Origin of the sequence: Bradyrhizobium sp. CCBAU 25338 (genome assembly GCF_028128965.1) — a bacterium.
Classification (GTDB): Bacteria; Pseudomonadota; Alphaproteobacteria; order Rhizobiales; family Xanthobacteraceae; genus Bradyrhizobium; species Bradyrhizobium liaoningense.
Genome location: NZ_LFKY01000041.1, coordinates 1 through 57,671, shown reverse-complemented (window position 1 = coordinate 57,671; position 57,671 = coordinate 1). Strand labels below are relative to the sequence as shown.

At 59.6% G+C, this 57,671-nt stretch carries 47 protein-coding genes and 7 pseudogenes (1 of these 54 running past the window's edge); 38 read left to right on the top strand and 16 right to left on the bottom strand.

The annotated features are described in order from the left end of the window. The 4 genes and pseudogenes from ACM42_RS27250 to ACM42_RS38765 all read left to right on the top strand — a co-directional run. Window positions 1-723, top strand: partial view of an ABC transporter permease gene (locus ACM42_RS27250; protein ID WP_271530761.1) — the 3' portion only. 240 nt of this gene lie to the left of the window's left edge; only the last 723 of its 963 coding nucleotides appear in the window; its start codon lies off the left edge, out of view; its stop codon occupies window positions 721-723. Further along, window positions 720-1,601 carry an ABC transporter permease gene (locus ACM42_RS27245; protein WP_128948317.1) on the top strand — a complete coding sequence of 294 codons (882 nt, stop codon included), beginning with the start codon at window positions 720-722 and terminating at the stop codon, window positions 1,599-1,601. The genes ACM42_RS27250 and ACM42_RS27245 overlap by 4 nt, the downstream gene beginning before the upstream one ends. Then, entirely contained in the window at window positions 1,598-3,328 is a 1,731-nt protein-coding gene (locus tag ACM42_RS27240; RefSeq protein WP_128948318.1) for a dipeptide ABC transporter ATP-binding protein, read from the top strand. Before ACM42_RS27245 ends, ACM42_RS27240 begins: the two co-directional genes overlap by 4 nt. Window positions 3,329-3,576: 248 nt before the next feature. Continuing rightward, window positions 3,577-3,838 (top strand): annotated as a pseudogene (locus ACM42_RS38765) (IS30 family transposase); the annotation flags it as partial. Window positions 3,839-4,203: 365 nt separating this feature from the next. Here ACM42_RS38765 and ACM42_RS27235 read toward each other — a convergent pair. From ACM42_RS27235 to ACM42_RS27220, 5 genes and pseudogenes are all read right to left on the bottom strand, one after another. Next, complete coding sequence (locus tag ACM42_RS27235; RefSeq protein ID WP_245471719.1) at window positions 4,204-4,683, bottom strand: acetoacetate decarboxylase family protein; 480 nt, start codon at window positions 4,681-4,683, stop codon at window positions 4,204-4,206. A gap of 55 nt (window positions 4,684-4,738) precedes the next feature. Next, entirely contained in the window at window positions 4,739-4,957 is a 219-nt protein-coding gene (locus tag ACM42_RS38760; protein ID WP_128948319.1) for a DUF3141 domain-containing protein, read from the bottom strand. Between the two features lie 1,232 nt (window positions 4,958-6,189). Next, window positions 6,190-6,443 (bottom strand): annotated as a pseudogene (locus ACM42_RS27230) (nickel/cobalt efflux protein RcnA); the annotation flags it as partial. Between the two features lie 226 nt (window positions 6,444-6,669). Further along, window positions 6,670-7,953, bottom strand: coding sequence for a cystathionine gamma-synthase family protein (locus ACM42_RS27225; RefSeq protein WP_128948321.1), 1,284 nt, complete (start codon window positions 7,951-7,953; stop codon window positions 6,670-6,672). Window positions 7,954-9,039: 1,086 nt separating this feature from the next. Next, window positions 9,040-9,170 (bottom strand): annotated as a pseudogene (locus ACM42_RS27220) (Ku protein); the annotation flags it as partial. A 609-nt stretch (window positions 9,171-9,779) separates the two neighbouring features. Here ACM42_RS27220 and ACM42_RS27215 point away from each other — a divergent pair. Further along, window positions 9,780-10,148: a hypothetical protein gene (locus ACM42_RS27215; protein WP_128948322.1), complete on the top strand. Its 369-nt coding sequence runs from the start codon at window positions 9,780-9,782 to the stop codon at window positions 10,146-10,148. A gap of 279 nt (window positions 10,149-10,427) precedes the next feature. Here the strand turns inward: ACM42_RS27215 and ACM42_RS27210 are convergent, their stop codons facing one another. Together ACM42_RS27210 and ACM42_RS27205 are read right to left on the bottom strand one after the other, a co-directional pair. Then, complete coding sequence (locus tag ACM42_RS27210) at window positions 10,428-10,736, bottom strand: GNAT family N-acetyltransferase (RefSeq protein WP_164937368.1); 309 nt, start codon at window positions 10,734-10,736, stop codon at window positions 10,428-10,430. A gap of 231 nt (window positions 10,737-10,967) precedes the next feature. Further along, window positions 10,968-11,768 carry a GH12 family glycosyl hydrolase domain-containing protein gene (locus ACM42_RS27205; RefSeq protein ID WP_128948324.1) on the bottom strand — a complete coding sequence of 267 codons (801 nt, stop codon included), beginning with the start codon at window positions 11,766-11,768 and terminating at the stop codon, window positions 10,968-10,970. A gap of 1 nt (window position 11,769) precedes the next feature. Here ACM42_RS27205 and ACM42_RS38525 point away from each other — a divergent pair, with 1 nt between their 5' ends. The 4 genes and pseudogenes from ACM42_RS38525 to ACM42_RS27195 form a co-directional block, all read left to right on the top strand. Next, window positions 11,770-12,291: an IS66 family transposase gene (locus tag ACM42_RS38525; protein WP_333921999.1), complete on the top strand. Its 522-nt coding sequence runs from the start codon at window positions 11,770-11,772 to the stop codon at window positions 12,289-12,291. Next, window positions 12,272-12,502 (top strand): IS66 family transposase, encoded by a 231-nt coding sequence (locus ACM42_RS38755; protein WP_442868953.1) that lies wholly within the window; start codon window positions 12,272-12,274, stop codon window positions 12,500-12,502. The genes ACM42_RS38525 and ACM42_RS38755 overlap by 20 nt, the downstream gene beginning before the upstream one ends. 22 nt (window positions 12,503-12,524) lie before the next feature. Beyond that, on the top strand, window positions 12,525-12,683 hold the full coding sequence (locus ACM42_RS38520) for a transposase domain-containing protein (RefSeq protein ID WP_333921997.1): 159 nt from the start codon (window positions 12,525-12,527) through the stop codon (window positions 12,681-12,683). A gap of 21 nt (window positions 12,684-12,704) precedes the next feature. Beyond that, window positions 12,705-12,848, top strand: a pseudogene (locus ACM42_RS27195) (IS3 family transposase); the annotation flags it as partial. Window positions 12,849-12,855: 7 nt separating this feature from the next. Here ACM42_RS27195 and ACM42_RS27190 read toward each other — a convergent pair. Further along, window positions 12,856-13,182, bottom strand: a complete 327-nt coding sequence (locus ACM42_RS27190; RefSeq protein ID WP_128948326.1) for a hypothetical protein — start codon at window positions 13,180-13,182, stop codon at window positions 12,856-12,858. Between the two features lie 190 nt (window positions 13,183-13,372). On the opposite strand from ACM42_RS27190, the gene ACM42_RS27185 reads away from it, so the two are divergent. The 8 genes from ACM42_RS27185 to ACM42_RS27150 all read left to right on the top strand — a co-directional run bounded on the left by ACM42_RS27185 (window position 13,373) and on the right by ACM42_RS27150 (window position 22,111). After that, window positions 13,373-14,758: an ABC transporter substrate-binding protein gene (locus ACM42_RS27185; protein ID WP_128948327.1), complete on the top strand. Its 1,386-nt coding sequence runs from the start codon at window positions 13,373-13,375 to the stop codon at window positions 14,756-14,758. Window positions 14,759-14,825: 67 nt separating this feature from the next. Beyond that, window positions 14,826-15,788 (top strand): carbohydrate ABC transporter permease, encoded by a 963-nt coding sequence (locus ACM42_RS27180; RefSeq protein WP_128948328.1) that lies wholly within the window; start codon window positions 14,826-14,828, stop codon window positions 15,786-15,788. Between the two features lie 12 nt (window positions 15,789-15,800). After that, on the top strand, window positions 15,801-16,661 hold the full coding sequence (locus ACM42_RS27175) for a carbohydrate ABC transporter permease (protein ID WP_128948329.1): 861 nt from the start codon (window positions 15,801-15,803) through the stop codon (window positions 16,659-16,661). Window positions 16,662-16,675: 14 nt separating this feature from the next. Next, window positions 16,676-17,599 (top strand): ribokinase, encoded by a 924-nt coding sequence (locus ACM42_RS27170; RefSeq protein WP_245471720.1) that lies wholly within the window; start codon window positions 16,676-16,678, stop codon window positions 17,597-17,599. Then, complete coding sequence (locus ACM42_RS27165; RefSeq protein WP_128948331.1) at window positions 17,596-18,366, top strand: SDR family NAD(P)-dependent oxidoreductase; 771 nt, start codon at window positions 17,596-17,598, stop codon at window positions 18,364-18,366. Before ACM42_RS27170 ends, ACM42_RS27165 begins: the two co-directional genes overlap by 4 nt. Then, window positions 18,359-19,186: an HAD-IIA family hydrolase gene (locus ACM42_RS27160; RefSeq protein ID WP_128948332.1), complete on the top strand. Its 828-nt coding sequence runs from the start codon at window positions 18,359-18,361 to the stop codon at window positions 19,184-19,186. Before ACM42_RS27165 ends, ACM42_RS27160 begins: the two co-directional genes overlap by 8 nt. Next, entirely contained in the window at window positions 19,186-20,298 is a 1,113-nt protein-coding gene (locus tag ACM42_RS27155; RefSeq protein WP_128948333.1) for an ABC transporter ATP-binding protein, read from the top strand. Before ACM42_RS27160 ends, ACM42_RS27155 begins: the two co-directional genes overlap by 1 nt. A gap of 37 nt (window positions 20,299-20,335) precedes the next feature. Further along, on the top strand, window positions 20,336-22,111 hold the full coding sequence (locus ACM42_RS27150; protein WP_271530758.1) for a phosphoenolpyruvate hydrolase family protein: 1,776 nt from the start codon (window positions 20,336-20,338) through the stop codon (window positions 22,109-22,111). 4 nt (window positions 22,112-22,115) lie between these two features. Here ACM42_RS27150 and ACM42_RS27145 read toward each other — a convergent pair whose 3' ends face one another. Beyond that, complete coding sequence (locus tag ACM42_RS27145) at window positions 22,116-22,664, bottom strand: hypothetical protein (RefSeq protein ID WP_271530757.1); 549 nt, start codon at window positions 22,662-22,664, stop codon at window positions 22,116-22,118. A gap of 941 nt (window positions 22,665-23,605) precedes the next feature. On the opposite strand from ACM42_RS27145, the gene ACM42_RS27140 reads away from it, so the two are divergent. From ACM42_RS27140 to ACM42_RS27120, 5 genes and pseudogenes are all read left to right on the top strand, one after another. Next, on the top strand, window positions 23,606-24,856 hold the full coding sequence (locus ACM42_RS27140; RefSeq protein WP_271530756.1) for a Tm-1-like ATP-binding domain-containing protein: 1,251 nt from the start codon (window positions 23,606-23,608) through the stop codon (window positions 24,854-24,856). 52 nt (window positions 24,857-24,908) lie between these two features. After that, window positions 24,909-25,712, top strand: coding sequence for a phosphoenolpyruvate hydrolase family protein (locus ACM42_RS27135; protein WP_271530754.1), 804 nt, complete (start codon window positions 24,909-24,911; stop codon window positions 25,710-25,712). Next, window positions 25,705-27,468 carry an FAD-dependent oxidoreductase gene (locus ACM42_RS27130; protein ID WP_128948336.1) on the top strand — a complete coding sequence of 588 codons (1,764 nt, stop codon included), beginning with the start codon at window positions 25,705-25,707 and terminating at the stop codon, window positions 27,466-27,468. The genes ACM42_RS27135 and ACM42_RS27130 overlap by 8 nt, the downstream gene beginning before the upstream one ends. A gap of 145 nt (window positions 27,469-27,613) precedes the next feature. Further along, window positions 27,614-27,938 (top strand): annotated as a pseudogene (locus ACM42_RS27125) (pyruvate kinase); the annotation flags it as partial. A gap of 3 nt (window positions 27,939-27,941) precedes the next feature. Continuing rightward, window positions 27,942-28,117 (top strand): annotated as a pseudogene (locus ACM42_RS27120) (IS1595 family transposase); the annotation flags it as partial. Window positions 28,118-28,358: 241 nt separating this feature from the next. Here the strand turns inward: ACM42_RS27120 and ACM42_RS27115 are convergent. Next, on the bottom strand, window positions 28,359-29,705 hold the full coding sequence (locus ACM42_RS27115; protein ID WP_271530753.1) for an IS5 family transposase: 1,347 nt from the start codon (window positions 29,703-29,705) through the stop codon (window positions 28,359-28,361). Between the two features lie 158 nt (window positions 29,706-29,863). Further along, the gene (locus ACM42_RS27110; protein WP_271530752.1) at window positions 29,864-30,652 is read right to left on the bottom strand and encodes a DUF3800 domain-containing protein; all 789 of its coding nucleotides are present in this window, start codon (window positions 30,650-30,652) and stop codon (window positions 29,864-29,866) included. 154 nt (window positions 30,653-30,806) lie between these two features. On the opposite strand from ACM42_RS27110, the gene ACM42_RS27105 reads away from it, so the two are divergent. The 9 genes from ACM42_RS27105 to ACM42_RS27065 all read left to right on the top strand — a co-directional run bounded on the left by ACM42_RS27105 (window position 30,807) and on the right by ACM42_RS27065 (window position 39,551). After that, window positions 30,807-31,532, top strand: coding sequence for a PAS domain-containing protein (locus ACM42_RS27105; RefSeq protein ID WP_271530751.1), 726 nt, complete (start codon window positions 30,807-30,809; stop codon window positions 31,530-31,532). Between the two features lie 63 nt (window positions 31,533-31,595). Beyond that, window positions 31,596-31,790 carry a hypothetical protein gene (locus ACM42_RS27100; protein ID WP_208757082.1) on the top strand — a complete coding sequence of 65 codons (195 nt, stop codon included), beginning with the start codon at window positions 31,596-31,598 and terminating at the stop codon, window positions 31,788-31,790. Window positions 31,791-32,279: 489 nt separating this feature from the next. Beyond that, window positions 32,280-33,143 carry a branched-chain amino acid ABC transporter permease gene (locus ACM42_RS27095; RefSeq protein WP_128948339.1) on the top strand — a complete coding sequence of 288 codons (864 nt, stop codon included), beginning with the start codon at window positions 32,280-32,282 and terminating at the stop codon, window positions 33,141-33,143. Continuing rightward, window positions 33,140-34,360 carry a substrate-binding protein gene (locus tag ACM42_RS27090; RefSeq protein ID WP_271530750.1) on the top strand — a complete coding sequence of 407 codons (1,221 nt, stop codon included), beginning with the start codon at window positions 33,140-33,142 and terminating at the stop codon, window positions 34,358-34,360. The genes ACM42_RS27095 and ACM42_RS27090 overlap by 4 nt, the downstream gene beginning before the upstream one ends. A gap of 65 nt (window positions 34,361-34,425) precedes the next feature. Beyond that, window positions 34,426-35,436, top strand: coding sequence for a branched-chain amino acid ABC transporter permease (locus ACM42_RS27085; protein WP_271531168.1), 1,011 nt, complete (start codon window positions 34,426-34,428; stop codon window positions 35,434-35,436). Further along, a complete protein-coding gene (locus tag ACM42_RS27080; protein ID WP_128948340.1) occupies window positions 35,423-36,157 on the top strand; it encodes an ABC transporter ATP-binding protein in 735 nt (244 codons plus the stop codon). Before ACM42_RS27085 ends, ACM42_RS27080 begins: the two co-directional genes overlap by 14 nt. Continuing rightward, window positions 36,150-36,845, top strand: a complete 696-nt coding sequence (locus ACM42_RS27075; RefSeq protein WP_128948341.1) for an ABC transporter ATP-binding protein — start codon at window positions 36,150-36,152, stop codon at window positions 36,843-36,845. The genes ACM42_RS27080 and ACM42_RS27075 overlap by 8 nt, the downstream gene beginning before the upstream one ends. Before the next feature lie 76 nt (window positions 36,846-36,921). Beyond that, window positions 36,922-38,178 carry an amidohydrolase family protein gene (locus ACM42_RS27070; RefSeq protein ID WP_164937371.1) on the top strand — a complete coding sequence of 419 codons (1,257 nt, stop codon included), beginning with the start codon at window positions 36,922-36,924 and terminating at the stop codon, window positions 38,176-38,178. A 152-nt stretch (window positions 38,179-38,330) separates the two neighbouring features. Continuing rightward, the gene (locus tag ACM42_RS27065) at window positions 38,331-39,551 is read left to right on the top strand and encodes a substrate-binding protein (protein WP_271530749.1); all 1,221 of its coding nucleotides are present in this window, start codon (window positions 38,331-38,333) and stop codon (window positions 39,549-39,551) included. Window positions 39,552-39,609: 58 nt separating this feature from the next. Here ACM42_RS27065 and ACM42_RS27060 read toward each other — a convergent pair whose 3' ends face one another. Next, entirely contained in the window at window positions 39,610-40,392 is a 783-nt protein-coding gene (locus tag ACM42_RS27060; protein ID WP_128948343.1) for an enoyl-CoA hydratase-related protein, read from the bottom strand. A 765-nt stretch (window positions 40,393-41,157) separates the two neighbouring features. Here ACM42_RS27060 and ACM42_RS27055 point away from each other — a divergent pair. Together ACM42_RS27055 and ACM42_RS27050 are read left to right on the top strand one after the other, a co-directional pair. Next, on the top strand, window positions 41,158-42,417 hold the full coding sequence (locus tag ACM42_RS27055) for an MFS transporter (RefSeq protein ID WP_164937373.1): 1,260 nt from the start codon (window positions 41,158-41,160) through the stop codon (window positions 42,415-42,417). Window positions 42,418-42,542: 125 nt separating this feature from the next. Then, a complete protein-coding gene (locus ACM42_RS27050) occupies window positions 42,543-45,179 on the top strand; it encodes a CehA/McbA family metallohydrolase (protein ID WP_271530748.1) in 2,637 nt (878 codons plus the stop codon). Between the two features lie 166 nt (window positions 45,180-45,345). Here the strand turns inward: ACM42_RS27050 and ACM42_RS27045 are convergent, their stop codons facing one another. After that, window positions 45,346-46,437, bottom strand: a complete 1,092-nt coding sequence (locus tag ACM42_RS27045) for a LacI family DNA-binding transcriptional regulator (protein WP_128948345.1) — start codon at window positions 46,435-46,437, stop codon at window positions 45,346-45,348. Between the two features lie 83 nt (window positions 46,438-46,520). On the opposite strand from ACM42_RS27045, the gene ACM42_RS27040 reads away from it, so the two are divergent. From ACM42_RS27040 to ACM42_RS27020, 5 genes and pseudogenes are all read left to right on the top strand, one after another. After that, window positions 46,521-47,897: a CaiB/BaiF CoA transferase family protein gene (locus tag ACM42_RS27040; protein WP_245471725.1), complete on the top strand. Its 1,377-nt coding sequence runs from the start codon at window positions 46,521-46,523 to the stop codon at window positions 47,895-47,897. Between the two features lie 64 nt (window positions 47,898-47,961). Beyond that, window positions 47,962-49,386, top strand: a complete 1,425-nt coding sequence (locus tag ACM42_RS27035; RefSeq protein WP_128948346.1) for an MFS transporter — start codon at window positions 47,962-47,964, stop codon at window positions 49,384-49,386. Between the two features lie 163 nt (window positions 49,387-49,549). Then, window positions 49,550-50,596, top strand: a complete 1,047-nt coding sequence (locus ACM42_RS27030; RefSeq protein WP_271530747.1) for a hypothetical protein — start codon at window positions 49,550-49,552, stop codon at window positions 50,594-50,596. A 177-nt stretch (window positions 50,597-50,773) separates the two neighbouring features. Then, window positions 50,774-51,703, top strand: a complete 930-nt coding sequence (locus tag ACM42_RS27025) for a dihydrodipicolinate synthase family protein (protein ID WP_271530746.1) — start codon at window positions 50,774-50,776, stop codon at window positions 51,701-51,703. Window positions 51,704-51,706: 3 nt separating this feature from the next. Then, a pseudogene (locus ACM42_RS27020) lies at window positions 51,707-53,172 on the top strand (NAD-dependent succinate-semialdehyde dehydrogenase). Window positions 53,173-53,878: 706 nt separating this feature from the next. On the opposite strand, the gene ACM42_RS27015 reads toward ACM42_RS27020, so the two are convergent. Genes ACM42_RS27015 through ACM42_RS27005 form a run of 3 tightly spaced genes read right to left on the bottom strand, consistent with a single transcriptional unit; the run spans window position 53,879 to window position 57,069 of the window. After that, entirely contained in the window at window positions 53,879-54,793 is a 915-nt protein-coding gene (locus tag ACM42_RS27015; RefSeq protein ID WP_128948349.1) for an NAD(P)-dependent oxidoreductase, read from the bottom strand. Window positions 54,794-54,796: 3 nt separating this feature from the next. Then, window positions 54,797-55,477 (bottom strand): HAD family hydrolase, encoded by a 681-nt coding sequence (locus tag ACM42_RS27010; RefSeq protein ID WP_128948350.1) that lies wholly within the window; start codon window positions 55,475-55,477, stop codon window positions 54,797-54,799. Continuing rightward, window positions 55,474-57,069, bottom strand: coding sequence for a hypothetical protein (locus ACM42_RS27005; protein ID WP_271530745.1), 1,596 nt, complete (start codon window positions 57,067-57,069; stop codon window positions 55,474-55,476). The genes ACM42_RS27010 and ACM42_RS27005 overlap by 4 nt, the downstream gene beginning before the upstream one ends. Between the last annotated feature and the right edge of the window lie 602 nt (window positions 57,070-57,671).

The following is a 57,671-nucleotide window of genomic DNA, read 5'->3' as shown; positions in this document are numbered from 1 at the left end:
GGAAGGTATATAAGGGACGTGATGCACGGAGACCTTGGGCAGTCTTACGTTCAATATCAACCTGTCACGGACCTGATTGGGCGCCAGATCGGACCGACGATTGCGCTCGCCTTTGCCGCCGTGTTGACGGCCTGGATCATCACCATCACAACCACGGTTCTTTTCGCTGGGCGTGACAACATATGGTCCAAGGCGCTGGGCGGGCTTCAGGTCTTCTTGGCAACCCTTCCGCCTTATTGGCTGGCGACAATCCTGTTGGTCGTTTTCGCGATCCAGCTTCGCTTGTTTCCTGTCGTAGGCGGCAACACCCTCATGGGCCTCGTTCTGCCGACGATCGCCCTGGCCTTGGAAATCTATGGCTTCCTTGGTCAAGCGGTTTTGAGTGAATTCACGCGGGTTCTTGATCAACCTTTCATCACCTCATCGAGAATGCGCGGCACAGGGGATCTCGGTATCCGTCTACGTCACGCTCTGCGCCATGCTGCCTTGCCCGGGATCACCCTTTCCGGCTGGATTATAGGCAAGCTGCTGTCCGGCGCGGTATTGATCGAAGCGGTCTTTGGCCGTCAGGGGCTGGGCGGCGTTCTCGTCGCAGCAACCTCCACACGCGATGTCCCGGTCGTGTCAGGGGTGATTCTGGTTTCGGCTGCGCTGTTTGTCGCTACCAGCTTGTTCGTGGATCTCACGGTGCAGCTCATCGATCCCCGGATGAAAGAGGCATGAGTTTCGCCACTAGCTCCGCCGGACATGCTAAGGCGTTCATAACTGCAAGAGTGCTGACGGGCGCCCGTAGATTTCCAGTTCGGGTCTATGTCGCGGCTTTTTTTATGGCGTTCTTCCTCATCGCGGCGATTGAGCCGAAACTGCTTCAGACGCATGATCCTTTAATGCTGAGCCTGACGTCACCTCTGAAGGCCCCTTCCTTGACGCATTGGCTGGGGACGGACCAGTCCGGACGGGATCTCTATTCCCGCATCGTGGCAGGGACAGGTCATTCTCTCTCGATTGGGCTGGGTGCGACTGCGCTCAGCCTTGCCCTCGCGCTTATACTCGGCGTGACGGCGGGCCTGTCTGGCGGCTGGATCGACAATGTGCTCAGCCGGCTGTTCGACGCCTTGTTCGCTCTCCCCACTCTGTTTCTTGCGCTTCTCTTCGTTTCGTTGTTGGGCACCTCGGTCCCGACGCTGGTTATCGCCGTCGGCCTTGGAACATCGCCCGGATATGCGCGGATGGTGAGGGTGCAGGTTCTGAGCGTTAAAGCGACCAGTTATGTTGAGGCGGCAAGGGCGCTAGGACACTCGCCGAGACGCATCCTGTTCAAGCATATTCTCCCCAACGCAATCAGCCCACTTGCGACAATGTTCACGCTCGGTGTCGGGCAAGCCATCATTTGGGCATCCGGCCTTTCCTTTCTAGGCTTGGGAGTTGCGCCCCCGTCATCGGAATGGGGCGCGCTGCTCAATGCCGGGCGTAACTACGTGATCTATGCGTGGTGGCTCGAGGTCATGCCCGGTATTGCCATCGCTGCCTTAGCACTCTCAGTTACTGTTGTCGGCCAGTACGTGCAGCAACGCCTGGAAGGAAGGATTGAGCTTCCATGAACGTGACCTATCCCGCAGCCTCCTTCCGGCAAAATGCCACACCGCCCGCGGCTAGCGTCCCGTTGCTCGGGGTACAAAACCTCAACGTTTCCTTCGGGCCGGCGCATTCGCGGCGAGATGTGGTAAAGAGTGTCTCTTTCACGGTTGAGAAAGGCCGGTGCGTCGCGATCGTTGGTGAATCAGGATCAGGCAAGAGCGTTACGGCCCGGACGTTGGTTGGTCTTACCGGCGCGCGTTCTCATGTCCAAGCTGACCGCCTGACTTTTCAAGGGAAGAGTATCGATCACCTGGGTGACACGGAATGGAGAGCCCTGCGCGGCAAGGGTATCGGCTTCGTGTTACAGGACGCACTGGTGTCGCTCGATCCGCTAAGACCGGTTGGCAAGGAGATCGGTGAAGCGCTGACTGTTCACCGCGCAATCAGGACAGGCGCAGAGTTGACAGAACGGGTGCTTGAGCTTCTGAAGCTCGTCGGCGTGCCCGAGCCGGCGGTCAAGGCGCGGCAGCTTCCACATGAGCTGTCAGGCGGACAACGACAACGAGCCTTGATTGCGACGGCGATCGCTCTCGATCCAGCTCTCTTGATCGCAGATGAGCCCACGACGGCGCTGGACGTTACGATCCAGGCGCAAATCTTGGATCTGCTCAGCGAAACCCGCGAACGCGGGAAGGCCGTGATCCTCATCAGCCACAATCTTGCCGTGGTATCGCAGATGGCCGACGAAGTCATCGTGATGCGACACGGTGAAATCGTCGAGCATGGCTCATCAGAACAGATTTTTGGCAATCCAAGACACGATTATACCAGAAGCCTTCTTAAGGCGATCCCATCCGTCCAGTCACGCGGCAGCCGTCTTTCGTCCTATAAGGCGCCGCGCTTCATCTCGGCTGAGCGCGACGTGACCAAAGCGCTGGCCCAATCGGATATCGCACAGCGTAGTAGGCCGCTGCTTGAAGCGGAAGGGCTCGTCAAGCGCTTTCGTGGACCGGACGGCAAGCTGCGTACCGTTGTCAATGATGTCTCGTTTCGCCTCGGCCATGGAGAGACGCTTGGTATCGTCGGCGAGTCAGGGTCCGGGAAGACGACCGTGGCACGCATGGCGCTCGCGCTCGAAAGGCCGGACCTGGGAGAGGTGACGCTCGAAGGTGCGCTGTGGACTGCAGCGACTGAGAAAGAGCGCCGCCAGCGGCGATCGGATATCTCGGTCATCTACCAGGACCCACTAAGTTCATTCGATCCGCGCTGGAGCATCGAGCGCGTCATTGATGATGCCTTGGCAAGGCGCCGCGGAGATCCCCTCGACAGAGCCAGTCGACGATCCGAGGTCAGTGAGTTGCTCGATCTTGTGGGGCTTTCATCAAGCTTCAGGAACAGGCGCCCACTCGAGCTGTCGGGAGGTCAACGCCAACGGGTTGCGATCGCCCGCGCGATTGCTCCGCGCCCCAAGATCATCGTGTGTGACGAGCCGGTCGCGGCACTTGATGTATCCATCCAGGCGCAAATTCTCGATCTGCTTGGCGATCTCAAGTCTCACTTGCGCGTCAGCTATCTATTCATCTCGCATGATCTCGGCGTCGTGCACCACCTGAGCGACCGTGTTCTTGTCATGAATCACGGCGTGGCCGTCGAAGCCGGCGCAGCAGACGACGTATTTTTACGGCCTCGGCAACCCTATACGAGGAAGCTGGTTGCGGCCGTTCCACAATTGCGCTTCCAGGCGGCTTAAAGTCTCAAGGCCAGCCACTCCCCGTCGGCTCAGCGCGAGGCTGAGCGCACGACAAGGCGCTGTGCAAGGCAGCTAGATCGGGCCGTGGCTCTCCCATGCATGCATCCGCGCCAGCGGAAGCCCGTCTGCCTATTCGGACGATGCAAATTCCGTCCTTTAAGGGGATTCACTGCCAGACCGAAGTCCACAAGATGCGATGGCCGATCACCACACCGGCGCAGGTGGGTCTAGACTAGCCGCAACGGAGCTCACAAGCTTCGGCCGAGCGACGGAGGCGATGGGGTTGTCGCTTCAAGCTGGCGCGCCGGTCAGACCTGCGCAAATGCGTGGGCAAAAGCCTTGCGACGGGACATTCGCCGGAGCAGATCGCCGGCCGCCTGGTGCTGAAGCATGGTCGCGCCATCATCAGCCATGAGTCAATATCGTCTCATCTAACGTCGGACGGCCCAGAACGATTACTGGTACCGCCTGCTGCCACTTCACAAGAAAATACGAGGGCACCCCGGCAGAGACCTAGGTAAAGCTTAGGGCAAGGTCACCAGGGACTTCTAACTGGATAAAGTTGGGGCAAACTCACTCCTCATTCTGTTTGCCTGAATTGATCTCCCGACAAGACATCGATGGCCTGGAGTCTAGACTCATACTCCTCGTACGTGCCGAGCAGGGTATCCCCGACCGCCAAATTGTGCACGGGATCGATGAGTGAGGGGGCAGTCGTAAGTTAGGGAAACCGGGCCAGTAAAAAGTACTTCGGCGCCCCGCTCGTCTCGTCGGAACCTTCGGTCCGTGCACCATTTCACGAGTTGCGTTACGGCTCCCTTTCCGGACTCTGTTAGTGGCAGATGGCGAACCGAATAGAAGTTCGTCCGCGTAGGCTACATCTGCCGCGCACCCGAGCTCATGCGTTGATTTGGTTGAGCAGTGATGGTTAGCAGACGCTTGCCAGCCCGACGTTCGAGCGTGCCCTGAATCGGACCAGCTTCCCATGTCAGTCTGATGTGCGCCAGCTTGTTTGGAGCACCAAGGACCTCCCGTCCCGAAGCGAGCGCTGCATCATTCGTTGTCACGTAGATGCATGGAATGTAGTAGCCGGTCTGCCCGCCAGGATTGCGAACTTGGAGTCCTGAGTAGTGCTCTAAGTACGCTCCGACTGTGCTTAAGCCATAGCACGCTACGCCCACAATACCGATCGCCGGGTTTGCTGCAGGTACTAGCTCCTCCGGCAGTAGACGAGTCGCGTCCCTTGTGATGCTGAACATGACATTTACGGCTTGGCAGTTAAGAAACGCGCTACCCTGCTCGTCGCCCCCGTGGTAAAGCGGCGCATCAAACGGAATGCCTTTGACTTCGTGCATTGCTGCAATCCTCCTGATTGTTCTACTCTATGATGTGAACTCAACCTTCACATCGCTAGCGGATCCTCAGGCCAGCCGAGATTTGTCCGGGCGAGTAGGAGGGCCGCGCAGCCACTTTGGCGATTGCCGATGACGGCCGGGAGAGGGCATGCGGATGCCGGCGCATGACTTTCCGAACGATGGCCGCTTTCGCGTGGGTAACACACGAGAGATGCTGGTCCTGCTCTGTGTCACGCTGGAAGCGCACCAAGTACACGGGATGACCTTCGCGCAATGCAAGTCCACCTCTCGCCGGCTTTGTGGCCGCCGACGCCCGGACTGGGTCCCGCTCGCGTACAGATAATCATAAAAGGGCGACGGCCGTAGCCGACGGTGACGTTTTCAGCCGGAATGACGTGCATTAATACGTACCTGCGGTCCTTCCATGTCTGTGTCGTAGTCGTGGAATAGAACGGGCGGACAGCCTGCCGACTCATGTTCGGGGAAGACTTCGCCAAGCTCGCGGAGAACATCCGCGCGCTCACTTGCGTCACGCCGGTATCCCGTCCTGGCAACGCCCCGCATTCCATCGTCGCGCATCTTACGTAGAGCCTCAGCCGGACTTTCATCGTCTGCCAAGAGATTGGGCAGGAGCGTAGACATGCGGTTGCAGATGCGCTGGACGCGCAGCAACAGGGCGCCTGCAACAAGTCACGGGTCTTGCCGCTCGCTTCGATGCGGGGCGCGTTTTCGTACGATCGCTGTCGCTGCTGTCGATCAGGTTGGCACCAGCCGTGTGCACTCCACGACAACATTTTCCGGAATGCTGTCCAGCGAGAAATTGCCGACGGCCCGATAATGCCAACGGGCGATCGAAGCGCTCATCCCTTCTGGGAGTAAAGAGTCGGAATTCGGTGGAGGAACTCGCCCGGACGTCAACAGCGGAAATCAATGGGGCCGCGAGACGATGCAGTCCCGCGGCCTCGCCACCGGAATTTAGTGAAAAGACAGTTTAAGTATGAAATCCCTCAGCCGGTGTTCTTACAGTAGAACACCCTGTTAGACACTTGACAATCCGGACGGCTACGGGGAAACGCGTGCAACCGCAGACCAATGCGGCCGCGAGATCGATGAAGAAGCCGGCTAAAATTGACGGTTCGCCTGTCCTATTCGCCTGTATAACGGGTGCCAAGCGTCGAAAGAGTGTTCAGCGAAGAAGCAGCGCTCGATGCTATTGCGCTGTTCGTAGTCGTCGGCTTCGTGCAGGAATGGTGATCCTGCCGGTGCCGTTTGAGCGTATCATTGCTGTTGCGCTGATTGCGCCGATGTTCGTGCATAACTGCCGGTTGCCGAGGCCCGCTTCAGCGTCATACGGCTTCCGTTCGCTTAAACCATTTCCTCGGTAAGCCAATGTAGTAGCCGCGCCTGATCTCGACCTGCAACTGCACGCTGCCGCGAAGGCGATCTCCGATAGGTTCCAGCAACCGCCTTGCGTAGGACGGACGCGGGTGCCGGTCAGATCATCAGTTAGTGCCAACCCGACCAACCCCTGTAGAGGCCGACAAGCACGATCTGGCGGCGGAGAACGTTGGCGCACGGTGCGCGAAGCGGCTGAAGACGCTCCAATGGCGCTCAATCCGGCGAAGGCTGAGGGGGGCGGCGACGCCGGCCGAAACCATCGTGATTGCAAGGAAGCGGAGGACCATAACTGAGCCGAGGCTGAACTCCTCCAACTAGATGCAAAGCAGAAGCACGGTGATCGCGGTCGGGCACGGGATCAGGCGGCAATTGGGAGTTGGTTTCGTTCGTTGGCCCACGGGTCGCGCCGTCTCCAAATGGCTCGAAGCCGAGTGAGATTGACGGCCTGCCGGCGATTCCCTGCTGAACGCATCCAGCAAGGGCTATTACATCTGCCTCGTGCGGCAGCTCTCGGGCGCGCAGAGTAACGAGGCTGCCGCGGCGATCATGTCGGCATGCCGCGCGTCCAATCCGCTTTGATCCCCCCGCTCAAGCCGCATTCAGCGCCTGGGCGAGGTCCGCGATCAGATCCGACGGGTTCTCGATGCCGATCGACAGCCGGATGGTGGAATCGAGCACGCCGATCTTTTGGCGGATGTCGGCGGGAACGCCGGAATGGGTCATCGTCGCGGGCAGGCTCGCGAGCGACTCGGTGCCGCCAAGGCTCACCGCCAGCTTGAGGATCTGCAGCGCATTGAGGAATTTCACCGCCGCTTCCTTGCCGCCGACGATGTCGAACGAGAAGGTCGATCCCGCCCCCAGGCATTGCCGCGCGAACACGCGGCCCTGGGCGGAGTCCTGCTCGTGATGACCGAGATAGTGCACCTTGGCGACTTTTGGATGGTCGCGCAGATAGCTCGCCACCAGGCGCGCATTCGCATCGGCCTTTTCCATGCGCAGGCTCAGCGTCTCGAGCGAGCGGTTGATCATCCAGCACGAATGCGGATCGAGCTGGGTGCCGATGGCGCCGCGCAGCGCCTTGATGCCCTTCATGATCGCCTTCGAACCGAGCGCGGCGCCCGCGATCAGGTCGGAATGGCCGCCGACATACTTCGTCAGCGAATACAGCGACAGGTCCGCGCCGTGCTCGATCGGCCGCTGAAACACCGGGCCGAGCAGCGTGTTATCGCAGGCGATGATCGGCGTGTGTCCCTGGGCCTTGCCGACGGAATCGGCGATGCGGCGGATCATCGCGATGTCGACGAGGCCGTTGGTCGGGTTGGCCGGGGTCTCGATCAGGATCATCGAAACCCGCCCCTTGCCCGTCGCCTCCTCCGAGGCTTGCCTGACGGAGGCTTCATCGATGCCGTCGGCAAAGCCGACCGCGCCGATCGACAGGCGCGCCAGCGTGTTCGTCAGCAGGGTTTCGGTGCCGCCATAGAGCGGCTGCGAGTGCAGGATGACGTCGCCGGGGCGGACGAAGGCGAGGATCGTGGTCGCAATGGCCGCCATGCCCGAGGAGAACAGCGCGCAGCTCTCGGTGCGCTCATAGACCGCAAGCCTGTCCTCGACGATCTCGCTGTTGGGGTGGTTGAAGCGCGAATAGACGAGGCCCGCCCCCATGCCTTCTGGCGGCTCGCGCCGGCCGGCGACGTAATCGAAGAAATCCTGGCCGTCTTCGGCGGTCTTGAACACGAAGGTCGAGGTCAGGAACACCGGCGGCTTGATGGCGCCTTCCGACAATTGCGGATCATAGCCATAGGTCAGCATCAGGGTTTCCGGATGCAGCATATGGTTGCCGATATGGGTCTTCGACGGGAACGGTTTTGCCATGGCCTGTCTCGCTGTTCTGATGCTCGCCGCGCGTTGCGGGCCGAATCGGTGGTACACCGCGGTGGTCACAAAATCGACCCTGTATGCAGGTTCGTCAGCACCTGCTCCGGCAGCGGATTTCCAGACACATCTGACTCGGCACCAGCGCTCAAATGCGTCAGTAGGTTCTCGGGTAGGCTGGTTAGCTGGTTATGGTTAGCGAGGAGGAGCACGAGCCCGGGCGGGCGCGCTTCAGGTAAGCTGGTTAGCTGGTTGCCCCTAACGGCGAAAGTATGGAGCATAGCGGGAAGCCCTCCGGCAGACTCGTCAATTGATTGTCGCTGAGCTCGAGATACTGGAGCGAATCAGGGAGGATCTCCGCTCCTGCCCTTTTGTTCGTTCGAAGAGATCCCATCGCCGCGCAGAATCTGTCCTGCCTCGAAAGGATCCATTCCATACTCCCTTGCCAGGACTGAGTAGACTTAGTCCATACGATACGTTGTAACCTCTGAAGCACTTACCTGTCGGTAAGCTGACGAAGAAGCTATCGCCAGGTGGCGACCATAGGAGTTGGAAAGGCGGTGATCGTTGCGCCTGCCCGAAGCTGCTCGACCATTTCGGCACGATCATCATATGACAGGGACGTATCCGCGTGGAGGCGTCTGATTTCCTCCTCGCCGTCCGACCGTGCCACCGCCGCCTTGGTCTGCGCGGCCGTCCCCTGTCGCTGCCTGAACTGTTCGGCTGCCCGCGCCGCACACATCGCGCGCTGGCTCTCGGCGAAAACGAGGCCGGGGCGCACCGGGACGGAGTGCTCACAGTCTATGACGTGGCAGATTCAGCTCATGCGGAGGATGACGTAGACCAGAGGGTTGAAAATTGGGCTGCCGAACGGGACGTGGGCCCGCTCGAGGTTCGAGAAGACCTAACGCGATTAAATCTCTCCGAGAGAGATCAACATCTTCGATCTCGGATCGTTGTCGGTGTCGACGCTTCAAGTTGTCAGGCTGATGACGTATCCCAGCGGATCGTCACCGTAATAGTTGCGCGTCGGATGGTACGTGTCGATTCGAGCGCGATCTCCTCGAGCTCCTCTTTCGAGACCTAGATGTACTGACCCTTCTCGAGCTCGTAGCCCCTGACGATTCTTCGTTCGGCACCTCGTCGCCGGTGTCGGCGTCGACCTTCACGTACTTGATGCGGTGTCCCGTCTGGCGGTTGAGCTGGTCGAAGGTGATACTGTGTTTCCCAAACCGAAGGACCAGGCCTTCTTCCTCAGCTCGCGAGGCTGCCGTCTGTCGGCGACCGGCCTGCAGAGCGTCAGCAAAGATTGCGTGAGTCAGCCACCACATACGATTCCACGGCGCGGCCAAAATGAATGCGAGCGACGATAGCCGACCCATACGCTACTCAGAAGGAGGCAATCCGCGCCGCGGTCGATGCCGCCCACGCGAACGGAAAGGCAGGTCACGACGCTTAGGTTCTCGTTCAAGGGGAAAACTACCAATTTAGAATCGAGTGGACACATGGCCACGACCCCATACCACACCAGCCGGCTAATCGCGGACCACATGAGATCGGCGCCGACCAATCCTGGTAGGTGCCTTGCAGTCCTTCTCCGCGATAATTGGCAGCACCCTTTGGGAGTTCAGTCTCTCGGGGGCCGAGGTGGCCAGCCTTCCTAACTCCGAGGGCGACGGCTGGTGGTAGGGACAGTGCTTTCGGGGCGAGCGCCGAAACACGTCTGCGCTGCCCGTTTTTCGGAGCGCCCCGCCTTTCCGCTGAATCTTCACCAACGGTGCGAACTGGAATCGCTGCTTCCAACCACGGTCCAAAGGAAACCTGATATGATCCCTATTGAGCAGTCCTTTATTCGAGCGATAACGTTGCTTGACGGACCAAAACCGACCGAGCAACGGGCTGAAATCGTCGCCCACCTGGATACTATTGTAGACTATGCACGCGACGATGCCGAGGAGCGCCTAGCCCATAGTTTCAAAGCGATGGCCCTGAACCACCTCGACAGTATCGGTCGAGATACGTCGACTATTGTTAAGGAAAAAATGGAGCTGGCTCTGATCGCCACTGAAGAATTGATTATAGCTATCGTTGAGCGCAACCGGCGGGGAATAAGATCCGAGCGACGTCCATGCAGGAACGTTGCAACTGGGCAATACGCCGGCCGGTGGTCGCGATCAGATAAGCATGACCGATGACGACCTCCACCGGCGCTTCAGGTCTTCCTGGTAAAACTTCACCGCCAGATGGATCATCCTTCCGGCGACCGCGATCGCATCAGACGGTTTTATTAAGATCTACGCGAATGGACTTATCTCATCACGGGGCAAAGACCATCGTCTGGTATTGACAATCAACGGTGACTATCAAAGCTACGTCCTGATGAGTGGTCACGCCAGCGCAGATGAATGGGACGATTGCGGCATCCTATCTTGGAGGAGTGGGTTGGGGGCAAGACGCAGATTTCTCAACGGAGATCACCGCTGCCATCCATCGCTGGCGTAAAGACGCTCGGCAGCAGAACCTGTGGTCGTGATGAGCGTCAACAACATCTTTCCCTCTTTTTGTGCTAACTCGCTGACAGCCGAGAGCAGCCAGCGCCCGATACCGCGACGGCGTGCACTTCTTCCAACCAGGAGTTTGACGACTTGAGCGCTATGCATCTGGTTCGCAAAGGCGGCAGGTACCATCTGGACTGTGCCAACAATCTGACCTGTGCTATCTTCCGCAGCTAGCAACACGCTTTCATTGCAAATGACCGCGTCCGCAATGCTACGCCAGTACACCAGCGCACGTCGTCGAGATACAAGCTGACTGAGTCGCCGTGGGCGACGCAGTCGATGAGGATGTCAGCGAGACCCTCCAAACGCCTATCGACTTCGTCGGCGTCGATGCGCCGTACCTGGATATCGTCTGTCATCTGATTCTGGAGAGAGCGAGCCGATCACCCTCGGCAAGGCCTCACGCGCTTGCTGCCGGTGGCCTCGAGAACGGCCGAGGCGAACAGAACTGGATCTTCACTTTGAGGTCACGGTCCAGTTATTGAACTTGAAGTCCATTCCGCCTGGGGACGAGGTGATCTCGACGCCGTATTGGACGCTACCGACGTTTATGTCGCCGAAGTAGCCTTTCGACTTGATCCACTCTAGGATGCCTTTGATGTCCACTGTCCCGCTATTGCTCTTCGAAGTGGGCACGAGCGAGATGACGTTGTGACCATTGTTCCCTTCAAACACGTTCCAGGTCGTCCCTCCCACCTCGACGTTAGTGTAGACCGGGATCGCGGCCCCGGAGGGATCCTGCCGATAATGATAAGAAATCGGCTTAACGTTGCCGCTACCGTCCGAGTTTCCAGTGTAGTTTGTCCAGATCATGATCTCGTGCTGGTTTGAGCTGTCCCAAATATCATAGGCGGTGTCCCAAGCGCCGCTTTTAGGAACGTCCTGATTGAAGGTCGAGCTCAAGGTGTTGATTGCACTGAGCGGCTTCCCGATATGGACGGCCTCATGCGGATAGCTCTTGATGCCACCAGTTCGAGGCTGGTTCGACCACACGCTCCACCGGTTCGCTCCATACACCGAAATGGTCTGAGGCCCGGCACCACTGCCCCACACGTCGTTGTTCCAGGAGTAGCCATCGCGTGCAAAGTTCCCGTACGGAGCGCTCGAACTCCAAATCGGGGGCTTTGCCGGTACAGCGGCGACCGGCCGCCCGACGTCTTTTACAGCTTGCCTGAAAAGCTCATGATGCTCCTGTGAGTGGGCGTACCCCGTTGGGGACTCTGGCAAGCCGGCACCGTTTATCCGATTGGAATCCATTATGCTCTCCCTTGCTCCTATGAGAACAAAGCCTCTTCGGTTGGCCCTTAAAGATCGGCTTCGAATTCTAGGACGGTTGGCTTTCGAGAAGCTGACTAGTGCGCGAGTGCACGGTACGCGCCTGGCCGCTACTTTTCCAACCCACGCACGTGGCGCAACGAGAAGGATTTCCCGATGGTCATCGCGAGCCCGCCGGGATCATGATCGGGCGCGACTCTGGCGCCATCTGAGTGACGCGGGCAATTGGTCAGGCCGCGCTGCTTCCATTTCCAGCCCGTTGCCGACCACATGCGCCGCCATCTGGCAGCGGCGGATCGCTTGTTCATGGATTGAAACCACGGCGCCGGTGCTCGATCGCGGGCGTGGTCAAACGAAGAAGGGCTGCTTCTGGGCGATCGTCTCCGACGACCGCAGCCATAGTGGCCCAAATCCGCCGATCGTGCCGTTCCGATATGCCCGGATGCCTTCGCTGAGCAGTTCCTGGACGCTTCAACGGACACTTCCTGCAACGCGATGCCTATGACGGTTATGATCGGCTGATCGAAGTTGTCCGACCGCAAGGGCCGTGGTGCTCGTACATTGCTGGAGCCATTTGCGCCGGCGCTTCGTCAGATTGGCCCTGGCTGACGCGCTTCCTCGATGACGAGCGTCTCGAGCTCGACACCAATCCGGTTGAAAAGGCGATCCCGCCAATCTGCTTGACCAAAAATAAACGCGCTCTTCGCCAGTCATGAGGTCGGAGCCGAAAACTGGGCCTTGCTCGCACCCATCGTGGCGACCTGTAAGCTCAACGACATCAACCCGGTCGCCTACATCGCCAAAACGCTCACGGCGATCATTGCCGACCATCCCCAAAGCGAAATCGACGACCTCATGCCATGGCCCTTCCGCAAAACCTCAAGCCAGCATCAATAGGGTTGCGGCTAAGCGCTTACGATCATCGAGCGCGGCGAGCCAAAAATGGTGGTCAGCGACAACGGCACTGAATTTACCAGCAACGCCATCGTGACATAGGCCGGTCGGAGCCGCGTCGCCTGGCACTACATCGCGCCCGGCAAGCCGAGGCAGAATGCCTTCATCTAAAACTTCAATGGCCGTCCGGGATGGCCATCTCGAAGTATACGTTTAGACGCCGCTCCTGCGTTCGAGCGAGCTTTGCTGAGCGCTCAAAAAGAATATCAAAAGCGCTCCGGTGCAAGCCCCAAATCATCTCGTCCGGATCTAGGTATGGTGCAAAGTCCTCACGCCACATCGCATATGCGTAGTGCTTTGCGGCAACCGTTAGCGGCATCACGTGCGTGCGGCCGTTCTTGGTCACTTCGCTCGGAAGTGTGATGTTCTCTGTGATCCAGTCTTTGGCTATCGACCAGTCGTTGCGGGACTGGTTTCGCGGCGCCTGACCATGCGCCTGCACTTGATCATCTCCCACCGCTTCGTGAAGCGGCTCGTGCGACGTTGTCTTCTTGACTTACCCAATGTTACCCAACTTCGATCTGAATGGGCGTATATGGGCCGAAAATGACGGTTAGCGTTCCCGATACTCGCGACCCTGGAAGAGGAGGGGGACGCGAGTTGGCGGGCCAAAGAGCCCGGAGGAGGGATTAATGCCAAGGACGCAAGCCGCTTTGCGCGGCCATTCGGCTCATTTGTTCAAAACCGCTCTGATTTGCTCAGCTCTCTTGGCTGGGGCGGCCGCATCTTTCGGCCAGGCCAAAGGGGACGATATCAACTGGCGCCAGTTCGAGGGCGCTTCGATCGTGTGGGCATATGACATCCATCCCTATGCTGACGCGGTCGCAGCACAGCTGCCTGACTTCGAGAAGTTGACAGGCATCAAGGTGACGCCTGAGCTTTATCCGGACGACGCCTACTGGAATAAGCTGACCATCCAGCTGAGCACAAAGTCACCCTCGTGGGACATCGTCGGCATGGGGATTCAGCCGGCTTGGGATCTCGCCCCCGGTCAACTGCTCGAGCCGCTCGATCGTTATTTGAACGATCCCAAGCTCACCTCGGCAAGCTATGATTATAAGGACTTTTTCCCCGCACTACGTGACGCGCTGACATGGGAGATCAACGGCGGGCAGATCGAGGCCGGCCGGGGTCAGGTGTGGGCCATCCCGCACGGTTTCGAAAACATCCAATTGTTCTACCGCAAGGACATTCTGGATAAACACGGTATCAAGGTCCCCACAACTCCGCCGGAGATGTCCGCGGCATGCGAAAAGCTGAAATCTGCGGATCCCGCGATCACACCCCTGGGCGTGCGGGGAGTGCGCTTTTGGAGCAGTATCCACACGGCCGCCATCTCGATTGCCAAGTCCTATGGTGTGCACGACTTCGTCGTCAAGGACGGCAAGTTGGAAACCGGTCTCGATTCGCCCGAGTCGCTCGCCTTCCACAAGGACTATGTGCAGATGATCAAGAAGTGCGCTGCTCCGTCCTTTGCCAACGACAACTGGTACCAGGTGGTCGATGGCATCAATTCGGGCCGGACCGCGATGGCGATCGATTCCAACATGTTCGGATTCTGGAACGATGTTGCCGGCAAGCCCGCTTCGGGCAAGATCGCATTCGCTCCCCCGCTGCGCGCTCCGAACGGCAAGAATTTCGAATCGAACATCTGGATCTGGTCCCTGGCCATGAATGCTGCCTCCCAGAAAAAGGGAGCGGCCTGGCTGTTCATTCAGTGGGCGACGTCAAAGCAGGTCGAGCTGAACGGAGCCGTCGCCGGGAAGCTCGTCAACTCTCCGCGCGCTTCGACCTGGAGCGACAAGGTTTGGCTCGACTATGCGGCTAAACCGGAATTCACGAACTTCGTGGATACCTTCAAAAGCGTGCAGGACAGGGCGGCGCTCGCCTTTACGCCGCGCGTAGGGTTTGCCGAGGCCATGAACGCCTGGGCAGTCGCCATGCAGAAAATGGTCAATGGCGCGGACGTGAAGGCGACGTTGACCGGCCTCGCCTCCGAGATCCGCTCTTCCATGTAAGGCGATCGGGGGCGGCATAAGGGTTTGCCGCCCCCATCACGCCCGAGTAGCTTTTGAGAAGTGAGCGATGGACCTTCGAGGCACCGACGCAACCGTGACGTTACAATCATCGGCAGGCCAACTGGCATCGTCCAAAGACGAGCAGGTGCAAAACGCCGAAAAGCATGGGCTTGACTGGTGGAGCCTTGCTGCGATTGCGCCCGCGATCATTATCCTGCTTGGATTTCTTTTTCTGTTTTTCTATGGGATCTTTCAATCGCTGACCGATCTCAAGTTTGGTCGTCCCCTGGTTCGCTTCATTGGATTCACCAACTATGAAGTGGCGATCAAGTCCCAGGATTTCTGGAACAGCGTGCGGGCGACAATGGCGTATGCCTGCTCCGCCGTGCTCGCGGAAGCGTTGTCCGGGCTTGCGCTTGCCAAATTGTTCGCAAGTGGGGTGTTCCTTGCCCGGCTGATGCGACCCGTCATTCTCCTTCCCTTGGTTCTGCCGCCAATGAGCGTCGCCTTGATGTGGACCACAATGATGGATCCGCAGAATGGGATCCTGAACTACTTGCTCTCGCTTATTGGGATCGGCCGGTTGGCATGGATTTCGGACGCCAGCACAGCGATGTTGTCGCTGGTTCTCATCGACATATGGACTTACACGCCATTTTTCGCGCTGATCATCTTCGCCGGCTTGCAGGGCATCGACCATGAGGTCAGAGAAGCCGCGCGGGTCAATGGTGCGAAGGGTTGGGCAACCTTCCTCCATATCGAGCTTCCGCTCATCGCGCCATACATCCTGATCGCCGCTGTATTTCGGCTGATCGAATCGCTCAATCAGTTCGATATCATCTTCGGGACAACGCAAGGAGGCCCGGGTGACAGTACCGCCGTGCTCTCGGTCCGCGCCTACATCACAGCCTTTCAAAATCTTGCCTTCGGGCGTGGTGCCGCGCTCATGGTCGTCAACTGGTTGATCGTACTTCTCGGGACCTTGGCCATGGTAAAATTGTGGCGCTTGGTCCGGCAGCGTGTCAGTTAGAGGAGGCTTGAGATGCGTTTAAATCGCTCAACGCCGGCAAGCTTATTCCTCAATCTGCTGGTTGTTGCCTGTACGCTGATCCTGACATTTCCGCTGGTCTGGATCGTGATCATGTCGCTGAAGCAGCAGGCCGAGGTCATGACCTGGCCACCGCGCTTCATCTTCACGCCGACTTTCGAAAACTTCCGCGTTTTGTTTGATGCAGCCCAGGCCGGGGCAACCAGCTACGGCACCATCAAGGTTGATTTCCTGGCGCCGGTCACCAATAGCGTTGTGATCTCGCTTGGTGCGGTGCTCGTATCGCTGATCGCCGGGGTGCCTGCAGGCTACGTCCTGGCGAGGCGTGATATCCCTATGAAAGAGGACATCGCATTCTTCATTCTGGGCTTCCGCTTCGCGCCGGCGCTACTTGTGGTCATACCGCTGTTCAGTGTGTTCCAAACAGTCGGCCTTTATGACACCTATTTCGGTATGATCTGGGTCTATCAGGTCGTCACGCTGCCGATGATCATTTGGCTCAGCCGTTCGTATATCGAGGACATCCCAAAGGACATTGAGGAGGCCGCCGCCATGGATGGTGCAAAACCATTCCGCGTGGTCTGGCACATCGTCCTTCCGCTTCTAAAGCCCGGCTTGATAGGCGCTTCATTGCTCATTTTCCTGCTTGCGTGGCACAACTTCGCTCTCGGCCTGATCCTCAGTTCGACGAAAGCGCCCGTCACCGTCGCTCTCCTCAAGCTGCTCAATCCGGGCGTTCAGTTCTATCCAGTCATGGCTGCGGGTCTGGTGGTGACCATGATTGTGCCGGTCGTCCTGATCATCCTTGGCCAGCGTCATCTCGAACGTGGTCTTACCTTCGGGGCCGTGAAATGAGCCCGAGACGATTGATGTTCTTTGGAACGACCAATCTCGACCTCTGCTTCACCGTCGAGCGGCTTCCAACGCCCGGTGAAAGCCTGATGGGAGGCTTGAAGCGGAATGCGGGAGGCAAGGGCGCCAATCAGGCGGTCGCCGCCGCTCGATTGGGCGTTCGGCCGAGCTTCTACACCCGACTTGGCGATGACGATGCCGGCCGATCGTTGCTGCAAGCGCTGCGTGAGGCAGGTGTCTGTCTCGATGCAGTTGCGGTGTGCCCAGGGGAGATATCGGGTTCAGCTCTCGTCCTGGTCGGTGACGACGGCTCCAACATGATCGTCATAGACCCCGGAGCCAATGCAAATGTCACACCAAGCATGGTCGAAAAGGCCGCCGAATTCATTGAACGGGACGCAATTGTAGTTGCCGAGATGGGCATGCCGGTCGGCGCACTCAATCACCTCTTTGCAATGAAGAGCGTCAAGGGATTCGAGCTCATTTTCAATCCGGCCCCCGTGAGGGCCGGCCTGTCGTCGGAGGCGTGGAGAAGTGTCGATTTCGTCACTCCAAACCAGGCCGAGGCTTTCGAGCTCACCGGCGTCGAGGTGCACGACTTCGACAGCGCCGCTCATGCGGCCGGAAAGCTCCTCGATCTCGGCCCGAGAGCAGCCCTGATTACGCTTGGTGCGCAGGGGGCCTACTACGCCGATGCCAGCGCGTCTTTTGCCCTCCGGGCATTTCCTGTGAAGGTCGTTGATACGACTGCGGCGGGCGATGCCTTCAATGGAGCCTTCGCAGCCTCCCTTGCTCAGCGCCTACCGATCCGCCAAGCGGTCAGGAAGGCCCTTGCCGTAGCGGCGCTGTGTGTAACGCGACGCGGCGCGCAAAGCGCAATGCCAAGCAGCGAAGCCGTCGACGAGTTTCTCAAGTCTCAAACTATCCTGGAGTTGGAATGACCGAACAGTTCTCAGTTGCAGACAGGACCGTGCTCGTGACCGGTGCGGGTGGAGGCATTGGCTCAGCCATTGCAAATGCTTTCCGTCAAGCCGGTGCGAACGTCCTGGCAACCGACGCAAATGTGGAAAACCTCCGTAGCATTCTGACGCACCTGCCGTACGGCAACGGCATCCTGCCGATGAGCATGGATGTGTCACGAGAAGACGATGTCGGCAGGGTGCTTGATGAGATCGCCAGGCGCTTCGGCAGGCTCGATGTCCTGATCAACAACGCCGGAATAAAATCGGCTCAGCCGCTTCTGACCGGCAATGCCGATCGAATTGAAAAAACCATCCAGATCAATTCCGTCGCGGTGCTTCGCTGTGCCAAGCTAGCGATCGAGCGCTTCATGAAGGCCAAGGGCGGCCGCATCGTCAATGTCGGGTCCTCGTTGTCATCTCAAGGCGCGGTTTTCAACTACCAGGCTGGCGGTGCCGACTATTGCTTGTCAAAAGCCATCGTTCACGATGTGACAAAGCTGCTCGCTTATGAATGTGCTCCGCTCAAGATCAACGTCAACGCAATTGCACCCGGGATTATCGATACGCCCATGCATGGGCGTCCGCGAGAGGAGACCGAAGCGCGTCATAGTGGCCGGATTCCACTGGGCCGGGTCGGATTGCCGGAGGATATCGCAGGCCTCGCGGTTTTCCTGGCTAGCCCCGCAGCCTCCTATATGACCGGGCAGATTGTCCATGTGAATGGCGGGATGCTGATGAATGGTTAGCAATGGCTGCGACATCGGCTGGCCGCCAATAGAAGGGATCATCTCCGACCTGGATGGCGTCGTCTATCGCGGCAGCACCGCAATCGCGGATGCGATAGAAGCGTTCACGCGATGGCAGAAAGTCGGCGTGCCGTTCTGTTTTGTGACGAACAATTCCACGCATACCCCGGAGGACGTCGTCCGCAAGCTGACAGGATTCGGGCTTGTGATCTCGCCGTCACAGGTCGTGACAAGCGCTATCACGGCTGCAGAACTTATTCGAACGAATTATCCGCAATTGACGCGCGTCTATGTCATCGGAGCTCCGTCGCTTGTCACGGCCATGCGCGATGTCGGGCTGGAGGTCACTGAGCGAAACCCCGAAGTTGTCGTGATGGGGCTTGACAGGGATATTACTCACGAGAAGATGCGAATTGCCGTTGAGGCGATCCTCAACGGCGCTGTCTTCATCGGAACCAATCCTGATCTTCTCTTGCCCACGGCCAGCGGGTTCGAGCCTGGGGCAGGAGCTGCGATTGCGGCTGTGGCTGCCGCGACGCAAGTGCAGCCTTCGATCGTCGGAAAGCCGCAAGTGCCGATGATCGAGACAGCGCTCTCACGCCTCGGTACGAACCGCGCTTTGACGATTATGATTGGAGACCAGATTCCAACGGATATTCAAGCCGGAAAAGTAGCGGGGCTTGCTACGGTGCTGGTTACAACTGGTGTGCCGATGCGTCATGACCCGTCCCTAATGGCCCCCGATTTCACCGTAACGACCTTGCGCGACGTTGAGGTAAGTGCCGCGCGCTCGGGTCGCCCGCAACAGAGGAGGGCATAATGGCCGATGTTCGCCTGGAAGGCCTCAGGAAGGCCTATGGGACGATCGAGATCCTGCGCAATATCGACCTTGCGATTGATCACGGCGAATTTGTCGTCTTCGTCGGTCCATCCGGGTCAGGCAAGTCAACGCTTTTGCGCATGATTGGCGGGCTCGAGCCCATCAGCGGTGGGCGGCTCCTCATCGACAATGAGCTCGTCAACGACATCGATGCGGCCGATCGCAACCTCGGCATGGTCTTTCAAAGCTACGCTCTCTATCCGCATATGACGGTCAGAGAAAATCTGGCCTTTCCTCTGCGCATGGCCAAAGCCTCGAAAGCCAAGATCGCCACCAAGATAGCCAAAACTGGCTCGCTATTGCAGATCGACCATTTATTGGATCGCAAGCCTCGACAACTCTCAGGCGGCCAACGCCAGCGCGTCGCAATCGGGCGCGCCATCATGCGCGAGCCAAAAGTGTTCCTGTTCGATGAGCCGCTCTCGAACCTGGACACCGAACTACGCGTGCAGATGCGGGTTCAGATCGCCAAGCTCCACAAGCAGCTCGGAAATACCATGATCTATGTGACGCATGACCAGGTCGAGGCCATGACCATGGCTGACAAGATCGTCGTGCTCAAGGACGGCAACATCGAACAGGTCGGCAGCCCGCACGATCTGTATCACAACCCCGCTTCGCACTTTGTGGCGGGATTCATAGGCTCGCCGAAGATGAACTTCCTGGGCGGTATGGTCGCGGCTGCCCGCGAACATGGCGTGGACGTCCGGTTGGACGCCGGTCCGACGATCTCCGTTCCGGTTCATCCGGACCAGATGCTGGTTGGCAAGCCGGTCACCCTTGGAATTCGTCCGGATGACTTCTCCTCGTCCGCGCCTGGGCAGCAGGAGATCGCGATTGAACTCGGAGTCGATTTCGTTGAGCATCTCGGCAGCGTCACGTATATCTACGGTAATGCAGGAAACGAAACCGTAGTAGCCAGGGCACCACAATCCGGTTGGCCCAAAGGCGCTAGCCGGCTCACCCTCACCGCCGCTCCAGCCGATTGCCACTTGTTCATGAGCAATGGAAGGGCGGTACGGCGGTTGCACGCACCGGCGAGTTGGAGGTAGTCTTGACGTAGAGCCGTACGATGATGCGCGGCTCAGAATGGACACGCGGACGGCTGAGGTGAAGGGAGCCGGTATCAGGCAGTTCTTCCGCAATTCCCGTTCGTTTGTCCTTGGTGCGGGGATCGGCTCGGGCATGACCGCCAGGGCCGCCGAGCGGGCGGGGGCCGACTTCGTGCTCGCGCTCAATGCGGGCCGTTTTCGTGCCATGGGTGGGGCCTCGCCTGCCTCGATCCTTCCAATCCGCAACAGTAATGAATTCGTAGCAAACTTCGGACGGACCGAAATCCTCCCAAGTACCAAACTGCCAGTCTTCTTCGGCGCCTGTACCTTCGACCCTGAGCTCGATCTTGATCGTTGGCTCGATCGGATCATCAAATGGGGATTTGCCGGTGTGACCAACTTCCCATCGGTCATACACATCGACCATGAGCGCAGGTCATTGCTCGAGAAGTGTGGTCTTGGTTACTCCCGGGAAATCGAGCTCCTCGTGAAAGCTGCAAAACGCGGCTTGATGACGATTGCCTATTCGCGCAGTCAATCCGAAGCGCGTCGCATGGTCGAGGCGGGCGCCGAGGCCATTTGCATCAACTTCAATCTCAACCGCGCGGTTGAAAGCGGAGCCGATCCGTCGATCAGCCTGTCTGAACTTGCAGCGCGTACGAATGCCGTTGCGCGCGTTGCTCAATCGGTCAACAAGAGCACCATCTGCCTGCTTGGGGGCGGCCCCATCACCAAGCCGGACGAGCTCCTCGACATCTGCCGCGAGACCGGAATCCAGGGGTTCATCGGAGGCTCCTCGCTGGACCGCGTGCCTCTCGAGATGTCGGTCCTCGAGGTAACATCAGGCTTCAAGACCATCCACCTGTTGCGCGAGAAGGTGGATCTGCTCGAACGACAGCTGCAGTTAAGTGGTTTCAGGCACGGCGTGATCGCGCAGTCCTCGGCAATGAAGCGTATCCTTGAGATCACCAAACGCGTTGCGGCGACCCCCAGGCCAGTCCTCATCTGGGGGGAGGCTGGCTCCGGCAAGCGGAGAATAGCAACCCTGGTTCATGCGTTTAGCGACCGCAGGCACGCCAAAACGGCGTTGTTCCATTGCCGCCTCGGTCCGGCGATGAATATACTTGGCCCGTTGTTCGGCGCCGAGCGTCTTGAGAGCGGCAGACGCCAATTGTCACTCCTGGAGGCGTCGAGTGACGGTGCCGTCGTGCTACTGCATGTCGACCAACTTTCGCGCGATGGACAGGAGCGGCTTGCCGATTACCTCGAGACAGGCGGATTTACCCCTCTGAACGGGGTAACTGTGATGCGTTCCAATGCCCGGATCATTGCGACCGCCACGGTCGAGCGCGGCGCTGGCCTTGAAACGGTTCTGTGCGCGCGGCTTCTCGCCCTTTTTACCGGCCTCGATGTCCAATTACCTTCGCTGCCCGACAGGCTTGAAGATTTGCCGCAACTCATTCAACACTTCACGGTCGAAGCAAAGGGGGATTCCAGCGCCCAGACGCTCACAATCGAAAACTCTGCATTTCTCGCGCTCGCCGGGCACGACTGGCCGGGCAATTTGCGCGAGCTGCGGCAGGTCGTGAACCAGCTCGTAACCCTTCCAGCAAGTCACATCACCGGTGAGGTGCTAAGGCCGCTTTTGGACACAGCCTCACATGCAAGGCCGCCCGTTTCTCTTTCGGAGCGAGACTGGATTATTGAGGGCTTGAAGAGAAACAGGCTTCACCGCGGCAAGACTGCCCGCTCTCTCGGGCTTTCGCGAAAAACCCTCTATAACAAAATCAAGAAGCTGCGGATCCTCGAATAACGCTTCATGCTCGTCGAAGCGGCTGTTTGGATGTGGCTGCATGCTCCAGCGCGAATTTCGGTACGGACGCTCCTTGAGAGCCAAGGCTTACGAGCGTTATGTCCGCTCCAATCGGCAGCGCAAGCGCATCGGGACGCAGATAGACGAACCCACCCAGCTGCGAACCCAAGCGTTGTTCTGCTGCTCTCATCTCCGACTCGTTTGCCGCGACAAACAGGACTTTGAACCCGCGATTTGCAAACCACTCCATTCTCCGAAGCTCGAGCTCCTGACCGCGATCGATCGGCACTCCTGCCGGTGTCCGTTCAATCATGGAGGCAGGCGGAAAGTTTGTCACTCCGGTCATCTTTGCATCCTGTAACAGATCTACCAGGTCTTCCCAGCAGGCAAACGGATCGATCATGACGATCGCCGCGTAGCAGGAAGGGGGCGCTTTGGGGCTCGTTTGCAAGTCTCGCAGGAGACAGTCGTTCCAGTCGATGACGGGAAGTGTAGCCATGACGAACATGGCATTCTGCGGAAGGGTCCGCAGTGACGGAGCATAGATCGTCATCTGATCACCGCGAGACGAGGAGAGACTTGCGACAAGGCGACCTAAGACATTGGCTCTCACGGTTCTACCCAATTCTACCCATTTGAACGTTTCGCCGATCTTACACGCCGCTCCATCGAGGTCTAGACCACCACTGTCGATCTTGGAGGAGCAATGTCATGTCTTCCCTCGGCGAGGGAGCCGGGCTCGGCTGGAAGCGATGGATGCTAAGGGCCGTCATCACTGTTCATGCTTGCGGTATGCTTGAGTGGCCTCTCCGCGTCTGTCCTCGCCTGCCGGATACGATTTGCCGATGCTGGCCCGAGCTCGGCTCGTTCTGAAAAAGGGCCCGTGAAGCGTCTGGGCTAAAAATTGCGGGCGAGCTATCGCTGCGCCTGACGAATCCGCTAGCAGACCGGTCGTCTGCTTTCCTCCCTGACTCAGCGCCGCTGCTGGAAAACTCCGGCAGCGGCATCTTTTTGTCTCGGAGCGCGCCGCCATGCGGGGGAGCCCAAACCATCAAAGCGTCGCCAGCTGACGCTCGCCTCAGTCCATCCAAATGGGAGGCGGCTTCCATCGTCACACGGCCCTCAATCACCTCGCTTCGAAACCGCTGTACCTCATCGGGGCACCTTCATCGAAGCACAGGGGAAGCCTTCTGCCCGCCCCATTGCCTGTGATCCTTCTCAAGGATGCGGCAGGCGCCGGAGCGCTCTTGGCTCGCCAAGGACGTCGCCTTGGTCAGCGCTCTCAGCGCTGTACGGCTATTCAACGCCACCTGCAAACTTCTGGACGTGCAATCTGCTGTTAATCGGACCTTGAGCCTCTCGGGAAGCGGCTGCTGCTGCTACGGCCGCTTTGCACCTACCCAACTTTACCCAATCGCGCTCGTATCCGGGCTTATGTGCCATTTTACTCCGATCTAGACCTCCAGGTGTCCAGAAACGTCCAGGAGGAAGATCGTGTCTCACCATTGCGCGGACGACCAGAGGTCAGTCCGGGATGGTCACCCGTCCGATCCTGCCGGCAAGGTCGCGATCGTCGCAACCCTGGACACAAAGGGCCGCGAAACCGCTTATCTTGCGCGCGTCATCGAACAGTGCGGCCGCAAGACTCTTACGATTGATGTAGGCACATCAAACAGGAGAGGCAGAAGCGCGTCGGACTGCAGCGATGCAGGGGTGGTCGCACCCGCCGAGCTCTTACGGGAAATAGCTGCAAGTGCGCGTGAAGAGGTGAAGGAGCTCCTGCGATTAGGTGCGATCGACGCCATCGTCGGAGTAGCGGGCGGCAAAGGCAGTGCAGTCTTCGGTGAAGTTGTTTCGGAGTTGCCGTATGGATTCCCGAAGCTGCTGGTGAGCAGCGCAAGGCCAGCCCTCCTGGCCGAACTGGCCCTCCAAAACGACGTCATCCTCTATCCGACCCTGGTCGATCTCTTCGGAATCAACGCGTTCACCGAACGCGTTCTGGACAATGCCGGGCGGGCCATTGCGGCGATGCGTTATGTACCGGCTCAAGGTCGGCAGAAGAGAAAGATTGTTGCGATCACGGCCTTTGGGGTCACGACGCCGGCGGCAAATCGCTGTGTCGCGCGGCTGGCAGAGGCAGGCATCGACGCGATCGTCTTTCCGGCCAATGGCGCGGGTGGACGCAAGATGGAGCAACTCGTGTCCGCCGGTGAGTTCGATGCGGTGCTCGATCTGACCACAACCGAGCTTGCTGACGAGCTCGTCGGCGGCACCGCCAGTGCAGGTCCGGATCGGCTCAAAGCAGCTTCTCACCGCATGATTCCGCAGCTCATCGCGCCGGGGGCCGTCGATATGGTGAATTTTGGCCCGCCCTCGAGCGTGCCTGCCGAGTTCAAAGGGCGCCAATTCTATGCGCATACCCCCTTCACGACGCTCATGCGCACGACCGTCTCGGAGAACGAGCGCATAGGAAGGCTCACAGGCGCGCGCCTTTCGCAAGCAAAGGCGCCCGCTCTCGTTTTGTGGCCGGCCAAGGGGGTGTCTGACTATGACCGGGACGGCGGCATCTTTCGAAATCCTGAAGCCGATAGAGCCTGGTTCGACGCGGTCAGGCGGCATCTGCCGCGCTCGATCATCGCTCGCGAGCTGGATTGTCACATCAATGATCCGGAATTTGCGGAGGCGGCCGCATCGTGGATCGTCGAACAATTGACACAAGGAGGTTCATCCCGTGCGGATGTTTGATCGGCCCGAAATACTTGCAAAGATCACAGCTCAAGTTGCGGCGGGGAAGGCAGTGCTTGCCGCGGCAAGCAGTTGCGGCCTCGTCGCAAAATGCGCAGCTCTCGGCGGCGCCGACATGCTCGTGGTCTACAGCACCGGGCTGTCGCGGTTGATGGGGCTGCCGACGAGCCGGATCGGTGATTCCAATGCGCGCACGCTCGGGCTCGCGGCGGAGATCCGCAACGTCGTCTCCTCCGTTCCTGTTATCGGCGGTATCGAGGCCTGGGATCCCCTCCGGCTCGATCTCGATGATCTCTTGGACAAGTTCTGGGCTGCCGGCTTCTCCGGCGTGATCAATTACCCGACCATTTCAACGATGGGTGCGAAATGGCGCGATCGTCGAGGCCGCGTCGGGCTCGGCTTTGAACGTGAGGTCGAGATGATCGCAGCGGCCCGCAGGAAGAGCATCTTCTCGCTCGCCTATGTCGCAAGCGCGCACGATGCCAAAGCGATGGCAACCGCAGGAGCCGACTGCGTCGTCCCACATGTCGGCGCAACGCGCGGCGGGCTCGTTGGTCATGAGGAGGGACAGTCGATTGAAGAGGCCATCAGACGCATCAACGAGATCAATGCTGCGGCTCAGGCCGTTCGCCCGGATGTCATCCTTCTCTGCCATGGCGGGGCAATCGCTGAGCCCCAGGATACCTCGGAAGTCTACCGATCGACCGGATGCGTCGGCTTTGTTGGCGCCTCCTCCATCGAACGGATCCCGATCGAGCGGGCGGTGAAGGCTGCAGCCGAAGAATTCAAAGCCGTTCCGCTCCCGCGAAAGCGACAGCATTCACTGCAGAGTCTGCACCGAGGCACGAATGAATAACCAGATCACTAAATTGAAGCCCAATACCGCTTCCTTCTCCCAAACGCATGATTGGGAGACGGACGTGCTCGTGATCGGCAGCGGCGCGGCCGGACTGTCGGCGGCGCTCTATGCGGCAAAGGCCGGTCTTCGCGTGACCGTGTGCGAGAAGTCTGCCCGGCTCGGTGGCACCACTGCCCTGTCGAACGGCATGATCTGGGTTCCATGCTCAATGCAGGCTCGAGCGGCAAAAATTGATGATTCGATCGCGAAAGCGAAGACCTATCTGCAACACGAACTTGGCAACTATTATCGCGCTGAGTTCGTAGACGCCTATCTTGAAGACGGCCCGACAGCGCTCGCCGGCCTGGAGAATGGGAGTGAAGTCAAATTCACACTGGCCTCCGCCCCCGATTATCATTCGAGCCAGATCGGCGGGGTTGACAAGGGCCGGGCGGTGAGCCCCGCACCTTATGACGGACGGCTTCTCGGCAAGGATTTCGACCTGATAGGTGATCCGATCCGGGTCGTGCTCGGCGGGATGATGATTTCATCCAGCGAGGTCAGAAGCTTCCTCAATCCCTTCCAGTCGGCTGCCGCGCTCAAGCACGTCCTGCGCCGCGTCGGCCGCTACGCAAGCGATCGGCTGCGCTACAGGAGAGGCACTGAACTCAGCGGGGGCAATGCGCTGATCGCGCGGTTACTGGTCAGCCTGCGCAGATATGGCGTTGAAATCCGGCCAAGCTGCCCAGCGGTTGATCTGACGAAAGAGGGCGGGAGAGTCACTGGCGCAATCGTCAAGCGTGATGGCGCCGATCTCCGCATCCGCGCCTTTCACGGGGTGATCCTGGCAACTGGTGGCTTTGCGCGGAACGGTCAGTTGAGAGCCCAGCTCAGCCGAGCCCACCAGCACAATGATACGCTGGCCCACAGCGATGTCACTGGAGACGGCATTGCGCTCGCAGGCAAGCTCGGAGCTGCGATCGATAATGACGTTGCATCGAGTGGATTCTGGACGCCCGTGTCGATCCTCAGGAACGGCCGCTCCTCGCAAGTGGTCCCGTACGGCTGGCTCGATCGTGGCCGTCCAGGTGTCATCGCCGTAGGGCCAAACGCCAAGCGCTTCGTCAATGAATCCAATTCCTACCACGACATCTGCCTTGCCATGTTCAACAACGGCTATCCGGCGGACAAGCGGTTCTATTTCATCTGCGACAAGGAATTCGTCCGCCTCAGAGGCATGGGACACCTGCTCCCCTGGCCCTGGACTTTGAGCATCAAAAAATATGCCCGCATGGGCTACATCGAAATTGGCCGGACGATTGCGGAGCTTGCGGCGGAATTGGGGCTCGACCCGAAAGAGCTGCAAAAGACCGTTGAAGAACATAATGCCCACGCAGCTGAAGGAAGCGATCCGCTCTTCAAACGCGGTGAATCGGCTTTCAACCGAACCCTGGGAGATCCGTCGGTCGGAAAGAAGAACCCAAACCTTGGGGCTATCAAAAACGGGCCATTCATCGCGCTTCCGATTGTCCCGGCAACCCTCGGAACGGCGACCGGCCTGTCAACGGATCCTGGCGGAAGGGTCCTGAATGGAAACGGCGTGCCGATCGCAGGTCTTTATGCCTGCGGCAACGACATGACCTCACCGATGCGTGGGATCTATCCTGGGGCAGGCATTACGATCGGACCGGCCATCGTGTTCGCCTACCGCGCGGTGAACAGCATCGTACAATCCACTCATCAAGGACAGACCGCGGCAGCATCCGGAGCGTAAGTGCGGTGTTTTCACCTCTTGGTCCAGCAACGACGGACGGCGGAGAGAGCGAAAGTGCGCAACGTCGGCCAGCTCGCTTTGAATACCTTATGGGCGGCCGTATCCCGCTTGATACCGGGCTTATCTTCTGACCTGGAGGGGCACGATGCGCCGCTCACGCCACGCTAAGATCGTTGTAACCGTTGGTCCAGCGACCGCGTCGCCTGAAAAGCTTCGTGCGCTTTATCTTTCGGGGGCTGATACTTTCAGGCTGAACTTCAGCCACGGGACCCATGACGATCACGCCCGTGTGCTCGCCTCGATCCGTGCGTTGGAGCTGGAATTCAATCGGCCGATCGGTGTGCTGCAGGATCTGCAAGGCCCGAAGATCCGGATTGGCCGGCTCGATGAAGGGCAAGCTCGCGCGGGATGCCGGGGAGACGGTCTGCTTCGCGCTAAGAAGGACAGGCGGGAAGCAGTCAATCCCGCTGCCGCGCGGCATGAAGGGTACCTATCAGCATTGCGCCGAGAAGCATTTGCACCGATATTTGAACGAGTTTGATTTCCGCTGCAGCAATCGCGTTGCTCTTGGCGTGAACGATCTCGACCGTGCAGAAGTGCGTTGAAGGGTGCCGCTGGAAAGCGCCTCACCTATAAGACAACTAACTAGCCAAGAGGCGCCCTACGGCAAAAGCCGCCGCTCCCCCAAAAGGGAAAAAGGCAGAGCCAAAAACGAAACTGACCGACAAAGAACAATCCGAGCGATTCATGCAAACCGCTCGTGAGCTTGGCGTTGACGAGAGTGGCGAAAAGTTTGAGCGGGCCCTAGGAAAAATCACTTCGTTAACAGCCGCGAGGTCGGGTCGGGCAAAGTCATCCTGACCCCTTCACGTCGCCGACTTAGTCGTCCGTTAAGAAGCCGAATTGAGCGGGGCTGGACAGGCGAGCATGCGCCATAGCTGGAACAGGAAGAGGCACAAGAGTTCTCTGAGCCAGGCAAGGATGCGGCGGAAGTTGTGGCCCACGGCCGAGAGGATGACGTTGGCGGCATCTCCTGCGCGGCCCTTGAGGTAGCAGCGTCCGAGGTGACCTTCGGTCTTCAGGTGTCCGATGATGGGCTCGATGGCGGAGCGGCGGCGCAGCTCGCGCTTGATGACACCGAAGACACCGCGCTTCTGGCCAGAGATGAAGACGCGACGGGGATTTTGTGCGTCGTGGCCGCGGTATCCCTTGTCGACATAGGCCCGCTCGATCGAACAGCCGGTGAGCGTCTCGGTGCGGTCAAGGACGTCCCGCAAGGTGTGACCATCGTACGGGTTATCGGGCATCGCCCTGGCGTGCAGCACGAACAGGCCACCGGGAGCCCGGCGGTTGTTGGTGACGATGGAGGCCTTCACGCCGAACTCGTAAGGTGCGCTGGCCTTGCCCTTGCCGATGCACTCGACCTCCGGAGCATGGAAGGAATACAGCTTCCAGCCGCGCTGGCGCTGCTGCTGCGAGCGGATCTGGGTGGCTCGGCTCAGCGGGAGGGCGAACGCCTCCTCCAGTACAGGCTGGCCCCCGATCTTGCGGCGGATGTCGCGGATGATCCGGCCCAGTCGGCTGCGCAAGATACGCAACTGCCGCTGATGCCGCCTGAACTGTTTGGCATGGGCGTAGCGGCCCGCCATCATCGCGGCGGCCTTGGCCACGCGAGAATAGGATTGCCGCAGCCTGACGCCGTGTCTTCTCGCCAGGCGGTTGAGGCCATTGATGGCCGCATGCAGCAGCTTGGCGTCGGTCGGAAAGGTGATGGCCTTCGGCTGCACCGTGGTGTCGACCGTGACCCGCTGGAGGTCTTGGCCACGTAACGCGCCGGCCTCGTGTGCCACCCGCAGGCTCTCGGCCAGCAAAAGCTCCAGCTTGTCGCCGAGCCGCCTGCGCCAGTGGCTCAGGTCCGAGCGCTCGTGCGGGAAGACGTGCTGGAAGAACTCTTCGCCGGTGAAGAACTGAAAATACGGGTCATGGACCCAGCGTTCGCAGACCCCCTCATCGGACAACCCGTAAATGTGCTTGAGCAACAGCAGCCCGATCACGAAGCGGGTCTCGATCCCGGGCCGGCCGTTCTCGCTGTAGAGCGGCGCGATATCGCCGTCGATCCAGTCCCAATCGACCTTGCCAGCGAGCAGAACCAGCTCGTGCTTCATGTTGATGATCTGGTCCAGCCGTGCCCGGAACAGATCGTTCGATCCCGTCGTCTTATGCTTCTTCGGCCGCATCGTCCCCCTCCGATGCAACATAGAATCATGGTCCGCAGCGAAGGGAAATCCATAAAACGAAATTGCAGGGTTTGGGCTTCTCAAGCTCCCAATCCCTGCAATCTCAAATGCCTCCGCATCCGAAAAACAGACTCCCGCTCAATCGCTTAGAGGCTTGTTCACGGACGACGACTTAGCCACCGCGCCGCATCTTGCGGTCCGGAGAAAGCACTCATCACGGATTTGGTGAAAGGCATCTTTTTTACTGCATCAGCAAGAGTCCTGCGGATGCCGCTTTCCTTCAGGTCTATATGGATTTGAGGTATGTCTCTCTTACATCCCCAGGGAAACTGATAGCTCTGGATAGCCTCTCGATTCCCTTCATTGTGCCATTTCCTGATCCACCATGCGTACAGGTCAGCGGCTTGGAGCGGCATAAATCTTTCATCTGGTCTGAAGATTGGCGTGCTGCCGATACGGCCTTGCGCCGCTGGATTCATCAATACCTTCATCCAGTCCCACATCTCCAAGATATGAACCTTTTCCGACTCGTCATCGAAGATGAAATCTACTGGATCGTTCCACTGCATGAATTTCTGCTGATGTATGGCCAAAATCTCAATGAGGCCGCGCGATGCGATGTAATATGGATTTTCAAGGTTTTCTCGCCCGAGCACGGTTTCTGTAACCAATTCGCGAACGGCCTTCTTGAGGGCGGCCGTATCAACCGCAATTGAGATGGCTGCTTGCATGTTGTGCTTTTCAATCAGTCGGTAAAAGTACGCAGCTATTTCTAGCCGCTCTTTCATCTCGAACATTTTGAACCGCGCCATTTGGGCATGGTCCAGTTGCGCTTTCCATTCATCTGAAAAGCTGGCCCACGTGTCAGCATCGGCAATATAGCCGGCCAAAACAAGCGACCGCTTATCGCCGGTACCACTGCCATCAATGTACGCCTGCAGCACCATCAGATGACGCGAGGGGTTTCCATTCTGGGCAAGCCGCTGACGAGGGCCCATGCATCTGCGGCGGCATGCCGGGCAGCCTTCATGGCCTACCCCGGGCCTGCATACCACTTGGGTACGGCAACTACAATGTGCCCAGACCGGCAGCCCTTCCTCGATGGACAAGACCCGAAAGTGTCCGCAACTGATTGCAGCTCGCCTGATCACGAGCCCACATTGCTTGAGCGCCGGCAGCATCAGCCTGGCCGATATACTTCCCTTTATCGAAGAAAAGCTGTCGATCGGCCTGTGGCGGAGCAATGAAAGTGGGCAGATGCAATGGTCTCCCGGATTCTACGAAGTGTTCGGACTGGACCCGCGTCAAACAGAGCCGTCCCCTGCCGAGATCGACAGGAGAATTCATCCCGAGGACGGCGGCCGCGTCCGCAGGTTCGGACAGCGATCAATCGCCCATGCGACACTCGAGGGTGAATTTCGGATCATCCGGCACAACGGCACCTTGCGCAGGATTTGCGCCCGAGCCGAGCCGTTGCCGGACCCGACCGCAAGCCGCAATGGATGCTTGGCCTTGCTGCCGATGTCACGGAAAAGCAAAACTTGTCCGAGGCTCTCAACATTGCAACGGAGCGCTCGAGAGCTCTGGCGCGGCTCGTTCGGGGGCTGGTATGGGACGGCCAGTTGTGATGGTCACATCAGCGCGTTTTCCGATCCAGACCCCTGCGTGGAATACGGCAATCCGGGAAAGTGGGCGGACCTTCTCCATGACAAGGAATGCGAACCCGTTTTGAGGGAGTGGCAAGTCTCCTTAGCAACGGGACAGCCATACGAGGTGGAGGCCCGGTTGCGGCAGGCAGATGGAGCTTACCGACGCGCATTAGGATAACTCGCAAGGGAGCGGAAAGGCGCATCGAAGCTCACGGGGAGGCAATTGCGAGCCGCACGGGGGATGCTGAACTGGTCGGTGAAGCAGGTGGCCAAGCGAAGCGGGTTTTCATGCGCCGTCATCAGGCAGCTCGAAGAGTACAATGACACGCTTCCCGGATCCGACGATCTGCTACAGACTCTGTTGACCACGTTTGCGGGTGCGGGAATTGAATTCACATTTCCGCTGGTCGGCAAGCAAGGTGTTCGGCCACAATGACTTGATACCTTCTCGGTGCCGAACTCACTGCCTGCGGCCATCGTGAAGTGGTGCGTCAGCTCGTCTGGTTTCCTCCGATAGTTCGGCAAGCGCTAACGACGCGCGTTTGCGAGCGCCTGCGGTGAGGGCATGCGGATAGCTCTCTGTCGCTTTTGGCTGCATCGAAATTGGGCTGGCGAGAACGGCCGGCGACCCGCCGGGGCCTCTTTAACGTGTCCCGCAATGTCGGTCGCCTGGCCAACATTACCCAACATTACTCAAATCTTCCTGCGTTGATCTAGGCAATCTCGTGCCGCATGTCGTGAATGAAGCGCCGACAGGCGGGCCGCCCAAGAGGCTCACCATTGCCTGCAACTCCCCTTGTCGGGATGACCTTCCAGGAGCGCTCTCGTGTCAGCAGCCCTTCGCATTCCAACGTGCAGCTCACACCTTCGAGCGCTCGGCGTGAAGATGATTTGCTCCCAAGCCCAAGGAATGTGACGCAGCAACATGGATACGCTACTTATCGCGGCCTTCGAGATTTTGAGCTTTGGTGCCATCGTTGTGCTGGTCGTGCTCGGGCTCGGGATCATTGCCAGCATGATGGGCATCTTCAACTTCGCGCAAGGCGAGTTCGTCCTGCTCGGCGCGTACGTCACTTATCTCGTGCACAGCGTCGGTTTACCGGTCCCGCTCGGCATGCTTGCCGCGCCCGTCGCGGTCGGCACGCTTGGCTTCGTCCTGGAAAAACTGGTCGTACGACGATTCTATGCCGCTCCAATTGTCGCCATGCTCGGCACCTATGCGCTCGGGCTGATCATTCGCGAAGCCGTGCGCGGCCTGACCGGGGGGCTTTATCTCTCGGTCCCGGAGCCAATCAGTGGCTCTATTACGATCGGTAGTCTGCATTTCGCCTCCTGGCGCGGCGTCATCGTCATCATCACTTTGCTGGTCATGGCCGCGAGCCATGCACTGCTCGCCTACACCTCGTTCGGCCTGCGAGTCCGCGCCTCGCTGGAGAATCCACAGCTGGCGCGTGCCTCAGGCATCTCCACGGGCATGATCTACAGCGTCACCTTTGCCTTTGGTGCGGCGCTCGCGGGTCTCGCCGGCGCGCTGATCGTGCCGGTCTTTTCACTATTTGCCGATCTCGGCATCCGCTTTCTTATCCAGGGTTTCGTTGCCGTGATGGTCGGTGGCGTCGGGTCCTTCGCGGGCCCGGTCGCTGGCGCCAGCGTCATCGGTACGTTCAGCGCTTGGCTGCCTTGGCTGATGTCACCGGTCATCGCCGACGTTCTGGTGTTCGTGCTCGCCATCATTTTCATCAAGTTCCGGCCGCAAGGCCTTGTTTCGGGAAGAGGGGTCAATCGATGATCAACGCCAGCCGTCAACTGAGCCGCCGCCGCTTTCTCGGCAATCTCGGCTTCGCCTCCGCCGCCATCGCGGCGGGTCCGGGCAGCTGGGTGATCCGTCCGGATTGGGCAAATGCTGCGGAAGGTCCGATCAGGCTCGGCATTGCGACCGACCTTACGGGGTCACTCGGCTTTGCCGGCAACACCGACGCCAATGTCGCTCGCATGCTGGTCAAGGAGATCAATGACTCCGGCGGCCTGTTGGGACGCCCGATCGAACTCCTGATTGAGGATACTGCCTCCGACGAATCCGTCGCCGTAGGAAATGTGCGCAAGCTGATCCAGCGAGACAAGGTCGATCTGGTGATCGGCGGTATTTCGAGCTCGATGCGCAATGCGATCAAGGACGTCATTATCTCTCGCGGCAAGACGCTCTATATTTATCCCGAGGGTTACGAAGGTAAAGAATGCACACCCTATCTGTTCTGCACCGGCCCGGTACCGGCACAGAATTGCGACCAGTTCATTCCCTGGTTGATCAAGAATGGTGGCAAGCGCTTTGCGCTGCCTGGCTCCAATTATGTCTGGCCGCAAACGATCAACGCCTATGCGCGCAAGGTGATCGAGAGCAGCGGTGGCGAAGTCGTCTTCGAAGAATACTACCCGCTCGATCAGATCGACTTTTCGTCGACGGTCAGCCGCATCATATCCAACAAAGTCGACGTGGTGTTCAACGCCATTGTGCCGCCGGGCGTGAGCCCGTTCTTCAAACAGCTTTATCAAGCCGGCTTCTCCAAAAACGGCGGGCGGCTGGGGTGCGTCTATTACGACGAAAATTTCCTGGAAATGAACCAGGCCCAGGAGATTGAAGGGCTTGCGAGCAGCCTCGACTACTACAAGGTGCTCGCGGCGGAGGATCCGGTGAGCGCCAGGATTCAGTCGGCTTACGACAAGCAGTTCCCTGCCAAGTTCCGATTCTCTGCAGGCAGCGCTGCGACCGGCACCTATCGAGGATTGAAGCTGTGGGAGGCTGCAGTGAAGGAGGCCGGTACAATTGACCGTGACGCGGTAGCCGCCGCGCTCGACCACGCCAAGATTGCGGAAGGGCCGGGCGGGCCCGCCGAAATGGCGCCCGGCAAGCGCCACTGCAGGATGAACATGTACATTGGAGTGGCGAAGGGCGGCCAGTACGAGATTGTCGCGCGTAGCGCCGGCCTGGTCGATCCGAAGGAGTGCTGATGTCATCGACCGGCACCGGCATACAGCCCCCGCCACACGTGATTGAAGCTGCTCGTTCGCCCGGCATGGCATCTGCCTTCGCCGGGCGAATGAAGGTGCTTCCGATTCTCGAAGTGGCATTGCTCATTGCAGCTTCGATCGCACCGCTCGTCCTGCGGGATTACATCACTGTCTATGCGACGCGAGTGCTCATCCTGTGCCTCTTTGCGTTGTCGTTCGACCTGGTGTGGGGCTATGCCGGGATTTTGAGCTTGGGTCAGTCGTTGTTCTTCGGCATGGCCGGCTACGGAGTGGCGCTGCTTTCACGCGACTTCGGAGTCGGATCGATTTTTGCCGTCCTCCCGGCTGGAACCCTGATCGGTTTTGTGGCGGCATTGTTGCTGGCTGGTTTCCTGCTGCTTGGCCGTCACCCCTCCAGTGTGGTCTTCGTTTCGCTTGGTACGATGACCGGAGCTTACACAGCTGACCGGCTTGCGAGAGGCTCTCATTACCTTGGCGGCCAGAACGGTATCCCTTCGATCCAACCGATGACAATCGGCTCATACCAACTGAGCGAGGGACCAGGGTTTTACTACCTGGTGCTCGCCATTCTGGTTCTGATCTACCTTCTGTCGCGCTTTTTGTTGAGGTCGCAGTTCGGTCTGGCGCTGGCGGGATTGCGAGAGAACGAACAGCGCATCGCCTTCTTCGGGTACAAAGTGCAACATTTGAAGGCGATCATATTCGCAATCAGCGGCGCGATCGCAGGGACTGCCGGCAGCCTCTATGCGTTTCACGAGGGGTTTGTCTGGACCAACATGCTGGGCGTGGTCATGTCGACCCAGGTCGTACTCTACGTCCTGTTCGGCGGCTCCGGGACATTGATCGGCGCGGTCATCGGCACCGCGATTGTCGAGGGCCTCAGCTTCTGGCTCTCCGACAACTATCGCGATATTTGGCCGATCATACTCGGCGTTCTGCTGTTGCTCGTCATTTTGTTCCGGCCACTCGGCTTGATCAGCCTGGTGCTGGGCGAGCGGGAACGTGTAGGTCATTTCGGCCCGAGCCTGAAGGAAAAGCGCAATGCCGCTCCTTGAAGCCGTGGGCATCTCCAAGGTCTTCGGCAAGCTCACCGCGCTAGACGGAGCGGCGCTCACGGTCGGCGAAAGAGAGTTTCATGGCCTGATCGGGCCGAACGGCTCGGGCAAGAGCACGCTGATGAAGTGTCTTGCAGGTGCGCTGGTGCCGACGCAGGGCAAGGTGACGTTCATCAATACTGACGTCACCTCGTTGACGCCGCCAGAGCGTGCGCGAGCGGGCATGAGCCTGAAATTCCAGATCACCGCCGTGCTACCTGCCCTCACGCTTTACGACAACATCCTGCTCGCGCTGCAGGCCCGGTCCTCACTGCTGGATCTGGCGTTCTCGCGTAGTCGGGGACGACTGCACGAGGAGGTCATGGCGATGCTCCTCCAGTTCCGGCTCGCCGATCGCGCCTTTGATGCTGCGGCGACCCTGTCTCATGGGCAGCAGCAATGGCTGGAGATCGCGATGGCGCTCGCTTGCCGGCCGCGCCTTCTGCTGTTGGACGAGCCGACCGGTGGCATGAGCCTCGAGGAGCGCCGCGTCACGGGCGAGTTGCTGCAGCCGATCAAACAGCATTGCTCGCTCCTGATCGTGGAGCACGACCTAGATTTCATCCGCGACATCTGCGACCGCCTGACTGTGCTCGATCAGGGCAAGGTGCTGGCGTCAGGGACGGTTGCCGAGATCCAGGCCAACAGAAGTGTCCAGGAGATCTATTTGCGCCGTGCCTGAATTCCTCAATATCAAGCATCTCGACGCCGGCTATGGACGCAGCCAGGTCTTGTTCGGCGTCAATATGGCCGTCCCGCCGCGCGGCGGTGTGGCCGTCCTTGGCCGCAACGGCGCCGGAAAGAGCACGCTCATGAAGGCGATCGTGGGCGAACTGCCGGCATGGAAGGGCGGCGTGCAGTTCGGCGGCCGGGACATCGATCGCCGCCGCACCGAAGAGCGGGTGCGGGCCGGTATTGGATATGTGCCGCAAGAGCATTCGGTGTTCGCGCGCCTGTCCGTGCGCGACAATCTCGCCGTCGGATCGCTTTTGCACCGCGATGGATCGGCAGTGGACCGGGTCATGAGGATGTTTCCAAAACTCGGCCAGCGCCTGGATCAGCCGGCCGGAACGCTGTCCGGTGGCGAGCGCAAGATGCTCGCAATCGCCCGCGCGATGCTCGGCAACCCTAAGCTTCTCCTATTGGATGAGCCGACCGAGGGTGTCTGGATCGGCGTCATCGAGGAGATCACCGAGCGCTTGATGGAGCTGGCCAGAGAGATCGCCATCATCATCGTTGAGCAACATCTCGATCTTGCAATGCGTGTCGCGGAGCACGCCTATGTGCTCGATCGCGGCCGTGTCGCGCTGTCGGGCCCCTCGCAGCAATTACGCGACGACCCGCGGCTCCTGACGTATCTGGCGCCGTAGAGGCGTCCCCGGCTGCCATCACAGCCCGAAAGATGGCGCCTTGAAGTTCCTTGCGATGGCCGAACAGAGAGGAACGATGTCCAAAACCATGAGCGATTTTGTGAATGCGTGCCAAGTCGTCGATGTCCATGAACATCACATACCCGAGGTCGCACATAGCCGGGACGTAAATCTGTTGAAACTGTTTCAACAGAGCTATGCGGCTTGGACAAGCAACGTCCTGCCATCCGAGCCCAAGGCGACGGGCGACATGTTATCTACCGCTACCGAGCCGACCACCTGGGAAGCCCTTGCGGCGTTCCTGGAGAAGAGCGGATCGAACGCATTCGTTCGCAACCTCGCCGGCGGTGTTGCCGAGCTTTACGGCGTCGCCGAGACCGGAATCACGCGCGACAACTGGGAGGCGGTAGACGCTTCCGTGCGCTTACGCCACAAGGAGGCGACATGGCCAAGTGAAGTCATTGGGCGCGCCGCCATCGGGCGGATCGTAACGGACCCTTTTCTCGATCCGTTGATGGATCCGCGCCCGGGTCTTGGACAAAACTACGATGCGGTCCTCCGGATCAACGCATTCGCCCTCGGCTGGCACCCGGAATCCCGCGATCACAATGGAAATTGCGGCCATACGTTGCTGCGGCGCCTTGGCATGGAGGTGAAAACCTTTGACGATTATTGCAATGCAATCCGCGAGCTGGTAGCCGGCTCCGCCCTGCGCAATCACGTTGCGCTCAAAAACGCGCTCGCCTATGACCGGGACCTAAGCTTTGACGAACCGAACGAGGACCTGGCTCGGCAGGCCTGGGGACAAAGGTCTCCATCCCGTGCGGCGCGCAAGGCTTTCTGCGACTTTGTCGTCGACCTGTTTTGTCAGCTCGCAGGCGAGGCCGACCTGCCAGTCCAAACGCACCTTGGAACGGCAATCATCAGCGGCTCCCACCCGCTACGCATGATCGGGTTGATTGAGCGTCATCCTCGGACGCGCTTTCTGCTGATGCATTTGGCCTATCCCTGGAGCCGGGACTTATTGGGAATGGCCTTTGTGTACCGTAATGTCTGGCTTGATTTGTGCTGGTCCTTTCTGTTGAGCCCGTCACATTTCAAGCTCGCCCTGCACGAGGCCATTGAAGTCTTGCCGGATGAATCGCGAATGATGATCGGAGGAGATTGTCTTCACGTCGAGGAGACGTTTGCCGCGGTACAGGGCGCACGCCGGCTCATCGGCGAGGTTCTGAACGAAAAGGTCGCGAAGGGTTACTTTCGATCCCGAGACGCAGAGCGCCTGGCGGTCAGAATCCTTGGCGAGAACGCGAGGGAGTTTTTCAGACTGTCCTGAACGCTGCCCTTTGTTACGCGATTTTACCCAAACGCGAGCGTAAGAGGCTGCTTGAAACCAAAAGGGACGGATAGCTTTCCGCCTACCGCGCTCCCCGAGGGAAAGAGCAGGGCGCGTGATTTAAGGCCATGAGCCAAGGGGAGGTCAGTTCGATGTTGAATGATCACCGGCAACTCAGCCGCCGCCGCTTTCTCGGCAATTTCGCCTTTGCGTCTGCGGCCGTTGCGGCCGGCCCGGGCAGCTGGGTGATCCGTCCTGACTGGGCCAACGCCGCCGAAGGCCCGATCAGGATTGGCATTGCCACCGACCTTACGGGGGCACTCGGCTTTGCCGGGAATACCGACGCCAATGTCGCTCGCATGGTCGCGAGCGAGATCAACGAGAACGGTGGTCTCCTGGGACGCCCGATCGAGCTCCTGATCGAGGACACTGCGTCCAACGAGTCGGTTGCTGTCGGCAATGTCCGCAAGCTGGTTCAGCGAGACAAGGTCGACCTGGTGCTTGGCGGCATTGCGAGCTCGATGCGCAACGCCATCAAGGACATCATCATCTCTCGTGGCAGGACGCTCTACATCTATCCGCAGGCCTACGAAGGCAGGGAGTGCACGCCCTATCTGTTTTGCACCGGGCCGGTACCGGCGCAGAATTGCGACCGGTTCATTCCGTGGTTGATCAAGAACGGTGGCAGACGCTTTGCGCTGCCTGGCTCCAACTACGTCTGGCCGCAAACAATCAATGCCTATGCGCGCAAGGTGATCGAGAGCAGCGGCGGCGAGGTGGTGTTCGAGGAGTACTACCCGCTCGACCAGATCGATTTTTCATCCACCGTGAGCCGCATCACGTCCAACAAGGTAGACGTCGTATTCAACAGCGTTATCCCCCCGGGCGTCGGCTCGTTCTTCAAACAGCTTTATGAAGCGGGCTTTTCCAGGAATGGGGGACAGCTGGGCTGCGTCTACTATGATGAGAACACGCTCGAAATGAACCAGGCTCACGAGATCGAAGGCCTCGCCAGCAGCCTCGACTATTACAAGGCGCTCACCGTGGAGGACCCGGTGAGCGCCAAAATCCAGTCGGCCTACGAAAAGCAGTTTCCAGGCAAGTTCCGGTTCTCAGCAGGCAGCGCCGCGACCGGCACTTATCGAGGACTGAAGCTGTGGGAAGCCGCAGTGAGGGAAGCCGGTACAATTGACCGCGAGGCCGTCGCCGCCGCGCTTGACCACGCAAGGATTTCGCAAGGGCCTGGCGGGCCGGCGGAGATGGTGCCGGGCAAGCGCCACTGCAGGATGAACATGTACATTGGTGTGGCAAAGGCCGGCCAATACGAGATCGTCGCCCGTAGCGCCGGCCCGGTCGAGCCGAAGGAGTGTTGAATGCCGCATGTTGCGCGGGCGAGCATCGCCGGCGCCGCCTGCGGGCAAATCGTGGTGGCTATGTCCCGCGATAGTTCGGCGGCCTCTTCTCAAAGAAGGCGTTCATTCCCTCCTGCTGGTCAGCTGTCCTGAAAGCGTGACGTATCGCTTGCCGCTCGAACTCGAGCCCGACGTCCAGCGTGGTCTGAAACGCTGCGAGAACGGCCGCTTTGGCAAGTTCAGCCGAACGGGGAGGCTTTTGCGCAATCAGATCGGCTATTTCGAGCGCTCGCGTCTGTGCCCGGCCGCTTTCGACAACTTCCGCGACAAGGCCTGCCTGCATCGCCATGCGGGCCGTAATGGACTGGCCGCTCAGGATCATCAGCATGGCCAGAGATTTGCCAGCCACACGAGTTAGCCTTTGCGTTGCGCCGTCACCCGGCAATATCCCGATGTTGATCTCAGGCTGCGCAAAGACCGCCCCTTCGCCTGCTATCACGATATCCGCGAGCAGCGCCAATTCGTGGCCGCCGCCGAAGCAAATGCCCTCGACCGCGGCAATGAGGGGCTTGGGGAAATTGGCTATGTCCCGCCAGGCAGAACGTCGCGCGGAATTGTCGATTGCCTCAAAGCCGCGTTCTCGCATCTCCTTGATGTCGGCTCCGGCAGAGAAGAACGCATCGCTGCCACAAAGCACGACACAGCGGACATCCTCATCGGTTGCGGCACGGCGCAAGGTGGCGCCAAGCTCCCCGATCAGCTGGTTGCTCAAGGCGTTTCGTTTCGATGTCCTATTCAGCGTCAATAGGCGCACGTGGGGCGCGACAGATGTCGACAGGATGAGATCGGGCGTCTCGGTCATGGAGCGATTCTCCGGAAGGAATATGACGTCACGCCTTAGACTGAAATCGATTTCTTAGCAACGGAGCTTTTCGGGGCTTCATTTTAGCTAGTTTGGCTCTTGGGGCGCTGGCTCGACGCGGCTTCGCCAGCAGTGTGGCTGACCTGCCCCTTAGAAAATGGCTTGACTCGTGGTTCCAAATGCTTATCTTTTATGAAATCGATTTCATGGATCGACGGAATAGATACCCGATACTGCGGGAAACCGGAAGCGTGCGGCCGGCGTGAGTGGGCTGCATCAGAGGGATCTCATTGACGCTGCGACGCGCTCTTGTGACGCCGCGCTGTCCAACAAGAATATCGGCTTCTTCAGAAGCGCGCTTTGAGCAACAGAGGAAGGCTGGCCATGAGGATGGCATGGAATCTGGCGCGCGCTTCATGCGAGCCGCCGCGCAAGTCGCAAGCAGCAATGGAGGCGTCCTGCGCGACCGAGGCCGTGCGATGGCCGCTCGTGAGGCGAGGCCCGCAAATAAGTGAGGCGAGGCAGGCTTATCGCCAGCATGCCGGCCACCTTTTGCGCCTGCGCTTTCGCCGGCCGGCCTGCTCGATGCCGCCGCTCTCGTAGACCCCGCCGCGGCGGGCGCAGTTGAGCCGACGAGCGGCTGCTCGTTCTCGCCCGACCCGCAATACCATTCACGTCATCAATAGAGCCCGAGGACCCATGAACATTGTTGCTCAGCCCAGCGCTGCATCCATCCAGCTTGACAGTCCAGTCGCGAATAGACGGATGACCGCCGGCCTCGGAGGAGGCGTAGCTCTGGAGTGGTACGACTGGAACATCTATGGCGCGATGGCGGCGTTTCTCTCGCCTCACTTCTTTCCTTCTGATGATCCGACGACTTCGCTGCTCGCGGGACTGGCGGTGTACGGGGCGGGTTTCTTCGCTCGGCCCCTGGGCGCGGCGCTGCTGGGGCCGGTCGCCGATCGCATCAGCCACAAACGCGTCATGCTGATCTCGGTCACGGCCATGGCGGTTTGCTCGCTATTGATATCCTTATTGCCGACCTACAAGGACATTGGCGTCACGGCGGCCGTGGCGCTGCTCATCATGCGACTGATTCAGGGGCTTGCAACGGGCGCTGAAGCTGGTGTCGCCAACGCCATCGCGATTGAACTGGCGCCGCCCGGGAAGGAGGGACGTTTTCTTGGTCTAATCGGCGGCACGTTCATCCAGCTGGGAAACCTCGGATCCAGTCTGGTTGCCTTCCTGGTGAGCGCCTCGGTGGCTCCCGATGTGATGCGCGAGTGGGCTTGGCGCATACCCTTCGCGGTCGGTGGCGTGCTGGGCCTGTTGATCATCTATCTGCGCACCGCGGTGCCGGAAACCTTGATCCATCGGGCCATGCATAGGCAGGATGAGGCTTCGCGCATTCGGGAGACGACGGGCGGGGTGTGGAAGACGCTGTGGAGCGTGCGGCTATCCCTGCTGACTGTCATCCTGGTGATCGGGTCGATGCAGATTGCCAATTATGCCTGGAATGCCGGGCTGCCCAACATGGCCAACACTGTGTTCAAGGAGAACAGCACCTCTGTGTACGGGATCATGACATTGATGGTCCTGACCTGGATGCTGTCCGCACCTTTTGTCGGCGCCTTCGCGGACAAGGTACGGCCCTCGCGTGCTTTCACGCTGCTGCGGCTGCTGCTCATCCCGTGCTTCTTCCTGACGCTGCTCTACTCCGAAAAGAGCATCTCCACGTTTTTCTTTGTCACGGTATTCGGGGGCGCCATCGTGGGCTTCAACATGGCCCTCTACAACTTCATCGCCACCACGCTGATGCCGCGTGCGGTACGGACAACGGGAGTAGCTCTTGGCTATGCACTCGGTGTTTCGCTGTTTGGCGGAACGTCACCCTATCTGATGGTCTGGCTGCAACGCGAGCAAATTGCCTGGATGTTTCCCGTGTACGGCTCGTTCGTCGCGCTGCTCAGCGTCGTCGTCTACCGGGTCGCCAAGAAGCGCGGCCGCGTCTACATCGGTGATTGAAGGCGCTTTGCCTGCTGCATTCCGCTGCGCCAAGGCAGACGCAAGTGTTTCTTATTCGAGACAAGGCAATGATCGCGGCAAACCTCACTTGCGGACCGGCGAATTCCTGAACTGGAGTCCAATGAATGAAAACGCCTTCATCGCCGCACTTCACGCCCGTGGACTTGAAGCCATATTTCAACGCCAGGCGTGCAAATGCCGGTGAAGGTTTTGCCAGCCGCCCGGGCGACACTGGCTGGATCGATTCCCTTCGCGGTCCGAAGATCCATCGCGGCATGCCCTTTCTCTTCGGCAGCGATACAGGGCCGGATGTGCTGGAGCTGCGCCCCGGGGCACCTCCTGTTGCCATCGCGCTGCCACCGACAATGGCGAGCTATGTGTTGTTCGTGCAAGTGGCGGCAGACCGACCCAGCGCAAGCCCCATGGGTTTCGGAGAGATCGGCCCGGCCACGCTGCCTGTGGAAGGCAATCCACTCGGCGATCTGGTCGCGACATACACGCTCTGCTACGCCGACGGCAGCGAGACCGACGTGCCGGTGCTGCGCAGGTTCGCGATCCAGCAGAACCACATCTCCTGGAGTGCGAGTGCGTTCGCTGCCCTGCCGCTACGCGCACCGATCGTGCACGCAAGCACCGGCGAGGACTTCGTACTCGGCAGAGTGCCGGGTGCGAGCTTCTTCCTGGGCGAGGCCCGCACCGAATCCGGACGCATGGACCGGCAAGGCGAGAACCTGTGGCTTTACGCGCTCCCGAACCCCTATCCAGACAAGGAGCTTTCCGCGTTAAGTTTGCGCGCGGGACAGGAACTCTCGCTCGTCTTTGCGGCGACCACGACAATCCTCACCCAGCATCCGCTGCGCCTTCAGGGCCGCCGCAAGCTCAAGGTGCGGCTGCCGCCCGGGGTCCATCTGAACAAGCTTGGCGAGCTCGATGTCGACGATCGGGGCGAGCAGATCGGCATGGACCTCGGCACGGTCATCTCGGCCCGCGCAGTGCTCGAGTACTCCAGAGCGGATTGGCTTGGCGCCAAAGTTGATGTGCAGCCCGTGCGCTCCGGGAACGAAGTCATCGTCGAGTACTCCGCACATCCGGACGCAAGGCTCTATCTGCGCTCTGACGATGGCCGCTTGCACGTCTTCGAGCTTCGCTCGCTGGAAGCTGCCGGCGATGCAGGAGGCGCGCCGCTCAATGTGACCACAATCGAACCGGCCACAAGGCCGGTCAGGATCCGCATCGTAGAGAAGGGCAGTGGCATGCGTGTTGCCGCGCGCCTGCATCTGCACGGTGCGCACGGGGAGTATCTGCCGCCCAAGGGGCATCACCGCAAGGTCAACACCGGCAAGTTCGAAGACTTCGCCGGCGAGTTTGCCAACGGGCTGAACCAGTACGCCTATGTGGACGGCAGCTGCGAGGCGGACCTGCCGCTCGGGCCCGTGTTCGTCGAGATCTGCAGGGGCTTTGAGGTGATTCCGCTACGCACCATCGTCGAAATCACTGCGTCCACCGACAATCTCACTTTTGAGCTCGATCGTGTCCTGCGCTGGCGCGAACAGGGATGGGTCAGCTCCGATACGCACGTCCATTTCCTGAGTCCGCAGACAGCTCTGCTCGAGGGCAAGGCTGAGGGTGTCAACGTCGTCAACCTGCTCGCGGCACAATGGGGCGAGCTATTCACCAACGTCGCTGATTTCGACGGCCGCACGACGATCGGGGCAAAGGATTTCGGTGGGGACGGAGAGTTTCTGGTTCGGGTCGGCACGGAGAACCGAATGCAGGTTCTGGGGCACATATCGCTGCTCGGCTACGAAGGCGAGATGATCAATCCGCTCTCTTGCGGCGGGTCCAACGAAGCTGCGATCGGCGATGTCCTTGAAGCGACCATGGCCGACTGGGCGGAGCGCTGCCGTCACCAAGGGGGACTGGTCGTGATGCCGCACGCGCCGAACCCGCAAGCCGAGCGGGCGGCCGACATTGTGCTCGGCCTTGTCGACGCCATCGAAATGATGTCGTTCAACCCGCGGACCGCGCAGATCAGCGCGTTTGGCCTGGCCGACTGGTACCGCTATCTCAACATCGGATACCATCTGCCGCTGGTAGCCGGCTCCGACAAGATGGACGCGGCCGCACTCCTCGGCGGTTCGCGGACCTATGTGCGGCTGGGCGAGCGCGACTTCACCTATCGCAATTGGATGGAGGCCGTGCGTCGCGGGGATACGTTCATCACCGTCGGGCCTCTGGTTGAGATGATCGTCGAAGGCCAGCGTCCCGGGAGCACGATCCCGCTTTCCCGTTCAGGCGGCACGCTTGGCATCGACTGGCGCATCGAATCGGTCAGCGTCGCACCGACACGGCTGGAGCTGATCCGTAACGGCACGGTGGTCGAGGAAGTCCGATGTGCCAGCTTGTCGTGCAAAGGTCAGCTCTCGCTGCACATCACCGAGTCCTGTTGGATCGCGCTACGCGTGCGGGGCAGTGTCGCTGGACGCGAGGCTGACATCGCGGCGCACACCAGTGCTGTCTACGTCACAGTTGGCGAGATGCCCATCTTTGCCACTGCGGACGCCGTGGCGGTCCTTGCGCAAATCGAGGGGTCGATCGCCTATATGGATACGCTTGCCCCGAAGTCCAATGAGGCGCGACACGCGCGGCTGCGAGCCACCCTGGAACTTGCGCATCATCGCCTGCATCACAAGCTGCACGAGCTCGGCGCCAGCCACCACCATGCGCCCGTTCACTCCGTTCACGCTGAACGCGAGCATTGAAAACCTCTGTGCCGTCGGCTCTTGGGAGGTGTCGTGGCATAGTCGCCGATCTACTTTTCGCGCGACAATGAATGGGCGGGCAGCACTGCGTTTCGACCGGCTCCTGGGGCCTTGGGGAGGTCAAACTACCTCCTTAACTGAAATCGTTTTCAAGTGGTGGGCGCAATCATACATCTCGGCTGCGCCGCCGGCGGGCGGGCCCTTCGCCAGAGCGTGGCGGCGCGCTCGATGAGCGCATGACAAGGCGGTAAGGCAACAGGACGCTTTTGGGAACCGGACTTCCGGCGATGGCATTGATTAGGTAATCGGCGGCCCCTCGGCCGATTTCAGCTGCCGGAACACTGACGGTTGTGAGCGGGGGGTCCATTTGCGCCGCGAGCTCCACATCGTCGAATCCTGTGATGGATAGCGCAGTCGGAACGATCAGCCCCATTTTTCGAGCCTCTGCCATGGCACCGATGGCAAGCGTGTCGGTGGTGCAGATCACCGCTGTCGTATCAGGGTGGTCGGTCAGGAGTTGACGAAGGGCGCTGCGGCCCTGGGCAAGCGAATAATCCGCCTTGATGATCTGGGTCGGCTTGAGCGGCAGGCCCGCGTCGGAGAGTGCGCGCTGAATTCCCTCGAGCCTGGCGCGGGATCTGTCGTTGGAGGTTGCAACAACATTGGCGATCGCGCCGAATCGGACATGTCCAAGCCTTAGGAGATACTGGGTCATCTCCCGGGTGGCGCTTTCGTTATCGATCCCTATCGCGGGGATACCGCCACCTGCCTTGGAAACATAGGTCGTGATGACGGGTACGCCGGCCTGTTCGATCAGGCTCCTCAGTTCACGTCCATGGGAGCCGCCAACAAGTACGATTCCATCGATGCCGCGTTCGACAAGGCTCTGCAGTTCCTGGAATTCCCGCCGCTGGTCATACTGCGAATTCGCAATGAACAGCGTGTAACCGCTTTCGCTGAGGCGGTTCTGCAGCGCCTCCACCCCTTCCGCAAAGATGCCGAGCGCCAGCGTCGGGACGATGACGCCGACAGTCCGCATGCGTCCCGATTTCAAGGCCCTGGCCGCGCTATCGCGCGTATAGGAGAGGTCATTGATATGCCGCATGACCCTGTCGCGAAGCTCCGGCCGCACGATATCGGGATGATTGAGGACGCGCGAGACGGTCGCCGGTGAGACATTTGCCTTCCGGGCGACGTCCTCGATCTTCACGCGCGGTTGCTGGCGGCCTTTGGGGTCGATGACAGGTTTCTTGTCCATCTGCTCTGGTCAATCGCGAGCAGGAGAGGGTCTCCCGCTCAAAACTTTAACCACCCCGAGTGCCACATGCTCAAGTCCTGTGTGTGGACGATCCCGCGCTATCTGTGGTCCTCCCAGCGCGGACGGCAGGTGAGCTGGTCGGGCGGCATTCGAAAAATCTGTTGATCCGCTTGACTCCGTTCGAAGGAGGGAATAATTCTGAAATCGATTTCAGAAATGAAGTAAGAAAATACCGTCATCTTCACGAAAGCCGAAGGCACGAACGTATGGTCGATCTCTTGAAGGGCATTCGTGTCCTGAGCTTCAATCACTTCCTGATGGGGCCGGTCGGGGTGCAGTTTCTGGCGGACCTCGGCGCTGACGTGATCGCCGTAGAACCTCCCGGCGGGGCCTTTCAGAGGAAATGGGGCGGAGCGGACAAGCGGGTCGACGGCCAGTCGATGTTGCTTCTCACCGGAAACCGCAACAAGCGCAGCCTCACGCTCGATCTGAAGAAACCCGAAGCCGTGGCCATTGCCAGGCAACTGATCGCGCAATCGGATGTGATCACAGAAAACTTTCGCCCGGGCGTGCTCGACAAGCTTGGCCTTGGCTATGAGAATGCAAAGAAGATCAATCCTCAGATCATCTACGCTGCCGCCTCCGGCTACGGTCCTGACGGGCCCTACGTCAATCGCCCCGGCCAAGATCTCTTGATCCAGGCGCTGTCAGGACTTGCGATGATCACCGGAAGCCGCGAGCAGGGGCCGCGGGCTGTCGGCGTTTCCGCCATCGATCATCACGGCGCTGCCTTGTTTGCGGCGGGAATTCTGGCTGCCCTGGTGAGAAAAGCGCGCACGGGGCAGGGCTGCCGCGTCGATGTCAGCCTGCTGTCGGCAGCGCTCGACCTGCAGATGGAATCTTTTACCTGCTACCTGAACGGCAAAAGGCCTGACGACGTCCGTCAGCCAGGCCCCGTAGCCGGCTGGTACTACGGAGCACCTTACGGCATCTATGCGACGCGCGATGGACACATTGCGATCTCTCTGGGATCGCTGGAGGCGCTCTCGGACGCGCTCGGCCTGCCTGCCGATCAGCGAATTCCTGACCAGGAGGCGTATCGCCGGCGGGATGAAGCCTCGGCTCTGATTGCCGCCAACGTCGCCAAGCGCTCAACCACGGAATGCATCGTCCTATTCGAAGCGCACGGAATTTGGCACGCCGCGGTCAACGACTATGCCGAGGTCGTTGTCGATCCGCAAATCGCGCACAACAAAAACTTCCAGGTCGTCGCTGGTGCAACGGGGACTCCCATCACGCTCGTCAGCCATCCCGTGCGCTACGACGGGGAGCTGCCGGACGTGCGTTTGCCGCCGCAAAAGCTTGGTGCGCAAACGGAAGAGATCCTGAAAGAGCTCGGCTATGACGCCCGGCAATTGAAGGATCTCTACGAGACGGGCGCCGTCGGCGCTGCAGAGTAGCATTATCAAACAAAAATAAGCTTCCCGAAAGAAGCACGCTTTTACACCAGGAGGGACCACGGGAATGGGACATAAACCTACTCGCGCGCGCTTTTTCGGCGACGCTTCCAGCAATGTTTACTCTTCGACGTCAGCGCAAGCGGCGATGCCGCTCGGCGGAGAGGTGAACACGTTCGTTCACGTCAGTCCCGTGTCCGATGCGCCTGAGGGGCAGATTGCCACCAGGACAATGACGGCAGGCCTCGGGGGAGGGGTTGCGCTCGAATGGTACGATTGGAACGTCTATGGCGTGATGGCGGCGTTCTTGTCGCCTCATTTCTTCCCATCGAATGATCCCACCACCTCGTTGCTCGCCGCGCTCGCCGTCTATGGAGCAGGCTTCTTCGCGCGGCCGCTGGGCGCGGCCCTGCTCGGTCCGGTCGCCGATCGCATCAGCCACAAACGGGTGATGATGATCTCGGTGACGGCGATGGCGCTGTGCTCGCTCTTGATCGCGCTTCTGCCGACTTACAGGGATATCGGGGTCGCCGCGGCGGTTGCGCTGCTTCTCCTTCGTCTTGTTCAAGGACTGGCGACCGGAGCTGAAGCCGGCGTCGCTAACGCCATCGCCATCGAGCTGGCGCCGCGCGGCCGGGAAGGGCGTTATCTGGGCCTGATCAGTGGTACGTTCATCCAGCTCGGCATCTTCGGATCCAGCATGGTGGCCTTTCTGGTGAGCGCGTCGGTCGCCCCCGAGGTGATGCGCGAATGGGCCTGGCGTCTGCCATTCGCCGTCGGCGGCGCGCTTGGCCTCTTGATCATTTATCTTCGCAGCACCCTTCCAGAAACCTTGATCAATCGCGCGATGCACCGGCAAGATGAGCTGTCGCGCATTCAGGATACGACAGGCGGTGTCTGGAAGACGCTTTGGAGCGTCCGGCTCTCCCTGCTCGCCGTCATTCTGGTAATCGGGTCGGTGCAGATCGCGAACTACGCCTGGAACACCGGTCTGCCCAACATGGCCAACACCGTGTTCAAGGAGGATAGCACGTCAGTCTACGGCATCATGACGCTGATGCTCCTGATCTGGATGTTTGCCGCACCCTTGGTTGGCGCGTTCGCCGACAAGGTCCGGCCCTCGCGCGCTTTCACGCTGCTGCGGCTGCTACTCATTCCGTGCTTCTTTCTGACGCTGGTCTATTCGGAGAAGAGCATCTCCACGTTCTTCTTTGTCACGGTGTTCGGCGGCGCCATCGTGGGCTTCAACATGGCCCTCTACAACTTTATCGCCACGACGCTGATGCCGCGTGCCGTGCGGACCACGGGGGTGGCGCTCGGCTACGCGTTGGGCGTGTCGCTGTTCGGCGGGACGTCACCCTATCTGCTCGTGTGGTTGCAACGTGAGCAGATCGCCTGGATGTTTCCTGTCTATGGATCGTTGATCGCGCTGCTCAGCGTCGTGGTCTACCAGATCGCCAGGAGGCGTGGCCGCGTCTACATCGGCGACTGACCCCCAACCTGCCTCCCCACCGCGCCTATGACGTAAAGAGAACTCTGTAGGACCAAGAATGATGTCGAGAAGCGAATATCTTTCCGCGCGGGAGCGCATGCTCACGCGCATTGCACAGACCCGGGACGCTGCACGCTCTGGCCTACCACACTGGGCGAGCACCGTGGACGGAACCTGGACGTTCACGCCCGACGGTGATTGGACTGGCGGAGCGTTCGTCGGTGAGCTCTGGCTTGCGCATCTCGCTGACCCGAGGCGGTTCTCAATCGAGGATGCGCATGCCGCGCTAAGTCGGATGTTGCCACGTGCCGAGCGGCTTACGGCCTTCAAGGGTTTCGGCTTCTATCATGCCGGCGCCCTCGGCAGCATTCTTTTTGCGGATGAAACCGCGCGCGCGGCGGCTATGACAGCAGCAAGGTCGCTCCGGGACATGTTTGATCCACGCCTCGGACTGATACCGTTGGGCGGGGATGCCGAGGAGGCAAGCGCAGTCGGAGCCTCCGAGAGCAGCATCGACTCGCTCCAGGCGATGGGCCTGCTCTATTGGGCCGCAGACGAGCTTGCCGATGCCCGGATGGAGGAGGTTGCCAATGCGCATATGCGGCGCGTCCTGGAGATCCACGTGCGGCCGGATAATTCGGTCATCCAGTCCTCCACGCTCGACCCGCACACCGGAAAGGTTCTCAGAACACACACGCACAAGGGATATAGCGATATCAGCACCTGGGGCCGGGCGCAGGGATGGGCGATGCTCTACACCGCTCACGCGGCCATGGTTCGCCCGAAAGAGCCGTTATGGCGCGATTACGCGGTGCGGGTTCTTGGCTGGTGGATCGACCATGTCCCTGCCGACCTCATTGCCTACTGGGATTTCGACGACCCGGCGATCCCCAACACCAGCAGGGATACTGCGGCCACTGCTATCGCCGCTGCCTCGGCGTTGCGGCTCGCATCCGCACTTGGTCCTGAGGAGGGCGCCAAGTATCGAGTGTTTGCAGAGCGCACAGTAACGCAGCTGTTGAAATACCTGACACCGACTGTTCCCGAAGACCGGCGCCCGCCCGGAATCCTCACCGGCGGCTGCTTCACCCGAAAGGCGATCGTGCGCGATATCGATGCGGCGGAGAATGTCGAGCTGATCTTCGGAAGCTATTTCCTGTTTGAATGTCTTGCCATCCTGACGGGGCTGCTCCCATCTGGGCGGATCTAGGAGCGATGAGCGAAACGTCCGGTCGCGATCGGCAGCATCTTCGAGCAGTCTTGCTCGGACGCCACGCCGCTCAATTTGTTCAGTAGGTTCGGCACTATCTGCTGCACTCCTTCAATGTTTCCGATCGACTGATCGAGCTCGAAAGCAACTGACTGCCTTCTGTTTGGAATCCTCTGCATGAGAAATGCGAAAACTCCCGTCTATCGCGGCCTGTTCCCGGTCGCTCCGACGCCCTTTACGAAATCCGGAGATCTCGATCTGGAAGGGCAGCGGCGCGTGCTGGATTGCATGATCGATCAAGGCGTCGACGGGATCTGCATTCTGGCCAATTATTCCGAGCAGTTCCTGCTGTCGGATCAGGAGCGCGATATTCTGGTCGATCTTTGCCTCTCGCATGTCGCGGGCCGCAAGCCCGTCATGGTGACCTGCAGCCATTTCAGTACGCAGATCGCGGCGCAACGCGCCCGCTATGCGGCCGAACGTGGCGCAAGCCTCCTCATGCTGATGCCGCCTTATCATGGCGCAAGCCTCAAGGCGGATGAAAGCGCCATGATCGCGCATTTCGGCCGCGTCGCGGACGCGGCCGGGATTCCAATCATGGTCCAGGACGCGCCGCTCTCCGGCGTTACATTGACGGTCCCTTTTCTCGTCCGGCTTGCTTGCGAGGTGCCGCTCGCCAGATATTTCAAGATCGAGGTCCCGTTTGCGGCTGCCAAGCTGCGCAGCCTGATCGAGCTCGGCGGTGAGGCCATCATCGGTCCATTTGACGGGGAAGAAGCCATCACCATGATGGCAGACCTCGATGCCGGTGCGACCGGAACGATGTCGAGCGCGCTGCTGCCCGATCTGCTTCGCCCCGTGCTCGATCATCACAAAGCGGCACGTAGGCAGGAAGCCGCTCTTGCGTATGCAAGGGTGCTGCCCCTCATCAATTTCGAGAACCGCCAGTGCGGCCTGCGCGCAGCCAAGAGCGTGATGGCTGAAGGTGGTGTGATCAAATGCGAGGCCGTGCGCCATCCGCTCGAGCAGCTCCATCCGGCGACGAGAGCTGGATTGATGGAGCTTGCGCATGAGCTCAACCCGCTGGCTCTTCACTGGGGACATTGAGGCATGAAGAATCGGGAACAAGCGCTGCAGACACAACCTGTGTACCCCCAGATCAAGATGTTCATTGCCGGGGAATGGACGGAAGGGCGGGCGGATCGCTCTGAAGAGATCCTCAATCCCGCGACCGGACAGCCCATTGGCGAGACTCCTTATGCGTCCCGCGTCGATCTTGATCGCGCCCTCGCGGCCGCCGCGGAGGGCTTCGAGATCTGGAGAAAGGTATCGGCCTTCGACCGGTACAGGATGATGCGCAAGGCCGCCGATCTCATACGCTCGCGCGCAGCCGACATCGCGTCGATCATGACGCTCGAACAGGGTAAACCGCTGAGCGAGTCGAGCGCTGAAACGCTCCTCGCCGCCGATATCATCGACTGGCTCGCCGAGGAGGGGCGCCGAGCTTATGGGCGGATCGTACCGGCGCGCTTTGGCAATGTTGCCCAGCTGGTGACCAAGGAGCCGGTCGGGCCGGTTGCGGCATTTACGCCGTGGAATTTTCCGATCAATCAGGCCGTGCGGAAGATCTCCGCAAGCCTTGCAGCCGGCTGCTCCATCATCGTCAAGGGACCTGAAGAGACGCCGGCGAGCTGCATGGAGCTGGTTCGTAGCTTCGCGGATGCGGGCTTGCCGGCCGGCGTCGTCAATCTCGTTTTCGGCGTTCCGTCCGAAGTGTCAGACTATCTTATCCGCCATCCCATCATCCGCAAAGTATCCTTCACCGGCTCGACCGTGGTCGGAAAGCATCCGCAGCCCTTGCCGGCGCCCATATGAAGCGCGCTACCATGGAGCTTGGCGGGCACGCGCCTGCCATTGTTTTCGCGGATGCCGATGTCGGGAAAGCCGCCAAAATCCTCTCGGCGAACAAGTTCCGTAACGCCGGCCAGGTCTGCGTCTCGCCGACGCGTTTTCTGGTGCATGAGAGTATCTATGAAGAGTTCGTCGACAGGTTTGTTGCCGAGGCCAGCGCGATCAAGGTTGGCAATGGCCTCGAAAGGGATAGCCGGATGGGACCGCTCGCCAACTGGCGGCGGGTCGACGCAATGGAAAACCTTGTCGCGGACGCTCTTGGTCGCGGCGCACAGTTGCGCATCGGCGGCAAGCGTATCGGCAATGCGGGATACTTCTTCGAGCCGACGGTCCTGACCGATGTTCCACTCCAAGCGCGCATCATGAATGAAGAGCCGTTCGGCCCCGTCGCCCCGATCGCGCGGTTTAAAACCTATGACGAGGTTGTCACGGAGGCCAATCGACTGCCTTACGGGCTCGCCGCCTACGCCTCCACGCGATGCGCCGCTACGATGGCCGCGATCGGGGCCGATCTTCAATGCGGCATGGTGTCGATCAATCATCATGGGCTTGGGCTTCCCGAAGTGCCTTTCGGAGGAACGAAGGAGTCGGGGTTCGGTTCGGAAGGTGGCCTCGAGGCAATCGAGGGCTATCTTCACACCAAATTTGTGAGCCAGGCGAGCTAAAACCGGAATACCAGACGCCAAACCGGCGGAGAGCGACTTCGTTCGACAGTGTCGCCGGATCGCCTCGAGCGCTCCGCCCCTTCTCCGCTGGCAGGCCGGTAAGTCTGCCGTCTCCCAAGACTTGAGCCGCTGTTGGAGAAATCCGGCAGCGATCCTTTTCTTTGCTGGACTGACACCTTCTTCTCCATTCAGGCGGGAGCAGAACGAGATACTTTGCCCAGAAAATCAGCCCGTCGTGGACAACAGTTACGTGTGCAGGAGCGCTCAAATATTCGCGCCAATGATAGCCGGCGAGCAACCACCAATACCGGCGTTTCTGTTGCAAGCGTAACGCGTTCGAATCCGCCTTGCCTGGAATGTGCTGCCGGAGGTCTTCAAGCGCGGGCAGCTCTAAGTCGAGCCGAACAAGGAGGCAAGGAAGCACCCGTGAGCGATGTGAGCTATTCGTTGCTTCCCGTCCGCGTGCCGCCCCACCAGCACCGGTTTGGATTACTCGCCAAACGCGTTACGGGTTCGAGCACGCGCTTCATGATCGCTAAACCACCGCCTGCAATCGCGAGCGCCCTGGCTCAGTCCGGTGCGCTGCACCTCCTGACACCGCCGCCGGATTCGCTTGTGCTGAGGCCTAATGTCATACTCATCGAACACGCGGCGGCACGCGCCGAAACACGGACACCAAGGCACGCGGAAAGATGGCCCCGTTGACTTATACCAAGCCGTTTACGATCGCCAAATGTGGCAGGGTCAGTTCACCTTTGCCTGCGACAACCGCGAGGTTGAATTCCTGCGCGGCAGCATCCAGGACCGACACGGAAACGGCTCTCTCGCGCGCTAGGCGCACAGCACACTCGATATCCTTTGCAGCATTTGCAATCGAGATGGCGAGTGCATCTGGTTTTTCGCCTAACAAAAAGGCGGCGAAAGCTTGGAATATTCCACTGTTAGTCGAGCCGCGACCGACCAAAGAGCGTAGCGTCACAAGATCTATCTCTAGACTATCCGCGAACTGACAGACCTCAGCGGCGACGGCAGCTATGCCCATCGTCATGCTGTTGTAAACAAGCTTGAGCTTGTGGCCGTCTCCGACATCTCCAACATGCAGAACGGTCTCGCAAAACGCAGCAAGAACGCGTTCGGCGACGGGAAAGAGTGTTGCATCCGACCCAACCATCGCGTTGAGAAGGCCCAGCTCTGCTTGCTCGGGGCTCCGTGTTACCGGAGCATCAACAAAGTTTATACCCCGGCTTCGCGCCTTTCTCGCCAATGCAATGGTCGAGGTAGGATACGAGGTCGTGCAATCAATTATCAGACCTCCTCGGCACATGTGAACAAACAGTCCATCGTGATCGAGGCACACCGTCTCGACTTCGCGGCTGGACGGTAGGGATAACACCACGACACTTACGTGCTGCGCCAATTCAGCGATCGATGTATGCTCGCGGGCCCCTCCACCTGTCAGGCGATCAGCACCGAATCGGTTCTTGTTGACTTTGATGTGGAGCTCGCTTTGGCGACGCAACAGGCTAATGCCTATACCTGTTCCCATGCGCCCCGCTCCGATAAGCCCTACGCTCTGCTTGATCGCTTTGGGAGCCGCGTTGGCTGATGATCGCTTGCTCATGATTTAGCATTCCGAAAAGAAGCCATGCTTTTGTAGGATAGGCAACAGCTCGTGATGGTTGTTGATCGTGTAATCTGGATGCGCGGCTTGCAGGCGCGACGCCGAAACAAAACCTCCGGTAATGGATATGCTTGTCAGCCCGAGATTACGCGCAATATCAGTCTCGACGGGCATATCGCCTATGATGAAGGTTGACGACGGATTCAGGCTGTACTTGTGCATATAAAGGCGAAGCCGCTCTCCTTTGCTCATCGATTTGTATTGGGTGGCGCGGCTTTCAAAGGCGATCACATCGGTGATGTAGTCATCCACGCCAAGTCTCCTCAGCTGGGACTGTAGAGGCGCGACTATGTGGTTGCTGACGATGATGAGTGGAGCGGATTCTCGGCGCGCCAACTCGAACACTCTGCGAGCGCCCTCACGTAAATCGGCTTTATCGGCAAGAGGCTCGTACGTGTCATGAAACAGTGCGCCCTCGTCACGCTCTATTGCCTCAATCTCCTCCTGCGACATTCCAAGGCTATGAAAGAGACGAGAGAGGGGAACATCACAATGCTCTCGTAAGGTGTCTATATTGATGCGCGGACGACCAAAGCGGTTCAAAATTGCGTTGGTCGTATCGAGCAGCGCGTACGTGTCATCCAGCAGTGTTCCGTTCCAGTCGAATACGAGAGCGGGTTTCATGATCCTGACCTCAGACGGGGATTGACGGAAAGAGCGGCCAGCAACGCGTCCAAGCTTCTGTCCGCGCGCTGCCGTCCAGCGGGAGTTGGCATCTCGAATGTGAAGGGTGACAAATCGATGCTGTCTAGCCTGTCAGCCAATATGGATACTAGGGCGCGGAAGGGCAGATAAGTTACCGTCGCTGCTTGGATCGCTCTCGCAATGTTGGTTTCAATGGTTCTGAGGGCTGGCAAGTCCATCCTGTGGAAGCGAAGGCACTGGGCGCGCAGTTCAGGCGGAAGTCGCTTCAATGCCTGCCAGAATGCGAGCTCATCTGGCGTGTCAATACCCATGCCGTAGTAATTTGGGGCAACTATAGGCGGCGAACCAATCGCCCAATGTACGGCTTTGGCTCCAGCGGCAAGAAGCATGGTTGTGACGGCTTGGCTGGTATCGCCTCGAATGAGTGCCTCGTCAACAACGACGATGGCTCGTCCAGCGACGCCAGCTTCCGACACTCGATACTTTTGAGCAATGCGAGATTGGCGGCCCCTGGGTCTGCCCAGCAGTGTTCGCTCAAGAAATTGCGTTGCCACTACGTCGCCACGCTCGGCACGCACGCCCTGTTCGGCGAGAGAGTCAAACAGACCATCGGCGTACGGCCCTCCAGTATTTGGCATGGAGGACACGATTGGCGGCATCAAGAGTGCCTCTGTTTGAACTCGCTCGGCAACAATTCTCCCCAAGGCGAGCCCGATGTTGTAACGGGTTTGGAGATGTGAATGGCCCTCGACCGAGGTGTTCGGACTTCCCAAATATAGAGTTTCGTAGGCGCAGAGTTTGGCTTTATATCGTCGGCTGTTCAGGGCATGGTCAACGCTGCCGCCTGTCTTGGCGTCCACGCGCCGTATGCTCCCCGGCAAGAGCTGCTGGGTCTTACCTTCCGAGCCAGCGAAGGCACAATTTTCAGAAGCAAAGAGCAACAATCCATTGTTCGTCGACATAGTCTCCAATGGGCGCAAACCGCTTCGATTGCGGTATGCAACAAGATCTCCGTTCTTATCTAGCAAAAGCGCGCTAATGGCGCCGTCTATACGATCATCCAGCTCGCGAAAGATGGCTTCGTAGTTTGCGGGCAAGCCGTGACGCCAATATTCTCGTTTGCAAGATCGTTCAATCCACCTCAGCAAGAGCTCGGCGTCAGTGTTGGTGTCTATCAGTTGGCCTTGAGCGATTAGTTCGCTTCTGAGTTCATGAGCGTTGACCAAGGCGCCATCCAGAGAAATTGCAAAATGGCGGCTAGTGCCTGCAGCGGCGGGAATTGACTGCACATCGTCGTCACCCCCACGTCCACAGGATCTGCTACGGATCTGCGCGATCGCAACATGAGGCCGAAAGCGCGACTCCTGTTCGATGCGGTCAATGCGTACTGAACTATCGGCCGATTGAAATGCCCTTCCATATCGGATCCCACGCTTTTTCATGAAAGCAGCGACTAGGACGCCTGCTTGCCCACGGAGTGCAAGTGTCGGAATCATTTTCTTCAGCTGATCAACAACACGCGGCGATGGTTCGTTTGGAGAGCAGAGAAATGCACCGGCGACACCAGACATATAACACCCAACTTCTTAAGGAGCCGATCTGGCGGGGCGCCTCCCATGTGCATATGAGGGCGGGACTTCGCTTCATCCTTAAGCAAGTGTCGTACCAGCCCTTTGGACGCACTGGCTGGCATTTCTGGAGCGAGGAGAATTGGAGGACGAGCCATTCTAGCCGTCAGGGAGGCTTCGTTCAGGCCCTCACACGTTTGTTCAAGATGCTACGGCTGTGTGCGAAAAGTGCTACACCGGAGCGAGAAGGTACGAACGCGTCAAGTCGGCGAAGGCCCTCTAATCTTCACTTATGCGCTCCATTCTGCGGCCAAGCGAGCAAAGCGGCTCTTTAGACGACCAGCACTAGATTCGGCAGATGATGCAGAGCGAGTGCATCGCGCGGTGGCGGACACACCGACGAGCCGGGGCCTCGACAGCCCAAGTGCGCCCGCCCCGTTTGCGCGACAGAGTAGCGTAGGCACCTGGCCCAGCGTTCTTTAGCCAACTCACATGTTGGTCGCCGCCGTGCGCACGCTGCTCCGACCAAGGGTTAGAGCTGGCTCCGGAAATCTGGACAGGGCGGTAAGTGGAGTTTCTGCCTGACGGCGGGCAAGATTGTCCCG

Bases quoted from the DNA above. Each gene is read 5' to 3' on its own strand.
- ACM42_RS27245 (WP_128948317.1), top strand. From the start codon at position 720: ATGAGTTTCGCCACTAGCTCCGCCGGACATGCTAAGGCGTTCATAACT.
- ACM42_RS27240 (WP_128948318.1), top strand. From the start codon at position 1,598: ATGAACGTGACCTATCCCGCAGCCTCCTTCCGGCAAAATGCCACACCG.
- ACM42_RS27235 (WP_245471719.1), bottom strand. From the start codon at position 4,683: ATGCACGAAGTCAAAGGCATTCCGTTTGATGCGCCGCTTTACCACGGG.
- ACM42_RS27225 (WP_128948321.1), bottom strand. From the start codon at position 7,953: ATGGCAAAACCGTTCCCGTCGAAGACCCATATCGGCAACCATATGCTG.
- ACM42_RS27215 (WP_128948322.1), top strand. From the start codon at position 9,780: ATGATCCCTATTGAGCAGTCCTTTATTCGAGCGATAACGTTGCTTGAC.
- ACM42_RS27205 (WP_128948324.1), bottom strand. From the start codon at position 11,768: ATGGATTCCAATCGGATAAACGGTGCCGGCTTGCCAGAGTCCCCAACG.
- ACM42_RS38525 (WP_333921999.1), top strand. From the start codon at position 11,770: ATGCTCTCCCTTGCTCCTATGAGAACAAAGCCTCTTCGGTTGGCCCTT.
- ACM42_RS27185 (WP_128948327.1), top strand. From the start codon at position 13,373: ATGCCAAGGACGCAAGCCGCTTTGCGCGGCCATTCGGCTCATTTGTTC.
- ACM42_RS27180 (WP_128948328.1), top strand. From the start codon at position 14,826: ATGGACCTTCGAGGCACCGACGCAACCGTGACGTTACAATCATCGGCA.
- ACM42_RS27175 (WP_128948329.1), top strand. From the start codon at position 15,801: ATGCGTTTAAATCGCTCAACGCCGGCAAGCTTATTCCTCAATCTGCTG.
- ACM42_RS27170 (WP_245471720.1), top strand. From the start codon at position 16,676: ATGTTCTTTGGAACGACCAATCTCGACCTCTGCTTCACCGTCGAGCGG.
- ACM42_RS27165 (WP_128948331.1), top strand. From the start codon at position 17,596: ATGACCGAACAGTTCTCAGTTGCAGACAGGACCGTGCTCGTGACCGGT.
- ACM42_RS27160 (WP_128948332.1), top strand. From the start codon at position 18,359: ATGGTTAGCAATGGCTGCGACATCGGCTGGCCGCCAATAGAAGGGATC.
- ACM42_RS27155 (WP_128948333.1), top strand. From the start codon at position 19,186: ATGGCCGATGTTCGCCTGGAAGGCCTCAGGAAGGCCTATGGGACGATC.
- ACM42_RS27150 (WP_271530758.1), top strand. From the start codon at position 20,336: ATGGACACGCGGACGGCTGAGGTGAAGGGAGCCGGTATCAGGCAGTTC.
- ACM42_RS27145 (WP_271530757.1), bottom strand. From the start codon at position 22,664: ATGACGATCTATGCTCCGTCACTGCGGACCCTTCCGCAGAATGCCATG.
- ACM42_RS27130 (WP_128948336.1), top strand. From the start codon at position 25,705: ATGAATAACCAGATCACTAAATTGAAGCCCAATACCGCTTCCTTCTCC.
- ACM42_RS27115 (WP_271530753.1), bottom strand. From the start codon at position 29,705: ATGCGGCCGAAGAAGCATAAGACGACGGGATCGAACGATCTGTTCCGG.
- ACM42_RS27110 (WP_271530752.1), bottom strand. From the start codon at position 30,652: ATGGTGCTGCAGGCGTACATTGATGGCAGTGGTACCGGCGATAAGCGG.
- ACM42_RS27105 (WP_271530751.1), top strand. From the start codon at position 30,807: ATGGACAAGACCCGAAAGTGTCCGCAACTGATTGCAGCTCGCCTGATC.
- ACM42_RS27100 (WP_208757082.1), top strand. From the start codon at position 31,596: ATGCTGAACTGGTCGGTGAAGCAGGTGGCCAAGCGAAGCGGGTTTTCA.
- ACM42_RS27095 (WP_128948339.1), top strand. From the start codon at position 32,280: ATGGATACGCTACTTATCGCGGCCTTCGAGATTTTGAGCTTTGGTGCC.
- ACM42_RS27090 (WP_271530750.1), top strand. From the start codon at position 33,140: ATGATCAACGCCAGCCGTCAACTGAGCCGCCGCCGCTTTCTCGGCAAT.
- ACM42_RS27085 (WP_271531168.1), top strand. From the start codon at position 34,426: ATGGCATCTGCCTTCGCCGGGCGAATGAAGGTGCTTCCGATTCTCGAA.
- ACM42_RS27080 (WP_128948340.1), top strand. From the start codon at position 35,423: ATGCCGCTCCTTGAAGCCGTGGGCATCTCCAAGGTCTTCGGCAAGCTC.
- ACM42_RS27070 (WP_164937371.1), top strand. From the start codon at position 36,922: ATGTCCAAAACCATGAGCGATTTTGTGAATGCGTGCCAAGTCGTCGAT.
- ACM42_RS27065 (WP_271530749.1), top strand. From the start codon at position 38,331: ATGTTGAATGATCACCGGCAACTCAGCCGCCGCCGCTTTCTCGGCAAT.
- ACM42_RS27060 (WP_128948343.1), bottom strand. From the start codon at position 40,392: ATGACCGAGACGCCCGATCTCATCCTGTCGACATCTGTCGCGCCCCAC.
- ACM42_RS27055 (WP_164937373.1), top strand. From the start codon at position 41,158: ATGACCGCCGGCCTCGGAGGAGGCGTAGCTCTGGAGTGGTACGACTGG.
- ACM42_RS27050 (WP_271530748.1), top strand. From the start codon at position 42,543: ATGAAAACGCCTTCATCGCCGCACTTCACGCCCGTGGACTTGAAGCCA.
- ACM42_RS27045 (WP_128948345.1), bottom strand. From the start codon at position 46,437: ATGGACAAGAAACCTGTCATCGACCCCAAAGGCCGCCAGCAACCGCGC.
- ACM42_RS27035 (WP_128948346.1), top strand. From the start codon at position 47,962: ATGGGACATAAACCTACTCGCGCGCGCTTTTTCGGCGACGCTTCCAGC.
- ACM42_RS27025 (WP_271530746.1), top strand. From the start codon at position 50,774: ATGAGAAATGCGAAAACTCCCGTCTATCGCGGCCTGTTCCCGGTCGCT.
- ACM42_RS27015 (WP_128948349.1), bottom strand. From the start codon at position 54,793: ATGAGCAAGCGATCATCAGCCAACGCGGCTCCCAAAGCGATCAAGCAG.
- ACM42_RS27010 (WP_128948350.1), bottom strand. From the start codon at position 55,477: ATGAAACCCGCTCTCGTATTCGACTGGAACGGAACACTGCTGGATGAC.
- ACM42_RS27005 (WP_271530745.1), bottom strand. From the start codon at position 57,069: ATGTCTGGTGTCGCCGGTGCATTTCTCTGCTCTCCAAACGAACCATCG.